General features: G+C 73.5%; 35 protein-coding genes, 1 tRNA gene and 1 pseudogene. 14 read left to right on the top strand and 23 right to left on the bottom strand.

What is annotated here, in order from left to right; all coding sequences use genetic code 11:
• Positions 1-441, bottom strand: a pseudogene (locus PUR56_RS22205) (proteasome ATPase); the annotation flags it as partial.
• 283 nt (positions 442-724) lie between these two features.
• Between PUR56_RS22205 and PUR56_RS22200 the strand changes: the two are divergent.
• Entirely contained in the window at positions 725-1,027 is a 303-nt protein-coding gene (locus PUR56_RS22200) for a ferredoxin (RefSeq protein WP_329877712.1), read from the top strand.
• A 22-nt stretch (positions 1,028-1,049) separates the two neighbouring features.
• On the opposite strand, the gene PUR56_RS22195 is transcribed toward PUR56_RS22200, so the two are convergent.
• The 3 genes from PUR56_RS22195 to PUR56_RS22185 form a co-directional block, all read right to left on the bottom strand.
• Positions 1,050-1,709, bottom strand: a complete 660-nt coding sequence (locus PUR56_RS22195) for a hypothetical protein (RefSeq protein ID WP_329950189.1) — start codon at positions 1,707-1,709, stop codon at positions 1,050-1,052.
• Between the two features lie 97 nt (positions 1,710-1,806).
• Positions 1,807-2,766, bottom strand: a complete 960-nt coding sequence (locus PUR56_RS22190) for a tRNA (adenine-N1)-methyltransferase (RefSeq protein ID WP_329877716.1) — start codon at positions 2,764-2,766, stop codon at positions 1,807-1,809.
• Between the two features lie 67 nt (positions 2,767-2,833).
• On the bottom strand, positions 2,834-4,057 hold the full coding sequence (locus tag PUR56_RS22185; protein WP_329877718.1) for a site-2 protease family protein: 1,224 nt from the start codon (positions 4,055-4,057) through the stop codon (positions 2,834-2,836).
• Between the two features lie 174 nt (positions 4,058-4,231).
• Between PUR56_RS22185 and PUR56_RS22180 the strand changes: the two genes are divergently transcribed.
• Together PUR56_RS22180 and PUR56_RS22175 are read left to right on the top strand one after the other, a co-directional pair.
• A complete protein-coding gene (locus PUR56_RS22180) occupies positions 4,232-5,140 on the top strand; it encodes a RecB family exonuclease (protein WP_329877720.1) in 909 nt (302 codons plus the stop codon).
• Positions 5,141-5,812 carry a response regulator gene (locus tag PUR56_RS22175; RefSeq protein WP_030299918.1) on the top strand — a complete coding sequence of 224 codons (672 nt, stop codon included), beginning with the start codon at positions 5,141-5,143 and terminating at the stop codon, positions 5,810-5,812.
• Positions 5,813-5,875: 63 nt separating this feature from the next.
• On the opposite strand, the gene PUR56_RS22170 is transcribed toward PUR56_RS22175, so the two are convergent.
• The 3 genes from PUR56_RS22170 to metH all read right to left on the bottom strand — a co-directional run bounded on the left by PUR56_RS22170 (position 5,876) and on the right by metH (position 12,202).
• Entirely contained in the window at positions 5,876-7,483 is a 1,608-nt protein-coding gene (locus PUR56_RS22170) for an ABC transporter substrate-binding protein (protein WP_329950188.1), read from the bottom strand.
• Positions 7,484-7,845: 362 nt separating this feature from the next.
• Positions 7,846-8,550: an HAD family hydrolase gene (locus PUR56_RS22165; protein ID WP_329877729.1), complete on the bottom strand. Its 705-nt coding sequence runs from the start codon at positions 8,548-8,550 to the stop codon at positions 7,846-7,848.
• A 142-nt stretch (positions 8,551-8,692) separates the two neighbouring features.
• Positions 8,693-12,202, bottom strand: coding sequence for a methionine synthase (gene metH, locus PUR56_RS22160; protein ID WP_329877731.1), 3,510 nt, complete (start codon positions 12,200-12,202; stop codon positions 8,693-8,695).
• Positions 12,203-12,346: 144 nt separating this feature from the next.
• Here metH and PUR56_RS22155 point away from each other — a divergent pair, with 144 nt between their 5' ends.
• The gene (locus PUR56_RS22155) at positions 12,347-13,435 is read left to right on the top strand and encodes a glycosyl hydrolase family 18 protein (RefSeq protein WP_329950187.1); all 1,089 of its coding nucleotides are present in this window, start codon (positions 12,347-12,349) and stop codon (positions 13,433-13,435) included.
• 30 nt (positions 13,436-13,465) lie between these two features.
• On the opposite strand, the gene PUR56_RS22150 is transcribed toward PUR56_RS22155, so the two are convergent.
• Complete coding sequence (locus tag PUR56_RS22150; RefSeq protein WP_329950186.1) at positions 13,466-14,005, bottom strand: SRPBCC family protein; 540 nt, start codon at positions 14,003-14,005, stop codon at positions 13,466-13,468.
• A 354-nt stretch (positions 14,006-14,359) separates the two neighbouring features.
• On the opposite strand from PUR56_RS22150, the gene PUR56_RS22145 reads away from it, so the two are divergent.
• Positions 14,360-15,310 (top strand): PAC2 family protein, encoded by a 951-nt coding sequence (locus PUR56_RS22145; RefSeq protein ID WP_329877737.1) that lies wholly within the window; start codon positions 14,360-14,362, stop codon positions 15,308-15,310.
• A gap of 158 nt (positions 15,311-15,468) precedes the next feature.
• Here PUR56_RS22145 and mshC read toward each other — a convergent pair whose 3' ends face one another.
• From mshC to PUR56_RS22115, 6 genes are all read right to left on the bottom strand, one after another.
• Complete coding sequence (mshC, locus tag PUR56_RS22140; protein WP_329950185.1) at positions 15,469-16,698, bottom strand: cysteine--1-D-myo-inosityl 2-amino-2-deoxy-alpha-D-glucopyranoside ligase; 1,230 nt, start codon at positions 16,696-16,698, stop codon at positions 15,469-15,471.
• Between the two features lie 213 nt (positions 16,699-16,911).
• Positions 16,912-17,796, bottom strand: a complete 885-nt coding sequence (locus PUR56_RS22135) for a dioxygenase family protein (protein ID WP_329877741.1) — start codon at positions 17,794-17,796, stop codon at positions 16,912-16,914.
• 189 nt (positions 17,797-17,985) lie between these two features.
• Positions 17,986-18,903, bottom strand: a complete 918-nt coding sequence (locus PUR56_RS22130; protein WP_329950184.1) for a helix-turn-helix domain-containing protein — start codon at positions 18,901-18,903, stop codon at positions 17,986-17,988.
• Between the two features lie 247 nt (positions 18,904-19,150).
• The gene (locus PUR56_RS22125) at positions 19,151-19,918 is read right to left on the bottom strand and encodes an SCO1664 family protein (protein ID WP_380361038.1); all 768 of its coding nucleotides are present in this window, start codon (positions 19,916-19,918) and stop codon (positions 19,151-19,153) included.
• Between the two features lie 218 nt (positions 19,919-20,136).
• The gene (locus PUR56_RS22120; protein WP_329877745.1) at positions 20,137-20,700 is read right to left on the bottom strand and encodes a DUF3090 domain-containing protein; all 564 of its coding nucleotides are present in this window, start codon (positions 20,698-20,700) and stop codon (positions 20,137-20,139) included.
• Between the two features lie 209 nt (positions 20,701-20,909).
• Complete coding sequence (locus PUR56_RS22115; protein ID WP_329950183.1) at positions 20,910-21,674, bottom strand: histidine phosphatase family protein; 765 nt, start codon at positions 21,672-21,674, stop codon at positions 20,910-20,912.
• 140 nt (positions 21,675-21,814) lie between these two features.
• Between PUR56_RS22115 and PUR56_RS22110 the strand changes: the two genes are divergently transcribed.
• Positions 21,815-22,807: a magnesium and cobalt transport protein CorA gene (locus tag PUR56_RS22110; RefSeq protein ID WP_329877749.1), complete on the top strand. Its 993-nt coding sequence runs from the start codon at positions 21,815-21,817 to the stop codon at positions 22,805-22,807.
• 162 nt (positions 22,808-22,969) lie between these two features.
• On the opposite strand, the gene PUR56_RS22105 is transcribed toward PUR56_RS22110, so the two are convergent.
• Positions 22,970-24,016 (bottom strand): LLM class F420-dependent oxidoreductase, encoded by a 1,047-nt coding sequence (locus PUR56_RS22105; protein WP_329950182.1) that lies wholly within the window; start codon positions 24,014-24,016, stop codon positions 22,970-22,972.
• 287 nt (positions 24,017-24,303) lie between these two features.
• Between PUR56_RS22105 and PUR56_RS22100 the strand changes: the two genes are divergently transcribed.
• The 4 genes from PUR56_RS22100 (at position 24,304) to PUR56_RS22085 (ending at position 29,762) form a co-directional block, all read left to right on the top strand.
• Positions 24,304-25,284, top strand: a complete 981-nt coding sequence (locus PUR56_RS22100) for an aldo/keto reductase (RefSeq protein WP_329950181.1) — start codon at positions 24,304-24,306, stop codon at positions 25,282-25,284.
• A 300-nt stretch (positions 25,285-25,584) separates the two neighbouring features.
• A complete protein-coding gene (locus PUR56_RS22095; RefSeq protein WP_329950180.1) occupies positions 25,585-27,984 on the top strand; it encodes an ATP-binding domain-containing protein in 2,400 nt (799 codons plus the stop codon).
• A gap of 292 nt (positions 27,985-28,276) precedes the next feature.
• Positions 28,277-29,059 (top strand): SDR family NAD(P)-dependent oxidoreductase, encoded by a 783-nt coding sequence (locus PUR56_RS22090; protein ID WP_329877757.1) that lies wholly within the window; start codon positions 28,277-28,279, stop codon positions 29,057-29,059.
• Between the two features lie 70 nt (positions 29,060-29,129).
• On the top strand, positions 29,130-29,762 hold the full coding sequence (locus PUR56_RS22085; RefSeq protein ID WP_329950179.1) for an ester cyclase: 633 nt from the start codon (positions 29,130-29,132) through the stop codon (positions 29,760-29,762).
• 214 nt (positions 29,763-29,976) lie between these two features.
• Here PUR56_RS22085 and PUR56_RS22080 read toward each other — a convergent pair whose 3' ends face one another.
• On the bottom strand, positions 29,977-30,585 hold the full coding sequence (locus PUR56_RS22080) for a hypothetical protein (protein ID WP_329877761.1): 609 nt from the start codon (positions 30,583-30,585) through the stop codon (positions 29,977-29,979).
• 353 nt (positions 30,586-30,938) lie between these two features.
• Here PUR56_RS22080 and PUR56_RS22075 point away from each other — a divergent pair, with 353 nt between their 5' ends.
• The gene (locus tag PUR56_RS22075) at positions 30,939-31,148 is read left to right on the top strand and encodes a DUF5703 family protein (RefSeq protein WP_329877763.1); all 210 of its coding nucleotides are present in this window, start codon (positions 30,939-30,941) and stop codon (positions 31,146-31,148) included.
• Between the two features lie 360 nt (positions 31,149-31,508).
• On the opposite strand, the gene PUR56_RS22070 is transcribed toward PUR56_RS22075, so the two are convergent.
• From PUR56_RS22070 to PUR56_RS22060, 3 genes are all read right to left on the bottom strand, one after another.
• Entirely contained in the window at positions 31,509-32,381 is an 873-nt protein-coding gene (locus tag PUR56_RS22070; protein ID WP_329877765.1) for a chaplin, read from the bottom strand.
• A 243-nt stretch (positions 32,382-32,624) separates the two neighbouring features.
• Entirely contained in the window at positions 32,625-32,867 is a 243-nt protein-coding gene (locus tag PUR56_RS22065; RefSeq protein WP_380362713.1) for a chaplin, read from the bottom strand.
• Positions 32,868-33,150: 283 nt separating this feature from the next.
• Positions 33,151-34,536, bottom strand: a complete 1,386-nt coding sequence (locus tag PUR56_RS22060) for a M20/M25/M40 family metallo-hydrolase (protein WP_380362698.1) — start codon at positions 34,534-34,536, stop codon at positions 33,151-33,153.
• A gap of 211 nt (positions 34,537-34,747) precedes the next feature.
• Between PUR56_RS22060 and PUR56_RS22055 the strand changes: the two genes are divergently transcribed.
• Together PUR56_RS22055 and PUR56_RS22050 are read left to right on the top strand one after the other, a co-directional pair.
• Positions 34,748-34,835, top strand: a tRNA-Leu gene (locus PUR56_RS22055).
• A gap of 245 nt (positions 34,836-35,080) precedes the next feature.
• A complete protein-coding gene (locus tag PUR56_RS22050) occupies positions 35,081-35,443 on the top strand; it encodes a zinc ribbon domain-containing protein YjdM (RefSeq protein WP_329950178.1) in 363 nt (120 codons plus the stop codon).
• Between the two features lie 48 nt (positions 35,444-35,491).
• Here PUR56_RS22050 and PUR56_RS22045 read toward each other — a convergent pair whose 3' ends face one another.
• From PUR56_RS22045 to PUR56_RS22030, 4 genes are all read right to left on the bottom strand, one after another.
• Positions 35,492-35,923: a hypothetical protein gene (locus PUR56_RS22045; protein WP_329950177.1), complete on the bottom strand. Its 432-nt coding sequence runs from the start codon at positions 35,921-35,923 to the stop codon at positions 35,492-35,494.
• Between the two features lie 119 nt (positions 35,924-36,042).
• Positions 36,043-37,416 (bottom strand): chloride channel protein, encoded by a 1,374-nt coding sequence (locus PUR56_RS22040; RefSeq protein ID WP_329950176.1) that lies wholly within the window; start codon positions 37,414-37,416, stop codon positions 36,043-36,045.
• A gap of 232 nt (positions 37,417-37,648) precedes the next feature.
• Entirely contained in the window at positions 37,649-38,413 is a 765-nt protein-coding gene (locus PUR56_RS22035; protein WP_329950190.1) for a TetR family transcriptional regulator, read from the bottom strand.
• 166 nt (positions 38,414-38,579) lie between these two features.
• Positions 38,580-39,731 carry an acyl-CoA dehydrogenase family protein gene (locus PUR56_RS22030; protein WP_329877786.1) on the bottom strand — a complete coding sequence of 384 codons (1,152 nt, stop codon included), beginning with the start codon at positions 39,729-39,731 and terminating at the stop codon, positions 38,580-38,582.
• Positions 39,732-39,903: 172 nt separating this feature from the next.
• Here PUR56_RS22030 and PUR56_RS22025 point away from each other — a divergent pair, with 172 nt between their 5' ends.
• Positions 39,904-40,344 (top strand): hypothetical protein, encoded by a 441-nt coding sequence (locus PUR56_RS22025; RefSeq protein WP_329950175.1) that lies wholly within the window; start codon positions 39,904-39,906, stop codon positions 40,342-40,344.
• The last annotated feature ends 280 nt before the right edge of the window (positions 40,345-40,624 follow it).

Raw genomic sequence — 40,624 nt, 5'->3', positions numbered from 1 at the left:
CACGATGTTGAGGGCCTCGTTGAGCATCACTTCCTGGCCGCGCCGCAGCTCGTCGAGCTCGACGTTGGGGCTGACGTTCACGCGGAGCTTGCGGCCACCGGTGAAGATGTCGGCGGTGCCGTCCTCGTTCTGGCTGAGGAACACACCGAATCCGGCCGGGGGCTGTGCCAGCCGGTCCACTTCCTCCTTGAGGGCCACGATCTGGTCGCGGGCCTCTCGCAGGGTGGAGGCGAGCCGTTCGTTCTGGGCGGTCACGCCGGCCAGGTTGGTCTGGAGCTCGACGATCCGCTCTTCGAGGACTCTCGAATTGCGCGGCGAGTCGGCGAGCTTGCGGCGCAGGACGGCGATTTCCTGCTCAAGGTACGAGACCTGAGCGGTCTCGTCGGAACCACGAGCGGGCCTGCCGGTGCTGCGGTTGTAGTCGTCATCGTGGGCTGCCACGGTCCTCACCTCCTCCGGGGAGCTGGACGCTTCCAGACCCTACCTGGGACCAGGGGTCCGTAAACCCCTAGATCAAGAAAGATGGAACGGGCGTGTCCGATCTTCGCCCTCGCGTGCTTCCCCTCTGCTAGGGGGATACCCACCGCGCACCGGCCAAAGCGGACCAGATGTATCGTCGATCGAGTCGATATCCGATCGCGACCGCTGCCTGAGGTCCGATCGTTGTACGAATGGCGGGAATGCCCCGCGCGGGGACGTCCCGGGACAGAAACGGCGGAAAAGCATGTCGGTGAGCGAGTCGGAGACGGAGACCGGACCACTGGAGGTCTGGATCGACCAGGATCTGTGCACCGGCGACGGCATCTGCGCGCAGTACGCGCCCGAGGTCTTCGAACTGGACATCGACGGCCTGGCCTATGTGAAGGGCGCCGACGACGAGTTGCGCCAGCAGCCCGGCGAGACGGTGCCGGTGCCGCTGACGCTCCTTCAGGACGTGGTGGACTCGGTGAAGGACTGCCCGGGCGACTGCATCCACGTCCGCCGGGCCGCCGACCGGGTCGAGGTGTACGGCCCGGACGCGGAGTAGGCGCCCCCGGTCCTGGCGGAGTTCAGGTCCGGCTGAGCGGGGCGGCGGTCTGGGAACGGTCCCAGCCGCCGCCCTTGCGCGTCCAGGTGAGGTCGAGTGAGATGTCCGGTTCGAAGCGCGGCACGTCGTCACCGGAGTAGCCCTGGGCGTGGCCGGTCACGGCCCCGTCGCTGCGCAGCGCCAGCCGGCCGACCGTGAGGTTCTCACGCTCCGACAGCAGGGTGGCCAGGACGACGGGTCGGCCGCCGGCGGGGCCGGGGCCGAGCAGGTAGACGGCGTCCGGCGGGGTGCCGTTCTCGGCCGCGCAGTGCGCGGCGGCGACGGTGCCGGGCCGGCCGTCGCCCAGGTCGGCGGCGAAGCTGATGGCGATCTTGACCGGGAACGGTCCGCAGTCCAGGGGGAGTTCGGCCGCGGCCGGGTCGGGGGCGACGGCGGCCGGAAGGGCCTTCGGGGTCGGCCGGGCCGGGCCGGGGGTCCCGGTCGCGGGGGCGGCGGCGAGTGCGGCCGCCACCACGGCGGCGCAGCCGGCGACGGTGAGGGCCCAGTGCCAGGGGGCGGTCCCGGCCCGGCCGGGCGCGGTGCCGCCCCCGGGGCCCTGCCGTCCGGAAGTGTGCTGTCCAGCCGTCGTCCCGACCGCGGTCTCCACCAGGCGTCCCCTCCAGTGGTCTGTGTGAGCGAGCATCGTCCCACACCGGGGCGGCCGTCGGAGGGCCCGGGGTGCCCCTCCGGGCAGCGCGAAGGGGCGGTACGACGACGCGTACCGCCCCTTCGACGGAGTGCTAGCCGAGGTCGGTCGGACCGTCGGTCTCGGTACGGGCTGCGGCGCGGGCCGCGGCGCGCTCCTGCAACGAGCGCTCGGGCGACCCGTTGTCGTAGTCCTCGCCGTAGGCGCCCTTGGCCGGGCGGCGGCGGCGCAGCGGCGGCTCGACGCCGTCGGCCAGCCGGCGGGAGGTGAGCAGGAAGCCGGTGTGACCGATCATCCGGTGGTCCGGGCGGACCGCCAGGCCCTCCAGGTGCCAGGTGCGGACCATGGTCTCCCACGCCTGCGGCTCGGTGAAGGTGCCGTGCTCGCGCAGCGCCTCGACGGTCTTGGACATCTGCGTGGTGGTGGCCACGTAGCAGCAGATGAGGCCACCGGGGACGAGCGCCTTGGAGGCGACGTCCAGGCACTCCCAGGGGGCGAGCATGTCCAGGATGACGCGGTCGACGTCGGCCTCGACCAGGTTGTCCTGGAGGTCGCCGACGGTGAGCTTCCACGCCGGGTGGGGCCCGCCGAAGTAGCGCTCGACGTTGCCCTTGGCGATGTCGGCGAAGTCCTGCCGGCGCTCGTAGGAGGCGAGCATGCCGGTGTCTCCGACGGCGCGCAGCAGGTAGGTGGAGAGCGCGCCGGATCCGACGCCGGCCTCCACCACGCGGGCGCCCGCGAAGATGTCGGCCATCGCCAGGATCTGCCCCGCGTCCTTGGGGTAGATCACGGCGGCGCCGCGCGGCATGGACAGGACGTAGTCGGGGAGCAGGGGGCGCAGCGCGAGGTACGGGACGTTCCCCGTGGTGCGCACGACCGTGCCCTCGGGGGCGCCGATCAGCTCGTCGTGGGGGAACGCACCCTTGTGGGTGTGGAACTGGTTCCCGGCCTGGAGCGTGAACGTGTAGTGGCGGCCCTTGGGGTCGGTCAGCTGGACCTGGTCCCCGACCTGGAAGGGCCCGCGTCGGCGGGTGGCACCGGTCGGTTCGGACATGCGGACAATCCTAAGGGAAGCGGACGGCCCCGCCCGACCGGGGTGATCGTCGGCCCCGGCGGCGCGGTCAGGACCGGCCGGTGACCGCCGCGGTCAGACGCTGTTCGATGTCGGTGAGCGCGGCCACCCCGTACACCCGGCCGTCCTCCTCGACGACCAGGTACTCGCCGGCCGGGGTCGCCCGGACGGCACGCAGCAGGTCCTCGCCGGCGAGGTCGGCGGAGAGCCGCAGGCCGGGTTCGAGGTCGCGGGCGAGCGGGCCGACGGCGACCCAGGGACGGCGGTGCTCGGGGATGCCCCGGACGGCGGACTCCCGGACGATGGCGATCGGGTCGCCGCGCCCGTCGACCACGACGACGGCACCGGCCCCGGCCTCGCCGGCGCGGCGCATGGCCTCGCCGAGCGGGGTGTCGGCGGTGACCTCGACGGTCCGGCGGGCGAGGTCGCGCAGCCGCAGCCCGGGCAGGACCTCCTTGAGCCGGGCGTTGCGCAGGGCGCCGCCGGCGCCGTTCCAGATGACGGCGGCCAGGACGGCGGCCAGGACGGCGTCGATCATGGTGTCGGTGCGGCTGCGTTCGAGGTCGCGGGCGGCGCTGACCAGGGGCAGCCCGATCAGCACGGCGACGGCCAGGCCGCGGCCGGCCCAGGCAGCCGCGACGGTGCCGGCCATCGGGCGGCCGGTGGCCGCCCAGACCGCGGCGCGCAGCATCCGGCCGCCGTCCAGCGGCAGGCCGGGCAGCAGGTTGAAGGCGGCGACGACGAGGTTGGAGACCATCAGGCCGGTGAGCAGCACCCCGGGGACGGTGGTCAACTCGACGGCCTGGAGCGCGAGGAAGAAGAGACCGCCCAGGACCAGCGAGAGCAGCGGTCCGACGAAGGCGAGCCAGAACTCGCGCCCGGGGCTCTCGGCCTCCTTCTCGATCTCGGAGACGCCGCCGAAGAACTGGAGCTGGATGCGGCGGACACCGAGCCGGTAGCGGAGCGCGACCAGCGTGTGGGCCAGCTCGTGCACCAGGACGGAGCCGTAGAACGCGACGGCGAAGGAGAACGCGACGAGGTAGCGGGCGCCGCCGAGCTCGGGCAGGACGCGGTCGAGCTGGCCGCCGAAGACCCAGGTGATCAGCGCGGCGATGACGAACCAGGACGGGGTGACGTACACCGGGACGCCGAAGGGGCGGCCCACCAGGATGCCGCCGCGGGGCTCCGGGTCCTCGGACGGCGGGGCTCCGGGACGGTTGCCGCCGCCGTGCGGTGGCTGGTCGGAGGTCTGCTGCCCCCTGCTGTCGCTCACCGGTGTCCCTTCGTCCGTCTCCCCCGCGCCGCGCCTCACGCCGGTGCGCCCACGCTACGTGATCGGGACGGCCGGGCGCCGCGCGCCCCTCGCTTCTCCCTGCCTCATACCCCGTGGCGGGTTCCGGCAGCACCGTGGCAGCGGGATGACGGCGCAGGGCAATAGGGTCGGGGTATGCAGCAGACCGACACCAGCAGCGCCGAGGTGGTCGCGCCCCGCCCGGCGGCGCCCCCGACCGGCCTGTCCCCGTCCCGCGCGGGGGACTTCCTGACCTGCCCGCTGCTGTACCGGCTGCGGGTGATCGACCGGCTCCCGGAGCCGCCGAGCTCGGCGGCGACCAGGGGCACCCTGGTGCACGCGGTGCTGGAGCGGCTGTTCGACAGCCCGGCGGCCGAGCGGACGCCGGAGCGGGCCCTGGGCCTGCTGCGCCCGCAGTGGGAGCGGCTGCTGGGCGAGCGCCCGGAGCTGTCCGGCCTCTTCCCGGAGGACCCGGACGGCGCGGCGCTGACCCTCTGGCTGGCCGACGCCGAGAAGCTGCTCGCCCAGTGGTTCCGGCTGGAGGACCCGACCCGGCTGCATCCGGTGGAGCGCGAGCTCTACGTGGAGACGGCGCTGGACTCCGGGCTGCTGCTGCGCGGCTACATCGACCGGGTGGACGTCGCCCCCACCGGCGAGGTGCGGCTGGTCGACTACAAGACCGGCCGGGCGCCCTCGCGGGACTTCGAGGGCAAGGCGATGTTCCAGATGAAGTTCTACGCGCTGGTGGTCTGGCGGTGGAAGGGCGTGATCCCCCGGCGGCTGCAGCTGGTCTACCTGGGCGGCGGCGGGGACGTGGTCAGCTACGACCCGGACGAGGCCGACCTGCTCGCGGTGGAGCGCAAGCTGCTGGCGCTGTGGGAGCGGATCGGCCACGCGGTGGCGACCGGTGACTTCCCGGCGACCCGCAACCGGCTCTGCGGCTGGTGCGACCACCAGGCCAGCTGCCCGGAGTTCGGCGGCACGCCCCCGCCGTACCCGCTGCCGCTGGCGCGCACGTCTGACGAGGACGATCCCACGGGGGATCCGATGAGCAAGGAGTCCTAGGTGACGATCCGAGTGCTGCTGGTCGACGACCAGCCGCTGCTCCGCACCGGTTTCCGGATGATCCTGGAGGCCGAGTCCGACCTGGTGGTGGTCGGCGAGGCCGGCGACGGCCAGCAGGCCCTGGACCAGGTGCGGGCGCTGCAGCCCGACGTGGTGCTGATGGACATCCGGATGCCGCGGATGGACGGCGTGGAGGCGACCCGCCGGATCGCCGGTCCGGGGCGGGACGGCCCGGCCAAGGTGCTGGTGCTGACCACCTTCGACCTGGACGAGTACGTGGTGGAGGCGCTGCGCGCGGGTGCGAGCGGCTTCCTGCTGAAGGACGTGCCGGCCGAGGAGCTGGTGCAGGCGATCCGGGTGGTGGCGGACGGTGCGGCGATGCTGGCGCCGTCGATCACCCGGCGGCTGCTGGACATGTACGCCACCAAGCTGCCCTCCGGTGAGGAGGCCCCGCCGCAGGCGCTGAACGCGCTGACCGAGCGGGAGCTGGAGGTGCTGAAGCTGGTGGCGCGCGGGCTGTCGAACGCGGAGATCGCCGCGGAGCTGTTCGTCAGCGAGACGACGGTGAAGACGCACGTCGGCCACGTGCTGACCAAGCTGCAGCTGCGCGACCGGGTGCAGGCGGCGGTGTACGCGTACGAGAGCGGGCTGGTCCGTCCCGGCGCGCTCTGACCCGGACGTGCCGGAGGCCCGGCCGCTCCCCTGCCGGGGGGCGGCCGGGCCTCCGTACGGGGGCTACTTGCCGACCCGGCCGATCTCCCAGAAGCGGAAGAAGCCGGTGGTGTCGACGGTCGACTCCACGCCGGTGATGTTGGAGCGGGAGGCGAAGAACGACTTGTTCTGGAACAGCGGGATCAGCGGGGCGTTCGTGGCCACGATGCCCTGGATCTGGCCGTAGGCCGTCGTCGCGGCGGCGCGGTCGGCCTGCTTGAGGGTGTCCGGCACGAGCTTCTGGCTGATCTGCGGGTCGTCCCAGCCGTGGTGGTAGGCGCCGCCCTCGACGACCAGCGGGGCGACGTAGTTGTCCGGGTCCGGGTAGTCGGCGAACCAGCCGATCGTGTACATCTGGTACTTGCCCTCGGCCCAGCCCTTCTTGAAGGCGTCCCAGTCGGGCTCGTGCTGGACGGTCACCTGGAACAGGCCGCCGGCCTCCAGCTGCTTCTTCAGCGTCTCGGACTCGGCGCCCTCGGCGCGCGAGCGCGACCAGGTGAGGGTGATCTTGACCGGCGTCTGGACCTTGGCGGCGGTGAGGATCGCCTTCGCCTTGGTGACGTCCTGGTCGCCGTAGCGGTCGAAGAAGGCCGTGTTGTGGCCGCTGACGCCGGCCGGGACCATCGAGTAGAGCGGCTGGACGGTGCGGGCGAAGACGTCGCGGGCCAGGGCCTTGCGGTCGACCAGCTGGGCGGCGGCCTGCCGGACGGCGACGTTGCCGCCGACCGGGTCCTTGGTGTTGAAGACCAGGTAGCGGGTGTCGCTGCTGTCGCCCTCGACGACGCGCAGGTCGGTCTTGCCGCCCTGCTGGTCGGAAAGGATCTGGGCGGCGGTGTTGGGCTCCAGACTGTTGTCGGCGAGGTCGACCTCGCCCTTGTCCAGCGAGGCCTTGAGGTCGGCGGGCTTGTCGAAGTACCGCAGGGTGAACTTCTTGTTCCGCAGCTTGGCGTCGCCGGTGTACTTGTCGTTGGGCGACAGCACGACCTTGCCCGGGCCGCCGGTGCCGCCGGCCATCGGCTCGATCGAGTCGATCTTGTACGGGCCGGAGCCGACCAGCTTGTCGTTGCCGAGCAGCTTGTCGGCCGGGAAGACCTCCTGGTCGACGATGGCGCCGGCCGGACCGGCCAGCTTGGCCGGGAGGGTGGCGTCGGGCTGGCCCAGGTGGAAGACCACCTCGGTGTCGCCCTTGGCCTCGACCGACTTGACCGAGGAGAGCAGCCCGGCCGGGCCGCTCTGGTCGTTGATCTTCAGCGTCCGCTGGATCGAGAAGACGACGTCGGCGGCGGTGAGCGCGTGCCCGTTGGAGAACTTCAGGCCGGACTTCAGCGTGCAGCGGTACTGGGTGGCCTCGCCCGCGGTGAACTCGCAGGACTGGGCGGCGTCCGGGCCGGGCGCGCTGGAGGCGGCCGGGTAGCTGAGCAGCGACTGGAAGGTGTTGCGCAGCAGCAGCCAGGAGCCGGCGTCGTACGCGCCGGCCGGGTCCAGGGCGTTGGTCACCGAGGTGGTGCCCATGGTGATCGCCTTGTCGCCGTCCCCCTTGACGGCGTCGGTCACCGAGCCGCAGCCGGCCACCGAGGCGGCCACGAGTCCGGCGCAGCCGAGCACGGCCAGTCGTTCAGCTGAAGTCTTCACGGGTCGCGTCCTTCGGGGTGCGGTCCGGCCGGAGGGCCGGGGGCCCGCGAGCCGGTTGCCTCCTGGGTTGCGGAGGGGGGCGCGCGCGAGCCGGGCGCCCGTGCGACCGCGGGCAGGACGGGGTTGCCCGTCAGCGGCGGTGCCTGGGCTCGGGGGTGGGGAACGAACTGGAGTAGCGTGCCATATCGAACACACACCCCCGATACCCCCACAGGTGACAGTTGGGACACGGGGGGACGGCACCGGACAGGGCCGTCCTGCGAGTTGTCAGCCAATGCCCGTTTTCTCCCCGGGCCGTCGAGGGCCGGAGCCGGTCCGGACCGACTACCGGCCGGTAGTGCTCATGTGCAATGAGACGACAATCACACCCGTGAGGCGACGAGGGAGCGGAGCAGCTCGAGGTCGACCTGCTCCAGCGACGACAGCACCAGCCGACCGGGCGCCGGCTCGATCGCCGCCACCGAGGGCACCGCGATCACGGGACAGCCGGCCGCCTCGGCCGCGCGCACCCCGGTCGGCGCGTCCTCCACCACCACGCAGCGGGCCGGATCGGCGCCCAGCCGGCGCGCCGCCTCCAGGTACGGGTCCGGGTGCGGCTTGGTGCGCGGCACCTCGTCCCCCGCGACCGTGAAGGCGAAGTGCTCGGCGCCCAGCGAGCGCAGCACGATGTCGATGATGTGCCGGTGGGAGGCGGAGACCAGGGCGGCCGGGACGCCGTGCGCGGCGAGCGTGTTGAGCAGCCGCTCCGCACCCGGCATCAGCGGCACCCCGCCGGCCAGCAGGTCCACGAACCGCTGGTTGATCAGCACGGTCAGGTCGGCCGGTGCGAGGTCCACGCCCGTGGTGGCGAGCAGGTAGTCGATCACCCGGCTCATCGGGCCGCCGACCACCTGCGCGCGGTCCTTCTCGTCGAGCGCGTAGCCGAGCTCGGCGAAGAGCGAGGCCTCCGCCTGCCACCAGTAGTCCTCGGTGTCCACCAGCGTTCCGTCCATGTCCAGCAGCACCGCCTGCAGGCCCTGCCCGTCGCCCGGGTCGAGGGTCTGGATGGCGGTGGAGATGGTGGTCATGGCGGGATCCTTCCGTCCGTGCCCCCGGATCGGCTCCGGGGATGACACAGGCCGGCCCGCTGGTGAGCGGACCGGCCCGTTCAGGATCATCAAGGATACGCCCGGCCCGTCCGGATCGGGCGAACGCTGCGCAGCATCCGGATTACCGCGCGTTGAAGTACTTGGCCTCCGGGTGGTGGATCACGATCGCGTCGGTGGACTGCTCCGGGTGCAGCTGGAACTCCTCGGAGAGGACCACGCCGATCCGCTCGGGCTTCAGCAGGTCGGCGATCTTGGCGCGGTCCTCCAGCTCCGGGCACGCCCCGTAGCCGAGGGAGAACCGCGCGCCCCGGTACTTCAGCGCGAACATGTCCCGGACGTCCTGCGGGTCCTCGTCGCCGAAGCCCAGCTCGAAGCGGACCCGGGCGTGCCAGAACTCGGCCAGCGCCTCGGCCAGCTGGACGGAGAGGCCGTGCAGCTCCAGGTAGTCGCGGTAGGAGTTGTCGGCGAACAGCTCGTTGGCCGCCTCGGAGATCCGGTTGCCCATGGTGACCACCTGGAGGCCGAGCACGTCGCGGACCCCGGACTCCTCCGGGCGGAAGAAGTCGGCCAGGCAGAGCCGGCGCCCGCGCCGCTGGCGCGGGAAGGTGAACCGGGTCCGCTCGGTGCCGTCCTCGTGGAAGACGATCAGGTCGTCGCCCTTGGAGTTGGCCGGGTAGAAGCCGTAGATGACGGCCGCCTCCAGCCATCCCTCGGTCTGCAGCCGGTCCAGCCACATCCGCAGCCGCGGCCGGCCCTCGGTCTCCACCAGCTCCTCGTACGAGGGGCCGTCCCCGCTCCGGGCGGCCTTCAGGCCCCACTGGCCCTTGAACAGGGCGTCCTCGTCCAGCCAGCTCGCGTAGTCGGCGAACGGCACGCCCTTGACGATCCGGTCGCCCCAGAACGGCGGCTCGGGCACCCGGTTGTCGACGGCGACGTCCGAGCGGATCTGGCCGAGGTTGACCTCCTCGGGCTCCTCGACCTCCACCCGTGCGTGCCGGCGCTGCTTCAGCTCCGGCAGGGTGGCGCCCGGCACACCGCGCTTGACCGCGATCAGCGCGTCCATCAGCCGCAGGCCCTCGAAGGCGTCCCGGGCGTAGCGGACCTCGCCCTCGTAGATCTCGTGCAGGTCCTGCTCGACGTAGGCGCGGGTGAGCGCGGCACCGCCGAGGATCACCGGGTAGTCGGCCGCCAGCTTGCGCTGGTTCAGCTCCTCCAGGTTCTCCTTCATGATCACGGTGGACTTCACCAGCAGGCCGGACATCCCGATGACGTCGGCCCGGTGCTCCTGCGCGGCGTCCAGGATCGCCGAGACCGGCTGCTTGATGCCCAGGTTGACCACGTTGTAGCCGTTGTTGGACAGGATGATGTCGACCAGGTTCTTGCCGATGTCGTGGACGTCGCCCTTGACGGTGGCCAGCACGATGGTGCCCTTGCCCTCGTCGTCGGACTTCTCCATGTGCGGCTCCAGGTGCGCCACCGCGGTCTTCATCACCTCGGCGGACTGGAGCACGAACGGCAGCTGCATCTGGCCGGAGCCGAACAGCTCGCCGACCACCTTCATGCCGGCCAGCAGCGTGCTGTTGACGATCTCCAGCGCCGGGCGCTCCGTCAGCGCCTCGTCGAGGTCGGCCTCCAGGCCGTTCCGCTCGCCGTCGATGATCCGCCGCTGCAGGCGCTCCTCCAGCGGAAGCGCGGCCAGCTCCTCCGCCTTGGACGCCCGGACGGAGGCCGAGGAGACGCCCTCGAAGAGCCGGAGCAGCTTCTGCAGCGGGTCGTAGCCCTCGCTGCGGCGGTCGTAGACCAGGTCGAGGGCGACCTCGCGCTGGTCCTCGGGGATCCGGGCCATCGGCACGATCTTGGAGGCGTGCACGATCGCCGAGTCCAGGCCCGCCTCGACGCACTCGTTCAGGAAGACCGAGTTGATCACCATGCGGGCGGCCGGGCTGAGGCCGAAGGAGATGTTGGACAGGCCGAGGGTGGTCTGCACGTCCGGGTGGCGGCGCTTGAGCTCGCGGATCGCCTCGATGGTCTCGATGCCGTCGCGGCGGGACTCCTCCTGCCCGGTGCCCAGGGTGAACGCCAGGCAGTCGACCAGGATCGAGCCCTCGTCGATGCCGTACTCGGTGGTGAGCTGGGCGATCAGCCGCTCGGCGATCTCGACCTTCTTGTCGGCGGTGCGGGCCTGGCCCTCCTCGTCGATGGTCAGCGCGATCAGGCCGGCGCCGTGCTCGCGGGCCAGCGAGGCGATCCGCCCGAAGCGGGTGTCCGGGCCGTCGCCGTCCTCGTAGTTCACCGAGTTCAGCAGGGCGCGCCCGCCGAGCGACTCCAGACCCGCGCGCAGCACCTCCGGCTCGGTGGAGTCCAGCACGATCGGCAGGGTGGAGGCCGTCGCCAGCCGGCCGGCGATCTCCTTCATGTCGGCGACGCCGTCGCGGCCGACGTAGTCCACGCAGAGGTCCAGCAGGTGCGAGCCGTCCCGGATCTGGTCCCGGGCGATCTCCACGCAGGCCTGCCAGTCGCCGGCCAGCATCGACTCGCGGAACTTCTTCGAACCGTTGGCGTTGGTGCGCTCGCCGATCGCCAGGTACGAGGTGTCCTGGCGGAAGGGCACCGCCTGGTAGAGCGAGGCCGCCGAGGGCTCGGGACGCGGGTCGCGCACGGTGACCGGCCGGCCCTGGACCCGCTCGACCACCTGGCGCAGGTGCTCGGGGGTGGTGCCGCAGCAGCCGCCGACCAGCGACAGCCCGTACTCGCGGGTGAAGACGTCGTGCGCGTCGGCCAGCTCGGCCGGGCTCAGCGGGTAGTGCGCGCCGTCCTTGCCCAGCACCGGCAGACCGGCGTTCGGCATGCAGGAGAGGCCGATCCGCGCGTTCTTGGCCAGGTATCGCAGGTGCTCGCTCATCTCGGCCGGGCCGGTGGCGCAGTTCAGACCGATGTAGTCGACGCCGAGCGGCTCCAGCGCGGTCAGCGCGGCTCCGATCTCGGAGCCCAGCAGCATGGTGCCGGTGGTCTCCACGGTCACCTGGACCAGCACCGGGAGGTCGAGGCCCGCGTCCGCGAGGGCGGCCTTGGAACCCAGGATCGCGGCCTTGGTCTGCAGCAGGTCCTGGCTGGTCTCCACCAGCAGGGCGTCCGCACCGCCGGCGATCAGGCCCGCCGCGTTCTGCCGGAAGCCCTCGCGGAGCGTCGCGTACGGGGCGTGGCCGAGGGTCGGCAGCTTGGTGCCGGGGCCGATCGAGCCGAGCACCCAGCGGGTCCGGCCGTCGGTCCCGGTGTGCTGGTCGGCGGCCTCGCGGGCGATCCGGGCCCCGGCCTCGGAGAGCTCGAAGACGCGCTCCGGGATGTCGTACTCGCCGAGCGCCGAGTGGTTGGCGCCGAAGGTGTTGGTCTCCACGCAGTCCACGCCCACCGCGAAGTACGCGTCGTGGACGGAGCGGACGATGTCGGGCCGGGTCAGGTTGAGGACCTCGTTGCAGCCCTCCAGGTCCTGGAAGTCCTCCAGCGTCGGGTCCTGGGCCTGGAGCATGGTGCCCATCGCCCCGTCGGCGACCACCACACGGGTGGCCAGCGCCTCACGCAGCGCGTTCGCGCGGCTCTGCTGGGTGACGGACGGGTCGGCTGCAGTGGCCATGGGGCTTCTCCCTGGGTGCGACGGCTGTCGGCTTTGCGCACCCGCTGAGTCGGGGACGCACGTGGCCAGGGTATCCGGCCCCTGCTGGGAGCAGAGCACCCATTTCGTATCCTGAGCCCTCGTCCGCGAGGGGAGAGCGACGCTATGGGTGGATTCCGGACACGTGCGGGTCGGATCGGGGCGGTTCCCGCCGCCTGGGCCCGGGCGCTGCGCGTCCGCTGGCGGAGCTGGTCCCGATGGCGGAAGTCGCTGGCAACGGCGCTGGTGGCGCTGGCCGTCGTGGTGGTGCCGATCGGCTCGGCGGCCCTCGCGCTGCGCCTCCAGTACGTCGGCGACCCGTCGCCCGAGGCGCGTACCCGCGGTCGCGACGCGGTCTGGCTCGGCCACGCCTGGGTCGACGGCCGGAAGGGTGACGCGGACATCGCCGCGCTCGCCCGGCGGCTGGCCGGAACCGGCATCCGGGACCTGTACGTGCACACCGGCCCGCTGGAGCACGACGGCTCCCTGCCGCCCTCCGTGCACCCCCGGGCCCGCTGGTTCACCGAGGAGGCGCACCGGGCGCTGCCCGGGATCCGGGTGCAGAGCTGGCTGGGCGACGAGGTCAAGCCCGAGAAGGACGCGCTGGACCTGGAGGACGCCGCCACCCGGGACCGGGTCACCGCCTCCGCCCGCCAGGTGCTCGATCTCGGCTTCGACGGCGTGCACTTCGACATGGAGCCGATCCGGCCCGGTTCGAAGGGCTGGCTCGCCCTGCTCGACCAGGTCCGCCCGGTCACGGCCGAACGCGGCACCAGGCTCTCGGTGGCCGTCCCGCAGATCGATCCGCTTCCTTACCAGCACAACGTGGCCATCGCGTTGACCGACCACGGCAAGTGGTGGGATCAGGCCTATTTCGCCGAGACCGCCCGCCGGGTCGACCAGGTCGCCGTGATGACGTACGACTCCAGCATGCCGACCGAGTCGCTGTACGGCGGCTACAACGCCTACCAGACCGAGCTCGCGCTGGAGGCCACCCCGGAGGACGTGGACCTGCTGATGGGCCTGCCGTTCTACTGGGAGGACAAGTGGGGCCACTGGGGTCGCGCCGAGACGGTGACCGCCGGCATCCGGGGCATCCGGCTGGGCCTGGGCCGGTACGACCTCGACCGGCAGAACTTCGGTGTCGGGCTGTACGTGGACTTCGCCGCGACCGAGCAGAACTGGACGGACTACCGGCGCCACTGGGTCCGCTGAGCGGGGCCGGGGCCCGTACGGGCCCCGGCCTCAGGCCGGCGAGGCGGGGAGCGGGGCGGCCATCCGGTGGGCCAGGTCGCCCAGGAAGCGGCGGACGGTGGCGTCCTCGCCCGTCACGTAGTGCAGGACGGCCCGGCAGAACGGTCCGTAGACCTCGCCGCGTTCGGTGACGGTCAGCGTGCAGCCCCCGCCGACCGGCGTCAGCCGGTACGTCCAGGTGCCGCCGTACGGGAGGTCGCGGTCCGCGATCCCGGTCACCAGTCGGTGCGGGGCCTCGCTCTCCAGCACCTCGTAGGTGGTGTGCCCGTGCCGGCCGTACTCGCGCCAGCGGGCCAGGCCGTCGGCGGTCGCGGGCAGGACCTCGACGTGGGCCAGGCCCTGGCGCCAGGCCGGGTGGAGGCCGAGGTCGGTCAGCACCTCCCAGACCGCGCCGGGCGACTGGGTCAGCTCCAGACCGCCCTCGCTGACGTGCTCCACCGGCAGCCTCCGACCGGCGGCCAGCGTCGCCAGTACCGCACCGGCCCCGGTCGCCAGCACCACGCCGGCACCGGTCCACAGCCGTCCGTTCATCCGTCGGCTCCTCACGCCCCGCGTCCGGCCCCGCCTCCATCATCGCGCCGCACCGCCGGGCGGGCGCGCCGCGGCAGCCGGGCAGCGCGGCGACCGCCCGGACGAGCGGGGGGAGGAGGGGCCGGCCGGGGAACGGGCGAGCGGCGGGATAACCGCTGGATCGTGGCGCCCGCCTCCCCCAGACTGTCCCGGTGCCCGCCGGAACGGGGCTTCAAAGCCCGTAGGCTGGGCAGGTAGGGACCATGGAGCGAGGCGTTCCATGGGTGACGAGAGGTTCGACCGTCGGCATCCGGCCCGCCGGCATCCGGGCACGGCCGGATGGGGCGGCGGCAGCCGACCGGAGGGAGACGCTGGGTGATCGAGCTGGAAGATGTTCCCGAGTTGATCGACCCGGTGATGGTCTGCGCCTTCGAGGGGTGGAACGATGCGGGCGACGCCGCCTCCGCGGCACTGGCGCATCTGGACGAGACCTGGGGCGGCAAGGTCTTCGCCGCCCTCGACGCGGAGGACTACTACGACTTCCAGGTCAACCGGCCCACGGTCTGGCTGGACGGCGGCGTCCGCCGGATCACCTGGCCCACCACCCGGCTCTCGGTGATCCGGGTGACCGAGCCGACCACCCGGGACGTCGTGCTGGTGCGCGGCATCGAGCCCAGCATGCGCTGGCGCTCGTTCTGCAACGAGCTGCTCAACTTCGCGCACGAGCTCGGGGTCGAGCTGGTCGTGATCCTGGGCGCCCTGCTCGGCGACACCCCGCACAGCCGCCCGGTACCGGTCAGCGGGGTCACCTCCGACCCCGACCTGGCCCGCCGCCTGGAACTGGAGGAGAGCCGGTACGAGGGTCCGACCGGGATCGTCGGGGTGCTCCAGGAAGCGTGCACGCACGCCGGGGTGCCGGCGGTGACGCTCTGGGCCGCGGTGCCGCACTACGTCGCGCAGCCCCCCAACCCGAAGGCGACCCTCGCGCTGGTGAACAAGCTGGAGGACCTGCTGGACCTGCGCATCCCCCCGGGCGAGCTCGGCGAGGACGCCCGGGCCTGGCAGCTGGGGGTGGACCAGCTGGCCGCCGAGGACAGCGAGGTCGCCGAGTACGTCCAGCAGCTGGAGGAGGCCCAGGACACCGCCGACCTGCCGGAGGCCTCGGGCGACGCGATCGCCCGCGAGTTCGAGCGGTACCTGCGGCGGCGGGAGAACGTCGGACCGACCGGTGAGAAGCCGGTCGCCGGGCACGCCACGGCGGAGCGCCCGAGCGAGCCGGAGTCACCCGGCTCCCGGGAGAGTCAGGACGGCGCCGAGGAGGACTGACACCTCCCCGCGCGGTCGTCGGCGCAGCCGCGCACCGCACTCCACCGCCTGCGTCGAGGGGGTGACGGGACCGTGGTCCCGTCACCCCCTCGACGTGTCCGCGCCCGCGCGGCGGTGGCGTCCTCGGCCGGACGCCCGCGCCGCGGAGCGGCCGACGGCTACAGCGCGATGCCGAGCAGCGCGTCCACGGTGCGGGTGACCAGGCCGGGCGCGCCGATGTCGGACCCGCCCCCGGTCTGCTGGCGCTCCGCCCAGCGGTCCACCGCGGCGAGCGCGGCGGGCGCGTCCAGGTCCTCGGCGAGCGCCGCGCGGACCTCGGTGAGCAGCTGCTCGGCGTCCGGTCCGTCCGGGCGGCTGACCGCGGCGCGCCAGCGGGCGAGGCGCTCGACGGCCTCGTCCAGGGTGGCCTTGGTCCACTCCCAGTCCTCGCGGTAGTGGTGCGAGAGCAGGGCGAGGCGGATCGCGGCCGGGTCGACGCCCTCCCGGCGCAGGGCCGAGACGAAGACCAGGTTGCCGCGGGACTTCGACATCTTGTGCCCGTCCAGGCCGACCATGCCGGCGTGCACGTACGTCTTGGCGTACGGGTGGGCGCCGGTGGCGACCTGGGCGTGCGCGGCGCCCATCTCGTGGTGCGGGAAGGACAGGTCGCTGCCGCCGCCCTGGATGTCGAAGGACATCCCCAGGTACTGCAGGGCGATCGCGACGCACTCGATGTGCCAGCCGGGGCGGCCGTGGCCGAGCTCGGTGTCCCAGGCCGGCTCGCCCGGACGGGCGGCGAGCCAGAGCAGCGCGTCCAGCGGGTGACGCTTGTTGGGGCGGTCCGGGTCGCCGCCACGCTCGGCGAAGACCGGGTGCATGGCCTCGCGGGCGAGCCCGGAGACCTCGCCGAAGTGCGGGTCGGACTCGACGGAGAAGTAGATGTCGCCGTCCAGCTCGTAGGCGGCCCCGCTCGCCAGCAGCTTCTGGACCAGCGGGACGATCCACGGGATCGACTCCACGGCGCCGATGTAGTGGGCCGGCGGGAGCAGCCTCAGGGCGGTCATGTCCTCGCGGAAGAGCGCGGTCTCGCGCTCGGCCAGCACCGTCCAGTCCTGTCCGGTGGCGACGGCGCGCTCCAGCAGCGGGTCGTCCACGTCGGTGACGTTCTGGACGTACAGGACGTCGTGGCCGGCGTCCTTCCACACGCGCTGCACCAGGTCGAAGGCGTTGTAGGTGGCGGCGTGGCCCATGTGGGTCGCGTCGTAGGGCGTGATGCCGCAGACGTAGATCCGGGCGGCGCCGTCCTGCGGCACGACCTCCCGGACGACACCCGTAGCGGTGTCGTGGATACGAAGGGGGAGCCCCTGACCAGGCAGGGCGGGAACCTCGGAAGCGGGCCAGGCATGCATGGGAATGACTTTAACCGCGCGAACATTTGAAAGCCTAACCAGTCGGGAAGATCGACTGGATTCGCCTGCTTTCGTTGCCTGAGCGGTTCTGGACTGATAGTGCGCATGGCTTGACGACCCCTGCCCGTTGGTGGGAGGGGTCCGATCGAGGCGCCCGGCCGGCCCTGCCGCCGACCGGGCGCTCGCGACCCACCGGTGATACGGCCGGAGCCGCTACAGCCGCTGCCAGAGGGCCGGAACGTTCGGCGGCTCCCAGCCCGGGAAGGCTGTGTGCCCCTGGAGGCAGCGGTAGGAGACGCCGGCATAGGTGACGCGGTCGCCCGCGTTGTAGGAGGTGCCCACGGTCCACGTCGTGGTCCCGCCCGTGGGGGTCGACGTCGGGGTCGAGGTCGGGGTCTGGGTGGGCGTCTGGGTGGGGGTCTGGGTCGGGTTGGGCGTCTGCGGCACGTTGAGGACGAAGTCGTACGTGCCCTCCTTCGCCGACCCGACCTGGCGGACGTTCATCAGCAGCCGCGCGTCGTAGATGGTGTCGGTGCTGTTGCGCGGCTCGTTCGGGAAGTAGAGCTGGGTGGTGAGCACCGGCCGGCCGGGCGCCTGGAGCTTGACGTGGATGTGCCGGGTGCGGCCCGGGTAGAGGCCGGGCACGATCGTGGTCAGGCTGAACGCGCCCTTGGCGTCGGTGAACTGGTGGCCGCGGAAGTTGAAGCCGACGTTGTCGTAGGCGCCGTTGACGTCGGCCTGCCAGAAGTCCAGCAGTACACCGGAGATCGGCAGGCACGCGCGGCCGAAGACGAAGCCGCTGACGGTGAGCCGGGTGCCCGGCGTGCTGCTGGTGATCAGCGAGCTGCGCAGCGGGGAGTTGGGCTTGAAGTACGGGCCTTCGGTCTGCTCGATGGTGGGAGCGTCGCCGTCGTGGCAGGCCGGGGTGAAATCGGGGGTCTCGCCGGTGCCGACCCGGTCACGGGCCAGTGCGACGCCACCGCCGACCAGCAGCGGTGCGGTGCCGAGCACGGCGGCGGCCCTCAGGACGGTCTTGCGGCTGATCCGGCGGTCGATCGGACCGTCCGTCCCGGTGGTGGGCTCTTCGGACGCGGGCATGCGCCGACTCCTTCGGTGTGAGTGTGGGGGATCGTTCGTGCCAGGGGTAGGGGGACGGTGCAGGGACCCGCACCGGAGCCCGTGGGGGGCGGTCTGGGGGCGGCCCTTGCCATGGTGGGGGCATGACAAGGACCCGGCCGGCGACCGACCCGCTCGCGCCGGGCGGGCCGCCGGTGGCCAGCAGTTAAACTACGGGCCGTCCGGAGCCGCCGCGATGGACCTGATCCGGGGATCGTGGTGATTTCCTCCGACCCGGGTACGGAACTCCCCCGGCGTCATCCCGGTCTCCCGGCGGAAGAACCGGCAGAAGTACGCCGGATCACCGAACCCGGCCTCCCTGGAGACCTGGCGGACCGTCAGTTCGGTGCAGGCCAGCAGGCGTTTCGCCTCCAGGGTCTGCTGCTGGCGGATCAGCCGGCCCGGCGTCCGACCGGTCGCCTGTTTGACCATGGCCTGCAGGTGGCTCACCGAGACGCCCAGCTCGTGGGCGCAGGAGGCGACCGAACGCTGCACCCCGCCCGAGGTCGCGACCAGCCGGGTGAAGGCGGCGGCCAGATCGCCGGTGCGACCGGGGGACGCCCCCGGCCCGGCCGGCGAACAGGCCCGCAGCGCACGGACGATGAGAATGTGCAGACTGGCCCGCAGGACCCCCGGGTAGCCGGTCGGCCGGGCCCGGAACTCCTCCTCCATGTCGGCCAGCAGCGCGGCGATCGGGCCGGCCTGCTCGCCCAGCCGCACGGCCGGACGGGCCGCCAGGGTGCGCAGCGCGGCGAGGTCCTGGGGGTGGGCGAGCAGGAAGTCCTCGTTGAAGAGGACCACCTGCCCGGTGAGGTCGTCCGCGTCCGCCCAGTAGTGCACCTGGCCGGGCGCGATCACGCACAACTGCGGTGGTTGCAGCGATCGGTGGGCCAGGTCGAGGACGTGGGCGCCGCGTCCGCCGGTGACGTACACGATCTCGTAGAAGGAGTGCCGGTGGGGGAAGCCCGCGCGGGAGAGCGGGCCGATGGTGTCGAAACTGCCGATCGCGAAGGGGAGCAGATGCGGCAACGGGACCTGTAAGCGGTGCAGCGGCAGGTCCAGGTGGGGGGTGGTCCGTCGCTCGTCCATCGTCGCAGTGTGCGGCCGGTCCGGCATACCGGTCCAGACCACTTCCGGCTGCGGAGGCCCGTCGGACGCACGGGCGCGGCCACGGCCGGGTGGTTCGGACACGGTGGTGTCGCGACGGGCCGGGCGCTACGGGCCGGATTCTGCGGCCGGGCGCCACCGCAGGGTTCCACGGCCGGGTCCTACGGCAGGGCGCCGCGGGCCGGGCGGCACGGCCGGACGGAGTGCTCCCCGCCCGGGTGTGCCCGGGTCAGATCGGCGGCCACGGGATGGACGGCCAGTCGTCGGACGGCAGCGGGTGGGCCCCGGTGACGCGCAGCGCCGCCACCCGCGCCCGGGTGGCGTCCAGTTCGGCGACGGTCAGGTGCGGCGCCAGCCGCGCCCCCAGCGCGCCGTCCAACTCCTCGGCCAGTCCGGCCAGCACCTCCGCGGACTCGGCGGGCAACGGCTGCCCGGCCCAGCCCCAGAGCAGGGTGCGCAGCTTGCCCTCGGTGTTGAAGGTGACGCCGTGGTCGATGCCGTAGATCCGGCCGTCGGCGGCCGGGATCAGGTGGCCGCCCTTGCGGTCCGCGTTGTTGAGCACGGCGTCCAGCACCGCGAGCCGCCGCAGCCGCTCGTCGTCGGGGTGCACCAGCAGGGCGGTGCGCCCGCCGCCCACCTCGGCCCGGACGATCGGCAACCAGCCCGCCTCCGCGCCGCGCGGGTCCTGGAGTGCGAGCAGCGGCTCGGCGTCCGGGTCCGGCTCCACCCAGAGCTGCACCATGCCCGGCCCGTGGGGGCCCTCGCGCAGCACGGTCGGCGGGATCAGCGCCCAACCGGTGGCGGCCGACACCTCGTACGCGGCGATCTCGCGGCCGGCCAGGGTGCCGTCCGGGAAGTCCCACAGCGGACGTTCGCCGGCCACCGGCTTGTAGACCGCCTGGGCGGTGCGGTCGTCCAGCGCGACGGTGCAGTAGAGCGCGGCGTTGGAGGCGTCGGTGAGCCGCCCGTGGACGGTCAGCGTGCCCTCGCGGAGCAGGCGCAGCGCGGTGGACGGGTCGGCGGCGAGCGCGGCGGCCGCCGCCGGGTCGGCCCGGGGCGCCTCGACGGTGTCGGCGCCCGTGTCGCCGTCGGTGGCCGTGTCACTACCGGTGGCCGTGTCGCCGTCGGTGGCCGTTCCGGGCCCGGGGGCGTCCGGCGCGGCGGTCGCGGGCCCGGCGGCGTCGGGGCCCTCGGCCCGGGGCGGGGTCCCGGTGTTCAGCGCCGGTAGCCGTTCGCGCGCGGGCACAGGTGGCCCTCCGGGTCGAGCGGCAGGTTGCAGAACGGGCAGGGCTTGCGACCGGCCGCCACCAGGTCCAGCGCCCGCTTGGCGAACACCCGGGCCATCGCGCCGGAGAGCCGCACCCGGAGCATGTCCGGGCCGTTCTCGTCGTCCTCGAAGACGGCGGCGCCCTCCTCCTCCTCGTCCTCGACCAGGGCCTGCGCCTCGACCACCAGGCAGCTGTCCACGGTGTCCCACGCCAGCGCCATCGTGCCGACCCGGAACTCCTGCTCCAGCGGCAGGTCCAGCGGCGCGGTGTCGAGCAGGTCCTGCGGGGCGGTCGGCGGGATGGACGCCGATCCGCCGCTGCGGCGCAGCGCCTCGTCGAGGACCTCCTCGATCCGCTCGGCGAGCGCGGTCACCTGGGTCTTCTCCAGCAGCACGCTGGTGATCCGCCCCCGGGCGCTCGCCTGGAGGTAGAACGCCCGGGCGCCGGGCTGGCCGACGGTGCCGGCCACGAACCGTTCGGGCTGGTCGTAGAAGTAGACCTGACGGGGCACGCTCTCGCTCCGGATCGTCTCGATCGTCGTAGGGATCGTTCGGGGATATGGGGGTCGGCCGGGGTCCGGGGGACTCATGGTCACCCTACGACCTCCCGGGCCGCGCCGGGGAGCCGAGCCCCGGGCGGGGAGGCCCGCGAACAGGGCACCGCGGGCGGAGGTTCGCCGCGACGGGCTGTCCGGCGCGGCCCCGGGCCGTGCGGTGGTGCTCAGGCCGTCCCGGTGGAGCCGCCGACCACGGCGTCCCCGCTCGACGCCGGGTCGCCGTCGGGCGCCCCCGGACCTCCCGGCCGGCCCGGGCCGGCCGGCCTCGGGGCCAGCGAGGTGAGGTCGCCGGAGTCACCCATCCTCAGCACGAAGGGGCGCCGCGCGGTGTAGCGGATCGCGGTCACCGAACAGGGGTCGACGTTGATCCGCTGGAAGTGGTCGAGGTGCAGACCGAGCGCGTCGGCCACCACCGCCTTGATCACGTCGCCGTGCGAGCAGGCGATCCAGACCGCGTCCTCGCCGTGCTCGGCCGCGACCTTCTCGTTCCACTCGCGGACCGCGCCGACCGTCCGGTGGCTCAGTTCGCGCAGCGACTCCCCGCCGGGGAACGCCGCCGCCGCCGCGTGGTCCTGGACGGTGCGCCAGAGCGGCTCCTTCGCCAGCTCCGCGAGCGGCCGGCCGGTCCAGTCGCCGTAGTGGCACTCGCCGAGCCGCTCGTCGAGGGCGGGCTCGCCCGGTGCGGAACCGCCCCTCTCGGGACCGGCCAGCTCGGGCCGGACCGCGAGCAGCGGCTCCAGGGTCTGCCGGCACCGCTCCAGGGGGCTGCTGACCGCCTGGACCAGCGGGATCCCGGCGAGTCGGCCGGCCAGCGCGGCCGCCTGCTCGCGCCCGGTGTCGTCGAGGTCCACCCCCGGGGTCCAACCGGCCAGGATTCCGGCGGTGTTCGCGGTGGAGCGGCCGTGGCGGACGAGCAGCAGGGTCGGCATGGGGCCCACCCTACGGCTTCCCGGCTCCCCGCGGGGTCGAAAGGATCTTGCCGGGCCGGGCTGAGGATCGCGCCGGGCCCGGCCGACGGCCCGCACCGCCGGTCGCGGCAGGTACCCCCCGGGGCGCCCCAGGGGCGACAATGACCCGCATGATCGTCCACTGCGCCATCTACCGGGACGGCCGCCCGGTCGCGACGCCCGCGGACCCCGCCGGCTCCCTCGCCGCCGCGCGGGCGGCAGGCCGGGGCGGCTTCGTCTGGATAGGCCTGTTCGAACCCACCACCGAGGAACTCGACGAGGTCAGCACCGAGTTCGGTCTGCACCCGCTGTCGGTCGAGGACGCGGTCAGCGCCCACCAGCGCCCCAAGGTGGAGGTCTACCAGGGATCGCTCTTCGTGGCCCTCAAGACGCTCGGCTACCACCCCGACGGCCACGCCGTCACCAGTGGCGAGGTGATGCTCTTCGTCGGCGAGGACTTCGTGATGACGGTCCGCCACGGTGCCGACACCCCGCTCGGCGAGCTGCGCCACGAGCTGGAGGAGCAGCCCGAGCTGCTCAGGTACGGCCCGAGCGCCGTGCTGCACTCGGTCTGCGACCGGGTGGTGGACGGGTACGTGGACGTGGCCGTCGGGCTCCAGGCGGACCTCGACGAGCTGGAGGCCGACGTGTTCGCCCCCGGCCGGGTCGGCCGCGACATCGCGAGCCGGATCTACGGATACAAGCGGCAGCTGGTGACCGTCCGCCGGGCCACCGGGCCGCTGCTCGACCCGATGCTGCGGCTGGAGCGCGGCGGCGTCCCGTTCGTCCGCCCCGAGGCGCTGCCCTACCTGCGGGACGTCGCCGACCACCTGGCCCGGGCCAACGACCAGGTGGAGGGCATGGACCGGCTGCTCTCCGACATCCTCGCCGCCAACCTGGCGCAGGTGAGCGTGCAGCAGAACAACGACATGCGGAAGATCTCCGCCTGGGCGGCGCTGGCCGCCGTGCCGACGATGATCGCCGGCGTGTACGGCATGAACTTCGACGACATGCCCGAGCTCCGCCAGCCCTGGGGGTACCCGGCCGCGGTCGGGGTGATGGTGACGGTCTGCCTGGTGCTGCACCGGGTGTTCAAGCGGCACGGCTGGCTGTGAGACGGGCCGGGGCGGGGGCCTCGCGCCACCTCCCCGGCTCCGGCCCCTCCACCCCGGTCCCCGGTCCCTGCTCCGGTCCCGCTCCGGCCCCGGCCTCGCGGGTCCGCCCCGGGCCCGCCCCGGCCCCGCGGGTCCGCCCCGGGCCCGCTCCGGCCCCGCGGGTCAGGCCAGCCCGGCGCGCTCCAGCGCCTCGACACCGGTGCGCAGCGCCCGGAGCCGCTCGTCCAGGGTGAAGCCGGACGGCGCCAGGGTCAGCGTGGTGACGCCCGCGTCCGCGTAGGCCTGCATCCGGTCGGCGATCCGCGCGGTGTCGCCGACCAGCGAGGTGGCGTCGATCAGGTCGTGCGGGACGGCCGCCGCGGCACCGGCGTAGTCCTTGGCCAGGTAGCGCTCCTGGATCTCGTCGGCGGCCTGCTCGTAGCCCATGCGGCGCGTGAGCTGGTTGTAGAAGTTCTTCTCCTTGCTGCCCATTCCGCCGATGTAGAGCGCGGCGTAGGAGCGCTGGGAGTCGACGCCCGCCTTGATGTCCTCGCCGACCGCGATGGTGACGGTCGGGCAGAGGTCGAAGCCCTCCAGCTCCCTGCCCGCCTTGGCCCGGCCGGCCTTCAGCGGGTCGAGCGAGAGCGCGGCGTGCTCGGGGGCGAAGAAGATGCCCAGCCAGCCGTCGGCGATCTCGCCGGTCTGTTCGAGGTTCTTCGGGCCGATCGCGGCGATGTACAGCGGGATGTGCTCTCGCACCGGGTGCACGGTGAGCTTGATCGGCTTGCCGGGCCCGCCGGGCAACGGCAGCGTCCAGTGCTCGCCCTCGTGGACCAGCCGCTCGCGGGACATCGCCTTGCGGATGATCTCGACGTACTCGCGCGTGCGGGCCAGCGGCTTGTCGAACTTCACGCCGTACCAGCCCTCGGAGACCTGGGGGCCCGAGACGCCGAGGCCCAGCCGGAACCGGCCGCCGGAGAGGGTGTCCAGGGTCGCCGCGGTCATCGCGGTCATCGCCGGGGTGCGGGCCGGGATCTGGAAGATGGCCGAGCCGACGTCGATCCGCTCGGTCCTGGCCGCGACGAACGACAGCACGGTGGCCGCGTCCGACCCGTAGGCCTCGGCCGCCCAGCAGACCGAGTAACCGAGCCGGTCGGCCTCCTGCGCGACGGCGACGTTGTCGGCGTCCATGCCGAGTCCCCAGTAGCCGAGGTTGATACCGAGTCGCATGGCACTGCCTTCCAGTCAGGTGTTCCGTGAGGGTAACCGGGCGTCCGGCGGCCATGCTACTGGCCGGTAGCGGTGACCCGGGTCACATTCGGGCCGCGCCCCGGACGACCGGGCGGGCGGTGATCGTTCTGCGGGTCTGCACACCTGCCCGGGCACCGGCCGCTACGCTCAGCCGACGTGGGGGCGCCATGCCCCACCTGCGCGTTTGCCCCCCCCGATCTCCCCAGATCTCCCCCCGACGTCCGCCCGATGTCCCCTCGATATCGGCCAGTGAGAGGGCCCGTCCGATGGAAAAGCGTCACCTCGGCCGCACCGGGCTGCAGGTCTCCCGGCTCGGCCTCGGCACCATGACCTGGGGCCGCGACACCGACGAGCAGACGGCCGCCGAGCAGCTCAAGGAGTTCGTGGACGCCGGCGGCAACCTGGTCGACACCGCCGACGTCTACGCCGACGGCGACGCCGAGTACCTGCTCTCCCGGCTCACCGACAGCCTGATCCCCCGCTCCGACCTGGTCATCGCCACCAAGGCGGGCAGCGTCCCCGCCTCCGGCCGCCGTTTCGACGGCTCCCGCGGCCACCTGCTCGCCGCCCTCGACGCCTCGCTGCGCCGGCTCGGCACCGACTACGTCGACCTCTGGCAGGTGCACGCCTTCGACCCGGCCACGCCGGTCGAGGAGACCCTCAGCGCCCTGGACATCGCCGTCGCCTCCGGGCGCGCCCGGTACGTCGGGGTCTGCGACTACAGCGGCTGGCAGCTCGCCAGGGCGGCCACCTGGCAGAACGCCCACCACGGCCGGGTCCCGCTGGCCGGCGCGCAGCTGGAGTACTCGCTGCTCCAGCGCGGGATCGAGCGGGAGGCGGTGCCCGCCGCGAAGGACGGCGGGGTCGGGCTGCTCGCCTCCTCCCCGCTCGGGCGCGGCGTGCTCACCGGGAAGTACCGGCACGGCGTCCCGCAGGACTCGCGCGGCGCCTCGCCGTACCTCACCGGGTTCGTGCAGCCGTACCTCGGGGAGCGGTCCCGACGGATCGTGGACGCCGTCGCCACCGCCGCCGACGGGCTCGGCAGCAGCCCGCTGGCGGTGGCACTGGCGTGGGTCCGGGACCGGCCCGGGGTGGCGAGCGCGCTGGTCGGCGCGCGGACGGTGGCGCAGTTGCAGGCGTCGTTGTCGGTGGAGGCACTTACGCTTCCGAGTGAGATCCGCGGTGCGCTCGACGACATCTCGGCGCCGGTCCACCGCTACCCCGACCAGGGGTGGAGCGAGCTGTAGGACGGCCCGCCCCCGCCCCGCGACCCGACGGACCGGACCCGACCCCGTAACGAACGACGTGATGTAGTGCCTGTGGCCGTCCGTACCGCCCGCGGCGTCCGTACGGTCCGTTTCGTACGGTCCGTTTCGTACGAAACGGACCGTACGGCCCGCCGGCGTGTGCCGACCCTGTAGTACCGAACCGACCGATCGTCGGCCCGGCCGCCCCGCGCGGCGCGCGGCCGGCCCGAACCTGCCGACCGCCCGCACGACGGGGCGGCCGGTGCCCAGCAGTGGAGTTGAGCTTTTGTGGAGCGAACGATGAGTGACACGGAGAACGGCGCTCCGGAGGAGACTTCGGCGACCCCGGGCACCGGCGGCTCCGCCGCCGTCCCCGCACCCTCTCCCGACCCCTCGTCCACGCCCGCACCTGCGTCCGCACCTGCGCCCGCGTCCGTCCCTGCGCCCGCGTCCGACGACGAGGCCGGCAAGGCCGACAAGGCGGCGGCCGTGGCGGCGCTGGCCGAGGCGGTCCGGGCCGTCGGGCGGCCCGGCGGGGGCGACCGCGGCGGCAGCAGGGACGGTGGCGGGGCGGCCGGCACCACATCGGCGGCCGGGTCCCCCGCCGCTCACCGGGCTTCCGCCACCGAGGCTCCGACCGATCGGCCCGCGCCCGGGAGCGCCGCGACCGCAGCCGCCGGGCCCGTCACCGACGAGCAGCGGGACCAGGCGCTGCGGGACACGGCCGAGGTGCTCGCCGCAGGCGGCGCCCCTGCCGACCTGGCACCGGCCGCCGTGGCCGCGTTCGGCGACGGCGCCGCCGAGCAGCTGCGCAGGGACCCGTGGGCGGTACTGACCCTGCCCGCCGTCCGGCCCGAGCACGCGGACGGCTTCGCCCGCGGCCTGCTCGGCCCCGAAGCCGGTCCCGGCGACCCGCGCCGCGCCCAGGCGCTGGTCGGCTGGCTGCTGGAGCAGGCGGCCCTGCGCGGCCACTCGGCCCTGGAGATCGGCGAGGTCACGGCCGGACTTGACCGCCTCGGCGTGCCGGACTCCGCCGCCGCCGTCCAGGCCGCCGTACTCGACGGCCGGGCGATGCCCTTCCAGGAGGAACTCACCGGCGCCGAGGCCCACACCACCGGCGCCGACGACGAGGAGGACGAGCCGCCGACCCGCACGCTGCTCACGCTGGAGCGGCTGGCGCTGGCGGAGGAGAGCCTGGCGGACGGGCTGGTCCGGCTGATGTCGACCTTCGTTCCGGGGGAGGACCCGGCGGACGAGGACACCCGCGAGGACACGGGCGGGGACACCGGCGAGGACACGGGCGGGGACGCCGGCGGGGAGCAGGCCGCCGCCGAGCCTTCCGAGGGATCGTCGGAGGAGCCGTCCGGCGACTCGTCGAACGACTCGTCCGACGGCGAGGACGACGGGGCCCTGGCCGACGAGGAGGGCCCGGCCGCCGCAGAGGCCGCCGCGGGGACCGCCGACACCGGGCAGTCCCCCGAGGAGTTCCCCGAGCCGCCCCTCGCACCCGGTCCGACCGCCTGGGAGGAGGCCGCCGCCGCAGCCCCGTCCTCCTCCGCGAACGCCCTGATCCGGGCCACCGCCGAGAGCGCCCTCGTCCTGCACACCGGCGGCGAGGCCGCCCGCGCCGAACCCGCCGCCCTGCTGACCGCCGCCACCGGCCTCGGTCTGCGCGCCTGGGCCGCCACCTGGACCGACCAGGGCCGGACCGCCTTCGCCGCGCTCACCGGGGCACCCCGCACCGCGCCCGTCGTCACCCTGGCCGAACTCCTGGCCGGCGTGGCCGGACCGGGGCGCTCCCCGGACGGCTCGCTCGCGCTCGACGTCCTGATCGTCCTGGACGCCCCGCTGCTGGACGTCGAACTGGCCGCCACCCTGCTGGAGTCGCTGGCCGACGGCACCCGGCTGGTGCTCAGCGGCGACCCGGGCCAGCTCTGGTCGGCGGGCCCCGGCCGGTTCTTCGCCGACCTGCTCACCGCCAAGGTCTGCCCGGCGGTGGCCTCCCGGACGCCGGACTTCGGCCCGATCGGCGAGCTGGTCTCCGGCATCGGCATCGGCGAGCTCCAGCCGGTCGACGCGCCCGACAAGGAGGTGGTCATCCTGACCGCCAAGGACGGCGGCGAGGCCGTCCACCGGGCCATCCAGCTGCTCACCGACTCCATCCCGCGCGCCCTCGGCATCCCGGCCGAGCAGGTGGTGCTGCTCACCCCCGGCCACGGCGGCACCGCCGGCACCCGGGCCCTGAACGCCGCGGCCAAGGCCAGGCTCAACCCGGGCCCGGGCCGGTTCGGCGGCTTCGACCCGGGCGACCGGGTGGCCGACTCGCCCGCCCCCGGCCACACCCGCCTGGCCCGGGTGGTCGACGGTGACGCCACCGGCCTGCACCTGGAGTACACGGACGGCGCCCGCCGGACGGTCCCGCCGGCCGAGGCCGCCCGGCTCCGGCACGGCTGGGCCTTGACCGTCCACCAGGCGGTCGGCCGCCGCTGGCCGGGTGCCGTGGTCGTCCTGCCCGACGACGCGGCCGCGGCGCTCACCCGCCAGTGGGTCTACACCGCCTTCGGCCGCGGCGAACGCCACCTCTCGGTGGTCCACGCCGCCGGCCCGGCGCTCCCCCAGGCGGTCACCGAGCGCCCGGCGTCGCCCCGCACCACCCGGCTCCGCGCCGTCCTGGCCGAGAACGCCGCCCAGGCGTACTGACCCGGCCCCCGCCGGCCGCACCCACGGGCCGCACCACGGGAGGGCTCCTCGTTCACGAGGGGCCCTCCCGTCGCGTTCCGTCACCCTCACCGTTCGCCCGCCGGCGGACCGGCCACCGGTCCGGCCGGGACGGGGGCGGCGCACGCCGGCCGTCCGCCGCGGGGTCCATGAGCACAAGTCATCATTCCGGTAGAAATCAAGCCTTGGACGCATGGCACCAGCTCGGCGGAGGGTGGAGGCAGTTCGCCAGCCCGCCCCCCGGCGAACCCGGACCGACCGAGGAGTGCTGCCCATGGATCTTCAGCTCACCGACAAGGTGGTCGTCGTCACCGGCGCCTCCGCCGGGATCGGCGAGGCCACCGTGCGGCTGCTCGCCGCCGAGGGCGCGGTCGTGGTCGGCGTCGCCCGCTCGCCGGAGGGCGTCCCGGCACTCGGCGAGCGGGTGGAGGCCGTGGCCGCCGACGTGACCGACCCCGGCGCCGCCGACCGCGTCGTCGGGCAGGTGCTGGCCCGGCACGGGCGGCTGGACGCCCTGGTGAACAACGCCGGCGGCCTGGACGCCCGGCCCGGCTTCCTGGAGGTCACCGACGAGCAGTGGCGCGCCACCTTCGACCTCAACTTCCACTCCGCGGTCCGGATGAGCCGCGCCGCCGTACCCGCGCTGCTGCGCGGGGGCGGCTCGCTGGTGCACCTCGCCAGCGAGGCCGCCCGGCTGCCCGACAGCCCGCTGGTGGACTACGCGGCTGCCAAGACCGCCCTGCTCTCGCTCTCCAAGTCACTCGCCGTGGAGTTCGGCCCGCGCGGCGTCCGCTCCAACGTGGTCTCCCCCGGCCCGACCCGGACCCGGCTCTGGGACGCGCCCGGCGGCTTCGCCGAGCAGCTCGCCGAGGGCTTCGGGCTGCCCGTCGAGGCGGCCGTCGACCACTTCGTCCGCGAGGTCCGGCGCCTGCCGAGCGCCCGGCTGGGCACGCCCGAGGACGTCGCCCGGGTGGTCGCCTACCTGGTCTCGCCGCTCGCCCGGCAGGTCACCGGCGCCGAGTGGGCCGTCGACGGCGGCGCGCTGCGGCAGCTCTGACCGGCCGGGGGCACCTTCACGGCGCCCGCCGTTCGCCGTTCGCCGTCCTACGAGAGGAATGTCCGAAACCATGCGCTCGCCGAAGCGTCTCCGCACCGCCGCCCTCGCCGCCGCCGGTCTGTTCGCCGCCGTCGTCGCACTCGGCACCACCACTGCCACCGCCCAGGGTTCCGCGGACGCCCGCGGCTCCGGTGCCGGCGCGGCCTCCGCCCGGGCCTGGCGCCTGGTGGACCGCTCGCCGGAGCTCGTCCGGCCGCGCGCCCTGACCGTCGACGGGTCGCTCGGCAAGCGCCGGGCCGCCCAGGAGATCCGGCTCGCGCAGCAGCTCTACACCTTCTGGAACACCGGGGAACAGCGCCACCTGGACGCCGCCGTCGACCGGGGATTTTGGGACAACACCCTCCCGGACGGCCGCCCGCAGGGCCCGGCGGGCCCCGCCTTCGCCTCCCGCGCCTTCCGCGCGGCGGTACCGGACCTCACCTGCGAGCTAGCCGACCTACTGATCACCGGCGACATGATCACCGCCCGCCTGGTCTTCCGCGGCCACTTCACCGGAGTCCTCGACGGCGTGGCCGGGCGCGGGCAGCGGGTCGAGTTCAACGCGATCGACATCCAGCACGTCGGGACCGACCGGATCACCGAGGACTGGCACATCGAGGACAACCGGACGCTGCTCGCCCAACTCGGCGCCGCCGCCCGCTGAGCGTCCGTACGGACGGTCCGGCGCGCGTCACTCGGCGCCCGTCACTCGCGCACGGGGTCGGTACCGGGGAGGCTCTCTCGGTCCACCCCCGACCCGCCCGCCCCGCCCGCGACCCGCCCGCCCCGCCCGCGACCCGCCCGCCCCGCCCGCGCCCCGGTGTTCGGGCCGACGGGCGGGGGGCGGGTGCGGGGCGGGCGAGGACCGGACGCGCGGGTCAGTCGTCGAGGTCCTCGTCGTCGTAGACCTCGCTGACGTCGAAGCGGCAGATCAGCAGCTGCGGATCCGCGTGCTCGAAGGGTTCCGGCAGCCACTCCCCCGGCTCGGTCGGCTCGGCCGCGGCCACCCAGAGCGTCGAGTCGGCCTCCTCCAGCCCGAACTCCTCGCTGCGGGCGGCGATCTCGTCCGGCTCGAACTCGCCGAACAGCACGCCGATCGCGGCGTTCACCCCACCACTGTCCGCGCCTCCGCCGGGGGTCAGCGAATCGTCCAGCCGCTCCGCCTGGGCGCGCAGCCGCTTCGGGTCGACGATGTGGTAGTCGCGGCGGATCAGCACGCTGATCGCCTCGGGCTGCTCGGGGCCGTGGTACCCGCCCGGGCCCTCGTCACCGGGGACCTCGAAGGGGGTGACCTCGTCGTAGACCTCGTACAGGATTTGGTCGTACGCGATCGCCGCCGTCGCCAGCTGCTCGTAGGCGGTGGACACAGCGGAGTCGTCCACTGCGGTCGGGGTCGACACCGCTTCCAGATGACGGTCGATGGCGGCCTTGACCGCCTCGGCGGCGGCGCGTACCTCGGCAATGGTGGGCTGCGCGGCATCAGACATGGTGCAGACGCTATCTCCCCTCGGTGCCGGTACGCACAGCGGTTGTCACCTACACCCGCGATTTCACCGCAACTTCCCCCGTGATGTCCGTTCCGCGTGCTTCTGTCCCCGCGGTCCGCCCGCCCCCCGGGGGCGCGGGACGGGCCTGCTGAGCCGTACGGGTGTCGCTTCACGAGCCGCGTTCGGGGTATGCCGACCACAGGCGCAACGGAACTGATGCACTGTCAGTCACAGGCCGGGGGCCGCCGGCCGACCCGGCGGGAGGACGGCGGGCATCCCGGCCGAAAATACCCGGGCCGGTTGTCGGAGGCAGGCCGTAGGCTTGCCCGCAGGTGTCCCACAGGAGGAGAATCTTGACCCCACCGCAGCCGGTCCGGCAGCCGGAGTACGAGTACCAGTCACTGCGCATGCCTCGCGGGACGTCCCGCAACGCGGCACGCCAACTACTCACCGATCACGCCGAGTACGGACACTGGGAACTGGACAGGCTTCGCCTGTTCCCGGACGGCAGCCGAACCGTGCTGCTGCGCCGGCGGATCATCCGGCAGGTCCGGAGCTGGTGACGGCTTCCACCTGTTGAGACGGCGTGTTGCCGTCTCCGACCGACCTCTTCACCGACTCCCCCGGGCTGCCCCTGGGCCGGTCTTCCGCTGTTCCGCGGCCGGCTCGCTCCGGCCGGTCCGCTCCGGCGTCGGCTCCCCGTCCGCCCTCTCGCCGGGGCCTCCTCCCGTGCCGGACCCCGGCCCCGCCCTCCCGCCGTCCTCCTGCCATGCCTCGCCGCGCGTCCGCGACCGTCCGAGGTTCGACGGTCGAGGACGCGCGGCGGCCCGGCCTGCCCGCGGCGTCTCAGCCGACGCGGGCGTCCCGCAGGTGCGCGGAGCTCGGACGGGGGCGTCGCACCGGTCGTGCGGCGGCGCGGCTACTCAGCGGGCACCGGCGCGGGCGCGACGGTAGAGGACGCCGCCGCCGATCAGCAGCGCGAGGCCTGCCGCGCCGAGCATCTCGGTGCCGCCGGCGCCGGTCGAGGCCAGCTGGCCGCCGTCGGTGGAGCCGACCGGGGCCGCGGACGGGCTGCCGGTGCGCGCGGAGGCGGGCACCGCCTGTCGGCTCGGGCTCGCGACGCCCGGGCCGGCGTTCGGGCTGCTGCTCGCGGACGGGGCGGACGGCGTCGGGCTGCCGTTCCGCGGCACGCCGGGGGTGGTCTCGCCGGCACTCGGGCTCGGGGTGGGCGGCGGGGGCGGCTGGCTGGTGACCGGCGGCGGCGGGTTGTGCGGGTTGTGGCCCTCCGGGCAGTCCTCCTCCGGGACGGCGGGCGGGGTGTGCACCGGGGCGGGCGCGTTGGCGCAGTCGTTGCCGAAGGCGGGGTTGGCGGCGCCCACCACGTCGACCGAGTTGCCGCAGGCGTTCACCGGGATGTGCACGGGGGCCTGGACGCTGTTGCCCGAGACCACACCGGGCGACCCGGCCGCGACTCCGGAGGCTCCGGACCCCGAGGCCGCGGTGCCCGAGGCCGCGGTGCCCGAACCGGCGTGCCCGCCGGCGCCCGAGCGTCCGGAGGCGTTGGCGCAGTTGTTGCCGTACGCCGGGTTCAGCACGCCGATCACGTCGACCGTGTTGCCACAGGCGTTGATCGGCACGTGGACCGGCACCTGCACCGAGTTGCCGGAGGCCACGCCCGGTGACCCCACCGCGTCCCCCTCCGCCCCGGCGCTCGCATAGGCGTAGCCGGCGGTCGAAGCCAGCACACTGCCGGTGGCCACGGCCGTGAGGAGCCCCTTCTTGGCTGCATTCCTCATATTTTCCCCTGACGTATCGAGACGACGTGATGACCTACCGAAAGTCGGAATTTCCGAATGAGCGGAGAGGTCTTCGGCTGCATGGGAGAGAACGAAGAAGTCCGCGCGGAGGTTGACCCGAACCAGCCCTATTCATCCGTTCGAGGGATGTCATGAGGGAGGTACGGGGCGGGCCCGAGCAGACAAGCGCCCCCGGCGCGGCGCAACCGCCACCGGGGGCCCGACTCAACGACTGGTATGGGCTCAGGCGTTGACGCAGTGGTTGCCGAACGCGGGGTTCAGCACGCCGATCACGCTGATGGTGTTGCCGCACAGGTTGACCGGGATGTGCACCGGGATCTGGATCTGGTTGCCCGACACGACGCCGGGGGAACCGGCGGCCACGCCCTGGGCACCGGCCCCGCCGTGCGCGGAGGCGACACCGGCGGCGGCGATCAGCAGGCCACCGGTGGCGGCGGTAACGGCGGCAATCTTCTTGACCTTCATCATTCCTCCTGTAAAAACACCCGGACATCGGTTCCGGGCCGTCACAGAAGTGAACGACGGTGCGGCCGAACGGGGTACGGAACAGGCGTCCCATTCACTCGCAGTGGTGATACGACGAACAGGTAATCGACTTACGGCGGCCGACGCGACCCTCCGTGCGGCACGGGCCCGCCCACCCCTGCCACGACAAACGGCCCGCCCCCGGAGATCCGGGGGCGGGCCGGTCGCCCGACCGGAGCCGCCCGCCGGGGCGACCGGCGGTCCGGCGGCTCCGCGAACCGCCTCAGCAGGCGTCGATGAACCGGTCCAGCACCCGCACACCGAACTTCAGCCCGTCCACCGGCACCCGCTCGTCCACGCCGTGGAACATGCCGGCGAAGTCCAGCTCCGGCGGCAGTTGCAGCGGGGCGAACCCGAAGCAACGGATCCCGAGGTCCTGGAACGACTTGGCGTCCGTGCCGCCGGAGAGGCAGTACGGCACGGCCCGGGCGATCGGGTCCTCGGCGCGCAGCGCGGTCTGCATCGCCTCGACCAGGGCGCCGTCGAAGCTGGTCTCGATCGCCTTGTCGGAGTGCAGGCTCTCGCGCTTCACACGCGGACCCAGCACGCTGTCCAGCTCGGCCAGGAACTCCTCCTCGTAGCCGGGCAGGAACCGCCCGTCCACGTGCGCGGTGGCCTGCCCGGGGATCACGTTCACCTTGTAGCCGGCGCCGAGCATGGTGGGCTGGGCGGTGTTGCGCAGCGTGGTGCCGATCATCTTGGCGATGCCGCCGAGCACCCGGAGCGTCTCGTCCATGTTCTCCGGGTCGAGCTCGACGCCGAGCGCGTCCGACAGCTCGTCCAGGAAGGCCCGGACGGTCTTGGTGATCCGCAGCGGGAACTGGTGGCGCCCCAGCCGGGCCACCGCCTCGCACAGCTCGGTGATCGCGTTGTCGTCGTTCTCCATCGACCCGTGCCCGGCCCGGCCGTCGACCGTGAGCCGCATCCAGTGCATGCCCTTCTCGGCCGTCTCCACCAGGTAGAGCCGGGCCTTGTCGTTGACCGTGAAGGAGAAGCCGCCGACCTCACCGATCGCCTCGGTCACGCCCTCGAACAGCGCCGGGTGCTTGTCGACCAGGTACCGGGCGCCGTACGTGCCGCCCGCCTCCTCGTCGGCGAGGAAGGCCAGCACCAGGTCACGCGGGGGCTTGCGGCCGGTGCGCAGCCGGTCCCGGACGACCGCCAGGGTCATCGCGTCCATGTCCTTCATGTCCACCGCGCCGCGGCCCCAGACGCAGCCGTCCGCGATCTCCCCGGCGAACGGGTCGTAGGTCCAGTCCGCGGCGTTGGCCGGCACCACGTCCGTGTGCCCGTGGATCAGCAGACCGGGCCGCGACCGGTCCTCGCCCTCGATCCGGACGACGGTGGACGCCCGGCCCTTCGCCGACTCGAAGATCTGCGGTTCGAGACCGAACTCGGCGAGCTGCTCGGCCACGTACTCGGCGGCCTTGCGCTCCCCCGGACCGGAACCGTCGCCGTAGTTGCTGGTGTCGATCCGGATCAGATCACGGCAGATGTCGGCAACCTCGGACTCGCCCGTCACCTTCGCCGCCGACCGCCCCGCCGACTCGCTCCGCTCGCTCACGGTCACTCCTCGTCTCTGGCCCGCACCGGCGCCCCAGCGCGCCATTCCCCGGGACCTGCACCCGGGCCGTACGAGCACGTCCGCCCATCCTCTCCCAGCCCCCGACCCGGATCCACCCCCACGAAACACGCCGACACGCCCCCGCAACCCCCACTCCCCCACCCGGAGCCGTTTTGGGACCGCAAGCCGATCACTGCTACAGTTACATCTGTCAGCGCGGCCGACGAACAGAAGGAAGCCGCAAAGACAACACCCCGTCCGGGTGGCGGAATGGCAGACGCGCTAGCTTGAGGTGCTAGTGCCCTTTATCGGGCGTGGGGGTTCAAGTCCCCCCTCGGACACCATGTGCGGGCCAGGAGAAGTCCTGGCCCGCATTTTGCGTTGTGCACTGCGGGGGGGCCGTCGCTCTGCGCAGCGGCGGGCCCCGCGCAGAGCGAAGGGCGTTCCCCGCTCGCGGGCCACACCGACGGGCGTCGGCGGAGTCGTCCCACACGTCACCGGGCCCGGCGCGGACTTCCCTCCACATACGCGCAGCTCAGCGGCCCTGCGCGTGCGACGGGGGCTGCGGGGGCTCGGATAGCCTGGCGGGATGAGTGAGAATCTGCCGCCCTGCCCCAAGTGCTCCGGTGAATACACCTACGCGATGGACGCCCTGATCGTCTGCCCGGAGTGCGGGCACGAGTGGGCGGCGGCAGCCGAGGGAGGCGTCGGCGAGGCGGGGGCCTCCGGGGGCCGGGCCGTGCGGGACGCAGTCGGGAACGTGTTGAACGACGGGGACACCGTGACCGTGGTCAAGGCTCTCAAGGTGAAGGGGAGCTCCTCGGGGATCAAGGCGGGCACGAAGGTACGGAACATCCGACTGGTCGACGGAGTGGACGGGCATGACATCGACTGCCGGATCGAGGGGTTCGGCGCCATGCAGCTGAAGTCGAGCGTGGTGAAGAAGGCCTGACCTCGGCAGGGCCGGTCGTGGGGCGTCGTGCGCGGGCGGTGCCCGGGGTCAGCGGGCGGTCCAGACCGGGCAGGCGGCCTGGTGGCGGTGGGTGCGGATGACGGTGCCGCCGAGGGACCGGTGCTCGGTGGTCGCGATGGCGCAGCACGGCCGTGCGGACGCTGCCGGTACTGCCGGTGCGTGAGCGGAGGTGTGCCTGCGGGTGGGCGAGGACGCGGCGGCGTGCACGGAAGCGCGCGGAGCCGGGGCGCCGGGCTTGGGACCCGTGGAGATGCACGCGGAGGCGGGCGGCTGCTCCCGGCAGGCCATCGGTGCGGCGGCGGCCGCGGTGGTCGTACCGATGGTGCCGGAGCGGCGGGCCCCCTTCCGCGGGGTGGTGGCGCGGTGGACGGTGGGCCGACGGCCGCGTCGGCGGCGGGGTGAGGACGTGGTCATGGTGGCGAGGTTGCCCCGGCCGGAGCCGCCCAATCCGGCACCCACTCGAACGAGTGTGGGGCGGAGTTTCATTGACGCCGACCCGGACCGGGCGGAGAACTGCCTCCTCGTGAGGGACGTGTACTTCTCCGGGCCTGCCGCCGCCGGGCGGCCGGGCGGCAGGCTCAGGCCGCCGGCGCGGGGGTGCGGGCCGGGGTGCGGCGGTCGGTCAGGTTGCGGACCAGTTCGCCGGTGATGAAGGCCGTCACCGAGGCGACGATCAGCAGCGGCATCTCGTCCGTCGCGTTCGATCCCAGCAGCGCCGCCGCCAGCACGGTGCTGGTGAGGGGCAAGCGGGTCACCGCCGCGCCGGCGGCGGCCAGCCCGGCCGCCATGCCCGGAGCGACGCCGAAACCGGGCAGCGGACCGCACGCCACCCCGATGGTGGCGCCGATCAGGATCGCCGGGAAGATCGGGCCGCCGCGCAGGCTGCCCAGCGCGATGCCCCAACCGACCGTCTTGCAGAGCGCGAGCGCCAGCAGCGCGCCCTCCGACCAGGCCCCCGGGTTCGCGGCGAGGGCGCCGAGGGTCGCCTGTCCGGAGAGCGCGTCCTCCTCCGGTGAACGGCCGGTCATCAGCGCGTACGCGGCGATGACGACGCCGACCGCGACCGCGCAGAGCACCGTCCGGATCGCCGTCTGCCGGACCGTCGGCACGGAAGCGGGGCCGCCGGGGCCGTTCGGGTCACCGACGGTGAAGACCTTGACCCGGCGGCCGAGCAACTGGCCGGCCACGCAGACCACGGCGACGAGGACCGCGACCGGCACGCCCCAGAGGAAGTCGCCCGGGTCGGGCGTGCCGCTGGACGGCACCGAGGGCAGCGAGAGCGCGCCGATCGACAGCCCGGTCCAGTGGCCGAAGCCGGTGAACACCAGCGCACCGATCCCACTGGCCAGCAGGCAGGGCAGGATCAGCGCCACCAGCTGCGGACCCCCCAGCCCGGCCGCCTCGATCATCATCACGGCGGCGACCAGCGGACTGCCGAAGATGGTGGAGATCGCCGCCGTCGAACCGGCCGCGCCGAGCACGGGCGCCAGTCGGGGCTGGGCCGCGCGGCGCGCGGAGCTCACGGCGAGCAGGGCCAGTCCGCTGCCCATCGCCATCAGCGGCGCCTCCGGGCCGAGCAGCGCGCCGAGCGGCAGGCAGACGAGCGCCGCCAGGATGACGCCGGGCACGGCCTTCGGCAGGGTCGGGGCCCCTCCGAGCCCGTCCACCGGGACGTGCCCGCCGCGGCCGGGCATCCGGGTCACGATCGGGGCCACCAGCAGCCCGGCGATCAGCAGCAGGGGCAGCGGCCACCACCAGGGCGCGCGGTCGTGGCCGAGCGCCTCGGGCAGGCTCTCCCAGATCCAGTGCTGGAGTTCGTGCTCCAGGCTGACGAACCCGAAGGCCGCCAGCGACACCGGGACGCCGACCAGCGCCGCGATCAGAAGGAGGCCCAGGTATCCCCTGGTCAGCAGCAGACCGCGCAGGGTGGGGTCACCGCTCTGCTGGGGCATGCCGGCTCCTTCGCGCTCCCCGGCCGGTCCACCCCCGGCCGCGTCCTGCGACCGAGTCTCGCCCGCGACCCGGCGCCCTGCACGGCAGGCGGCGTCCGGAACACGGCGCGTCCCGCCGGGTTGCGCCGGGCGGGTGAGCGGGGAACGGGGCCGGGCGGGCGGCCGGGCGGGCGCGAAGGGCACGGGCGAGCGGGTGGGTGCCGGGGCGGACGGGGTCGGTCCTGCCGGACCGTCAGTCCTGCCGGACCCGGTGGGACTCCCCCAGCGCGCTCTCGATCCCCTGGACCATCCGCCAGAGCGGCATGCGGCGGCTGGCGACCAGCACCACGACGTCGTCGTCAGGCCCGGCCTCGTCCCGGCCGTCCGGGCCGCGGCCCGGGCCGACCTCCGGGTCCACCCTCGACCCCGTGCCCGCGCCGTCGGCCGGGGCCGCGCCACCGGGCCGGTCGCTCCACGTCTCGGTGACGAAGGCCATCGCCCGGTCCACCTCGGCCACCCAGTCGCTCTCGCCGCCCGAACGCAGCCAGGTGCGCAGCGCGTGGTTGTGCGCGGCGACCACGGCGGCGGCGATCACGTCGGCCCGCAGGGCCCCGTCCGGCCGGTCGGCGAAGCGGCCGCGCAGGTAGTGCGCGAGCGTGTGCTCGTAGCGCCAGACCACGGAGAGCTCGTAGGCCCGCAGGCCGGGCACCTTGCGGGTGAGCCGGTAGCGCTGGACGGAGAAGGACGGCTGCTCGGCGTACATCCGCAGGACCAGCCGGGCGGCGTCGCTGGCACGCCGGACGGGGTCCTCCTCGCCGGTGCCGGACTCCAGGAACTCCGTCATCTCGGCGAGGCTGCGCTCGTGGTCGGGGAAGACCACGTCCTCCTTGGCCGGGAAGTAGCGGAAGAACGAGCGCCGGCCGACCCCGGCGAGCGAGACGATGTCGTCGATCGTGGTCTGTTCGAATCCGCGCTCCAGGAAGAGCTCGAAGGCGGCGGCGACCAGCGCCTCGCGCATCGCGGGCTTGGGGGGCCCGTCGTTCATGGGCTGGTCCTGCGCTTCCTTCTCGCTCATTCCCGGAACATAGCATCGGCTTCGAACACCAGGACCAGCGCGCGCACGCCGCGTACAGCTCGTGCGACGTACGGCGCGCCGGTCCGGACGCCCGAAGGGTGACGGCGGGTTACGGCAGGTTCCGGGCCATGACGATGCGCTGGATCTGGTTGGTGCCCTCGTAGATCTGGGTGATCTTCGCGTCCCGCATCATCCGCTCCAACGGGTAGTCGCGCGTGTACCCGTACCCGCCGAGCAGCTGCACCGCGTCCGTCGTGATCTCCATCGCGGCGTCCGACGCGAAGCACTTCGCCGCCGCCCCGAAGAACGTCAGGTCGCCGTCCCCGCGCTGCGACTTCGCCGCCGCCGCGTACGTCAGCTGCCGCGCCGCCTCCAGCTTCATCGCCATGTCCGCCAGCATGAACTGCACGCCCTGGAAGTCACCGATCGGCTTCCCGAACTGCTTGCGCTCGCGCACGTACCCCTTCGCGTAGTCCAGCGCCCCCTGCGCGATCCCCAGCGCCTGCGCCGCGATCGTCACCCGGGTGTGGTCCAGCGTCCGCATCGCCGTCGCGAAGCCCGTGCCCTCCGCACCGATCATCCGGTCGGCCGGGATCCGCACGTTGTCGAAGTACACCTCGCGCGTGGGCGACCCCTTGATGCCCAGCTTCCGCTCCGGCGCACCGAACGACACGCCCGCGTCGCCCTTCTCCACCACGAACGCCGAGATGCCCTTCGACCGCGCCTCGGGGTCGGTCACGGCCATCACCGTGTAGAACTCGGACACCCCCGCGTTGGTGATCCAGCGCTTCACGCCGTTCAGCACCCAGAAGTCCCCGTCCCGCACCGCACGGGTCTTCATCCCCGCCGCGTCCGAACCCGCCTCCGGCTCCGACAGGCAGTACGAGAACATCCCCTCGCCGCGGGCCAGCGCCCCCAGGTACTTCGCCTTCAGCTCCGGCGACCCCGACAGCTGCACCGGCAGCGACCCCAGCTTGTTCACCGCCGGGATCAGCGACGACGAGGCGCACACCCGTGCCACCTCCTCGATCACGATCACCGTCGCCAGCGCGTCCGCCCCGGCACCGCCGAACTCCTCCGGCACGTGCACCGCGTGCAGGTCGTTGCTCTGCAGCGCGTCCAGCGCCTCCTGCGGGAACCGCCCCTGCTCGTCCACCTCCGCCGCGAACGGAGCGATCTTCGCCTCGGCCAGCGATCGCACCGCCTCACGAAGCATTCCGTGCTCCTCGGAGATCCGGAAGAGATCGAAGTCCTGGCTCATGAGCGGCCACTCCTGTTTCACGACGTTCACGACGGTACTCAGTACCCTTCATTATGCACGTGCGGAGCAGATAGGGAACTCAGTGCCTTCACAGAGCGGCACTGAGTTCCCTATCCTTTTCGGGGCGGAAGCCACCGAACCGTAAGCCGCCCGAGCGCAGGGAGATGACAACGTGGTCCACTCAGCCATCGACGCCGACATCGACATCGCCAACGCCCCGCTGTTGTTCCAGCGCTGCGCCTGGTGCAGCAACCCGACCTTCCAACGGCTGCTCTGCCCCACCTGCGGCTCCACCGACCTGCGCCTGGAGCGCAGCGAGGGCACCGGGGTCGTGCGGCGCTGCGCCGTCGAACAGGCCCGCACCCCGCTGGCCCGGCAGAAGTCGCTGATCCGGATGGCCGAGGGGTTCGACGTCTGGTGCATCGTCAACGGTCTGCGCTCCACCGTGCCGGTGGGCACGAGGGTCCGGCTGAGTGCGGCGGAGGGCTCGGAGCACCCGGCCCTGACGGTGTTGTCGCACGAGGAGCCCGAACGGCTCCCGTCGCCGGACCCGCGCCCGCTGCCACCGGTCCAGGGCGGGTTCACCCAGCACCTGGCGATGTTCGCGGAGTAGCGCAGGGGCCCTCGCCCGGTGCGAAGAAGCCCGGGCACGGGCCCGGCCGCGGGCGGCCTCGCAGGCCCCGGCCGCACCGAGTGCGCCGGAGGGGCCGGGGGCCCCGTACAGCTGGGGCGAGACCAGCATGCCGCTCGGTCCCACCGGGGTGCTGCCCCGAAGGGGCTGTGCCGTCGCCGCGGGGGCGCGCCCGGGACCGCCGGCACGCGCCCCTGCGCGTTGTCCGGGACTTCCCGCACGGCACGTGGTCCCCGGACCGGGGGAGCGGCGACGGGCCCGT

The sequence above is a fragment of the Streptomyces sp. BE303 genome (assembly GCF_036290945.1).
Classification (GTDB): Bacteria; Actinomycetota; Actinomycetes; order Streptomycetales; family Streptomycetaceae; genus Kitasatospora.
This window is presented reverse-complemented; position numbering and strand designations above follow the sequence as displayed.

What these genes read in the sequence shown, in the direction of transcription:
- PUR56_RS22195 (WP_329950189.1), bottom strand. Translation starts at nt 1,709, where the DNA reads ATGCTCGCTCACACAGACCACTGGAGGGGACGCCTGGTGGAGACCGCG.
- PUR56_RS22085 (WP_329950179.1), top strand. Translation starts at nt 29,130, where the DNA reads ATGCGCTCGCCGAAGCGTCTCCGCACCGCCGCCCTCGCCGCCGCCGGT.
- metH (WP_329877731.1), bottom strand. Translation starts at nt 12,202, where the DNA reads ATGGCCACTGCAGCCGACCCGTCCGTCACCCAGCAGAGCCGCGCGAAC.
- PUR56_RS22065 (WP_380362713.1), bottom strand. Translation starts at nt 32,867, where the DNA reads ATGAAGGTCAAGAAGATTGCCGCCGTTACCGCCGCCACCGGTGGCCTG.
- PUR56_RS22035 (WP_329950190.1), bottom strand. Translation starts at nt 38,413, where the DNA reads ATGCGCGAGGCGCTGGTCGCCGCCGCCTTCGAGCTCTTCCTGGAGCGC.
- PUR56_RS22155 (WP_329950187.1), top strand. Translation starts at nt 12,347, where the DNA reads ATGGGTGGATTCCGGACACGTGCGGGTCGGATCGGGGCGGTTCCCGCC.
- PUR56_RS22130 (WP_329950184.1), bottom strand. Translation starts at nt 18,903, where the DNA reads ATGGACGAGCGACGGACCACCCCCCACCTGGACCTGCCGCTGCACCGC.
- PUR56_RS22105 (WP_329950182.1), bottom strand. Translation starts at nt 24,016, where the DNA reads ATGCGACTCGGTATCAACCTCGGCTACTGGGGACTCGGCATGGACGCC.
- mshC (WP_329950185.1), bottom strand. Translation starts at nt 16,698, where the DNA reads ATGCATGCCTGGCCCGCTTCCGAGGTTCCCGCCCTGCCTGGTCAGGGG.
- PUR56_RS22180 (WP_329877720.1), top strand. Translation starts at nt 4,232, where the DNA reads ATGCAGCAGACCGACACCAGCAGCGCCGAGGTGGTCGCGCCCCGCCCG.
- PUR56_RS22165 (WP_329877729.1), bottom strand. Translation starts at nt 8,550, where the DNA reads ATGACCACCATCTCCACCGCCATCCAGACCCTCGACCCGGGCGACGGG.
- PUR56_RS22110 (WP_329877749.1), top strand. Translation starts at nt 21,815, where the DNA reads ATGACCCGCATGATCGTCCACTGCGCCATCTACCGGGACGGCCGCCCG.
- PUR56_RS22040 (WP_329950176.1), bottom strand. Translation starts at nt 37,416, where the DNA reads ATGCCCCAGCAGAGCGGTGACCCCACCCTGCGCGGTCTGCTGCTGACC.
- PUR56_RS22135 (WP_329877741.1), bottom strand. Translation starts at nt 17,796, where the DNA reads ATGCCCGCGTCCGAAGAGCCCACCACCGGGACGGACGGTCCGATCGAC.
- PUR56_RS22115 (WP_329950183.1), bottom strand. Translation starts at nt 21,674, where the DNA reads ATGCCGACCCTGCTGCTCGTCCGCCACGGCCGCTCCACCGCGAACACC.
- PUR56_RS22050 (WP_329950178.1), top strand. Translation starts at nt 35,081, where the DNA reads ATGAGTGAGAATCTGCCGCCCTGCCCCAAGTGCTCCGGTGAATACACC.
- PUR56_RS22070 (WP_329877765.1), bottom strand. Translation starts at nt 32,381, where the DNA reads ATGAGGAATGCAGCCAAGAAGGGGCTCCTCACGGCCGTGGCCACCGGC.
- PUR56_RS22030 (WP_329877786.1), bottom strand. Translation starts at nt 39,731, where the DNA reads ATGAGCCAGGACTTCGATCTCTTCCGGATCTCCGAGGAGCACGGAATG.
- PUR56_RS22090 (WP_329877757.1), top strand. Translation starts at nt 28,277, where the DNA reads ATGGATCTTCAGCTCACCGACAAGGTGGTCGTCGTCACCGGCGCCTCC.
- PUR56_RS22200 (WP_329877712.1), top strand. Translation starts at nt 725, where the DNA reads ATGTCGGTGAGCGAGTCGGAGACGGAGACCGGACCACTGGAGGTCTGG.
- PUR56_RS22150 (WP_329950186.1), bottom strand. Translation starts at nt 14,005, where the DNA reads ATGAACGGACGGCTGTGGACCGGTGCCGGCGTGGTGCTGGCGACCGGG.
- PUR56_RS22190 (WP_329877716.1), bottom strand. Translation starts at nt 2,766, where the DNA reads ATGTCCGAACCGACCGGTGCCACCCGCCGACGCGGGCCCTTCCAGGTC.
- PUR56_RS22095 (WP_329950180.1), top strand. Translation starts at nt 25,585, where the DNA reads ATGAGTGACACGGAGAACGGCGCTCCGGAGGAGACTTCGGCGACCCCG.
- PUR56_RS22100 (WP_329950181.1), top strand. Translation starts at nt 24,304, where the DNA reads ATGGAAAAGCGTCACCTCGGCCGCACCGGGCTGCAGGTCTCCCGGCTC.
- PUR56_RS22080 (WP_329877761.1), bottom strand. Translation starts at nt 30,585, where the DNA reads ATGTCTGATGCCGCGCAGCCCACCATTGCCGAGGTACGCGCCGCCGCC.
- PUR56_RS22060 (WP_380362698.1), bottom strand. Translation starts at nt 34,536, where the DNA reads ATGGCGCGCTGGGGCGCCGGTGCGGGCCAGAGACGAGGAGTGACCGTG.